At 74.3% G+C, this 55,117-nt stretch carries 56 protein-coding genes (1 of these 56 cut by a window edge); 14 read left to right on the top strand and 42 right to left on the bottom strand.

All coding sequences use genetic code 11. From position 1 onward, the window contains the following. The first annotated feature begins 162 nt into the window (after positions 1–162). From ACGFX4_RS24865 to ACGFX4_RS24885, 5 genes are read left to right on the top strand one after another with little or no spacing between them, the layout of a single operon-like run. Complete coding sequence (locus tag ACGFX4_RS24865; RefSeq protein ID WP_393078349.1) at positions 163–717, top strand: DUF6114 domain-containing protein; 555 nt, start codon at positions 163–165, stop codon at positions 715–717. Between the two features lies 1 nt (position 718). Further along, a complete protein-coding gene (locus ACGFX4_RS24870) occupies positions 719–1,486 on the top strand; it encodes a DUF6230 family protein (RefSeq protein ID WP_393078352.1) in 768 nt (255 codons plus the stop codon). Continuing rightward, positions 1,480–1,887 (top strand): DUF6114 domain-containing protein, encoded by a 408-nt coding sequence (locus tag ACGFX4_RS24875; protein WP_393078354.1) that lies wholly within the window; start codon positions 1,480–1,482, stop codon positions 1,885–1,887. Before ACGFX4_RS24870 ends, ACGFX4_RS24875 begins: the two co-directional genes overlap by 7 nt. Beyond that, positions 1,884–2,564 carry a hypothetical protein gene (locus ACGFX4_RS24880; protein ID WP_393078357.1) on the top strand — a complete coding sequence of 227 codons (681 nt, stop codon included), beginning with the start codon at positions 1,884–1,886 and terminating at the stop codon, positions 2,562–2,564. The genes ACGFX4_RS24875 and ACGFX4_RS24880 overlap by 4 nt, the downstream gene beginning before the upstream one ends. Further along, positions 2,561–3,247 carry a DUF6230 family protein gene (locus tag ACGFX4_RS24885; protein WP_393078359.1) on the top strand — a complete coding sequence of 229 codons (687 nt, stop codon included), beginning with the start codon at positions 2,561–2,563 and terminating at the stop codon, positions 3,245–3,247. The genes ACGFX4_RS24880 and ACGFX4_RS24885 overlap by 4 nt, the downstream gene beginning before the upstream one ends. A 40-nt stretch (positions 3,248–3,287) precedes the next feature. Here ACGFX4_RS24885 and ACGFX4_RS24890 read toward each other — a convergent pair whose 3' ends face one another. From ACGFX4_RS24890 to ACGFX4_RS24900, 3 genes are all read right to left on the bottom strand, one after another. Further along, complete coding sequence (locus ACGFX4_RS24890) at positions 3,288–5,138, bottom strand: hypothetical protein (protein WP_393078361.1); 1,851 nt, start codon at positions 5,136–5,138, stop codon at positions 3,288–3,290. 154 nt (positions 5,139–5,292) lie between these two features. Continuing rightward, a complete protein-coding gene (locus tag ACGFX4_RS24895) occupies positions 5,293–5,682 on the bottom strand; it encodes a hypothetical protein (protein WP_393078364.1) in 390 nt (129 codons plus the stop codon). 24 nt (positions 5,683–5,706) lie between these two features. Further along, on the bottom strand, positions 5,707–6,228 hold the full coding sequence (locus tag ACGFX4_RS24900) for a hypothetical protein (RefSeq protein WP_393078366.1): 522 nt from the start codon (positions 6,226–6,228) through the stop codon (positions 5,707–5,709). Positions 6,229–6,418: 190 nt separating this feature from the next. Here ACGFX4_RS24900 and ACGFX4_RS24905 point away from each other — a divergent pair, with 190 nt between their 5' ends. After that, on the top strand, positions 6,419–9,118 hold the full coding sequence (locus tag ACGFX4_RS24905) for a LuxR C-terminal-related transcriptional regulator (protein ID WP_393078369.1): 2,700 nt from the start codon (positions 6,419–6,421) through the stop codon (positions 9,116–9,118). Positions 9,119–9,164: 46 nt separating this feature from the next. Here ACGFX4_RS24905 and ACGFX4_RS24910 read toward each other — a convergent pair whose 3' ends face one another. Continuing rightward, entirely contained in the window at positions 9,165–9,365 is a 201-nt protein-coding gene (locus ACGFX4_RS24910; RefSeq protein ID WP_345700341.1) for a hypothetical protein, read from the bottom strand. A gap of 144 nt (positions 9,366–9,509) precedes the next feature. Between ACGFX4_RS24910 and ACGFX4_RS24915 the strand changes: the two genes are divergently transcribed. Continuing rightward, a complete protein-coding gene (locus tag ACGFX4_RS24915; protein ID WP_393078372.1) occupies positions 9,510–9,899 on the top strand; it encodes a hypothetical protein in 390 nt (129 codons plus the stop codon). Positions 9,900–9,915: 16 nt separating this feature from the next. Here the strand turns inward: ACGFX4_RS24915 and ACGFX4_RS24920 are convergent, their stop codons facing one another. From ACGFX4_RS24920 to rpe, 3 genes are all read right to left on the bottom strand, one after another. Beyond that, complete coding sequence (locus tag ACGFX4_RS24920; RefSeq protein WP_393078375.1) at positions 9,916–10,875, bottom strand: pirin family protein; 960 nt, start codon at positions 10,873–10,875, stop codon at positions 9,916–9,918. An 88-nt stretch (positions 10,876–10,963) separates the two neighbouring features. Next, positions 10,964–11,836 (bottom strand): alpha/beta hydrolase, encoded by an 873-nt coding sequence (locus ACGFX4_RS24925; protein ID WP_393078377.1) that lies wholly within the window; start codon positions 11,834–11,836, stop codon positions 10,964–10,966. A 267-nt stretch (positions 11,837–12,103) separates the two neighbouring features. Then, positions 12,104–12,787: a ribulose-phosphate 3-epimerase gene (rpe, locus tag ACGFX4_RS24930; RefSeq protein ID WP_345700337.1), complete on the bottom strand. Its 684-nt coding sequence runs from the start codon at positions 12,785–12,787 to the stop codon at positions 12,104–12,106. Here rpe and ACGFX4_RS24935 point away from each other — a divergent pair. After that, positions 12,786–13,709 carry a hypothetical protein gene (locus ACGFX4_RS24935; protein ID WP_393078380.1) on the top strand — a complete coding sequence of 308 codons (924 nt, stop codon included), beginning with the start codon at positions 12,786–12,788 and terminating at the stop codon, positions 13,707–13,709. The two genes, rpe and ACGFX4_RS24935, sit on opposite strands and share 2 nt — an antisense overlap. Positions 13,710–13,893: 184 nt before the next feature. On the opposite strand, the gene ACGFX4_RS24940 is transcribed toward ACGFX4_RS24935, so the two are convergent. From ACGFX4_RS24940 to ACGFX4_RS24965, 6 genes are all read right to left on the bottom strand, one after another. Beyond that, positions 13,894–14,502 (bottom strand): hypothetical protein, encoded by a 609-nt coding sequence (locus tag ACGFX4_RS24940; RefSeq protein WP_393078383.1) that lies wholly within the window; start codon positions 14,500–14,502, stop codon positions 13,894–13,896. 66 nt (positions 14,503–14,568) lie between these two features. Continuing rightward, on the bottom strand, positions 14,569–15,183 hold the full coding sequence (locus ACGFX4_RS24945; protein WP_393078386.1) for a C39 family peptidase: 615 nt from the start codon (positions 15,181–15,183) through the stop codon (positions 14,569–14,571). A 13-nt stretch (positions 15,184–15,196) separates the two neighbouring features. Further along, positions 15,197–15,724 carry a hypothetical protein gene (locus ACGFX4_RS24950; protein ID WP_393078389.1) on the bottom strand — a complete coding sequence of 176 codons (528 nt, stop codon included), beginning with the start codon at positions 15,722–15,724 and terminating at the stop codon, positions 15,197–15,199. 46 nt (positions 15,725–15,770) lie between these two features. Continuing rightward, positions 15,771–16,742 (bottom strand): aldo/keto reductase, encoded by a 972-nt coding sequence (locus ACGFX4_RS24955; protein WP_393078392.1) that lies wholly within the window; start codon positions 16,740–16,742, stop codon positions 15,771–15,773. 47 nt (positions 16,743–16,789) lie between these two features. Next, the gene (locus ACGFX4_RS24960; RefSeq protein WP_393078395.1) at positions 16,790–17,581 is read right to left on the bottom strand and encodes an ABC transporter permease; all 792 of its coding nucleotides are present in this window, start codon (positions 17,579–17,581) and stop codon (positions 16,790–16,792) included. Further along, positions 17,578–18,591, bottom strand: a complete 1,014-nt coding sequence (locus ACGFX4_RS24965) for an ATP-binding cassette domain-containing protein (protein ID WP_393078397.1) — start codon at positions 18,589–18,591, stop codon at positions 17,578–17,580. The genes ACGFX4_RS24960 and ACGFX4_RS24965 overlap by 4 nt, the downstream gene beginning before the upstream one ends. Before the next feature lie 113 nt (positions 18,592–18,704). Between ACGFX4_RS24965 and ACGFX4_RS24970 the strand changes: the two genes are divergently transcribed. After that, entirely contained in the window at positions 18,705–19,406 is a 702-nt protein-coding gene (locus ACGFX4_RS24970; RefSeq protein WP_393078400.1) for a TetR/AcrR family transcriptional regulator, read from the top strand. A 90-nt stretch (positions 19,407–19,496) separates the two neighbouring features. Here the strand turns inward: ACGFX4_RS24970 and ACGFX4_RS24975 are convergent, their stop codons facing one another. Next, positions 19,497–21,776: an MMPL family transporter gene (locus tag ACGFX4_RS24975; protein ID WP_393078404.1), complete on the bottom strand. Its 2,280-nt coding sequence runs from the start codon at positions 21,774–21,776 to the stop codon at positions 19,497–19,499. 174 nt (positions 21,777–21,950) lie between these two features. Here ACGFX4_RS24975 and ACGFX4_RS24980 point away from each other — a divergent pair, with 174 nt between their 5' ends. Both ACGFX4_RS24980 and ACGFX4_RS24985 read left to right on the top strand, forming a co-directional pair. Then, positions 21,951–23,123, top strand: coding sequence for a sensor histidine kinase (locus ACGFX4_RS24980; RefSeq protein ID WP_393078406.1), 1,173 nt, complete (start codon positions 21,951–21,953; stop codon positions 23,121–23,123). Further along, on the top strand, positions 23,098–23,760 hold the full coding sequence (locus ACGFX4_RS24985; protein WP_393078409.1) for a response regulator: 663 nt from the start codon (positions 23,098–23,100) through the stop codon (positions 23,758–23,760). Before ACGFX4_RS24980 ends, ACGFX4_RS24985 begins: the two co-directional genes overlap by 26 nt. Positions 23,761–24,030: 270 nt before the next feature. On the opposite strand, the gene ACGFX4_RS24990 is transcribed toward ACGFX4_RS24985, so the two are convergent. The 3 genes from ACGFX4_RS24990 to def form a co-directional block, all read right to left on the bottom strand. Continuing rightward, positions 24,031–25,464 (bottom strand): RsmB/NOP family class I SAM-dependent RNA methyltransferase, encoded by a 1,434-nt coding sequence (locus tag ACGFX4_RS24990; RefSeq protein WP_393078412.1) that lies wholly within the window; start codon positions 25,462–25,464, stop codon positions 24,031–24,033. A 65-nt stretch (positions 25,465–25,529) separates the two neighbouring features. Continuing rightward, positions 25,530–26,465 carry a methionyl-tRNA formyltransferase gene (fmt, locus tag ACGFX4_RS24995; protein ID WP_393078415.1) on the bottom strand — a complete coding sequence of 312 codons (936 nt, stop codon included), beginning with the start codon at positions 26,463–26,465 and terminating at the stop codon, positions 25,530–25,532. A gap of 54 nt (positions 26,466–26,519) precedes the next feature. After that, entirely contained in the window at positions 26,520–27,065 is a 546-nt protein-coding gene (def, locus tag ACGFX4_RS25000; RefSeq protein ID WP_345700323.1) for a peptide deformylase, read from the bottom strand. Between the two features lie 202 nt (positions 27,066–27,267). Here def and ACGFX4_RS25005 point away from each other — a divergent pair, with 202 nt between their 5' ends. Then, entirely contained in the window at positions 27,268–27,795 is a 528-nt protein-coding gene (locus ACGFX4_RS25005; RefSeq protein WP_393078418.1) for a hypothetical protein, read from the top strand. Positions 27,796–27,839: 44 nt separating this feature from the next. Here ACGFX4_RS25005 and ACGFX4_RS25010 read toward each other — a convergent pair whose 3' ends face one another. From ACGFX4_RS25010 to ACGFX4_RS25020, 3 genes are read right to left on the bottom strand one after another with little or no spacing between them, the layout of a single operon-like run. Beyond that, the gene (locus ACGFX4_RS25010) at positions 27,840–28,751 is read right to left on the bottom strand and encodes a carbohydrate-binding protein (RefSeq protein WP_393078420.1); all 912 of its coding nucleotides are present in this window, start codon (positions 28,749–28,751) and stop codon (positions 27,840–27,842) included. Between the two features lie 19 nt (positions 28,752–28,770). Beyond that, on the bottom strand, positions 28,771–29,676 hold the full coding sequence (locus tag ACGFX4_RS25015; protein ID WP_393078422.1) for an AraC family transcriptional regulator: 906 nt from the start codon (positions 29,674–29,676) through the stop codon (positions 28,771–28,773). A gap of 40 nt (positions 29,677–29,716) precedes the next feature. Then, a complete protein-coding gene (locus ACGFX4_RS25020) occupies positions 29,717–30,907 on the bottom strand; it encodes an FAD-dependent oxidoreductase (RefSeq protein WP_393078425.1) in 1,191 nt (396 codons plus the stop codon). 109 nt (positions 30,908–31,016) lie between these two features. On the opposite strand from ACGFX4_RS25020, the gene ACGFX4_RS25025 reads away from it, so the two are divergent. Continuing rightward, positions 31,017–31,601 carry a PadR family transcriptional regulator gene (locus tag ACGFX4_RS25025; RefSeq protein ID WP_393078427.1) on the top strand — a complete coding sequence of 195 codons (585 nt, stop codon included), beginning with the start codon at positions 31,017–31,019 and terminating at the stop codon, positions 31,599–31,601. A 66-nt stretch (positions 31,602–31,667) separates the two neighbouring features. Here ACGFX4_RS25025 and ACGFX4_RS25030 read toward each other — a convergent pair whose 3' ends face one another. From ACGFX4_RS25030 to pyrR, 14 genes are all read right to left on the bottom strand, one after another. After that, positions 31,668–33,740: a primosomal protein N' gene (locus ACGFX4_RS25030; RefSeq protein ID WP_393078429.1), complete on the bottom strand. Its 2,073-nt coding sequence runs from the start codon at positions 33,738–33,740 to the stop codon at positions 31,668–31,670. Positions 33,741–33,817: 77 nt separating this feature from the next. Continuing rightward, positions 33,818–35,032 (bottom strand): methionine adenosyltransferase, encoded by a 1,215-nt coding sequence (metK, locus tag ACGFX4_RS25035; protein ID WP_393078432.1) that lies wholly within the window; start codon positions 35,030–35,032, stop codon positions 33,818–33,820. Positions 35,033–35,209: 177 nt separating this feature from the next. Then, positions 35,210–36,412 (bottom strand): bifunctional phosphopantothenoylcysteine decarboxylase/phosphopantothenate--cysteine ligase CoaBC, encoded by a 1,203-nt coding sequence (gene coaBC, locus ACGFX4_RS25040; RefSeq protein ID WP_393078434.1) that lies wholly within the window; start codon positions 36,410–36,412, stop codon positions 35,210–35,212. A gap of 147 nt (positions 36,413–36,559) precedes the next feature. Continuing rightward, positions 36,560–36,826: a DNA-directed RNA polymerase subunit omega gene (gene rpoZ / locus ACGFX4_RS25045; protein ID WP_345700316.1), complete on the bottom strand. Its 267-nt coding sequence runs from the start codon at positions 36,824–36,826 to the stop codon at positions 36,560–36,562. Between the two features lie 61 nt (positions 36,827–36,887). Then, positions 36,888–37,445, bottom strand: a complete 558-nt coding sequence (gmk, locus tag ACGFX4_RS25050; protein WP_393078437.1) for a guanylate kinase — start codon at positions 37,443–37,445, stop codon at positions 36,888–36,890. A gap of 48 nt (positions 37,446–37,493) precedes the next feature. After that, positions 37,494–37,820, bottom strand: a complete 327-nt coding sequence (gene mihF, locus ACGFX4_RS25055) for an integration host factor, actinobacterial type (protein WP_345700314.1) — start codon at positions 37,818–37,820, stop codon at positions 37,494–37,496. 230 nt (positions 37,821–38,050) lie between these two features. After that, positions 38,051–38,890, bottom strand: a complete 840-nt coding sequence (gene pyrF, locus ACGFX4_RS25060) for an orotidine-5'-phosphate decarboxylase (RefSeq protein WP_393078440.1) — start codon at positions 38,888–38,890, stop codon at positions 38,051–38,053. 27 nt (positions 38,891–38,917) lie between these two features. Further along, positions 38,918–40,018 carry a quinone-dependent dihydroorotate dehydrogenase gene (locus ACGFX4_RS25065; protein ID WP_393078443.1) on the bottom strand — a complete coding sequence of 367 codons (1,101 nt, stop codon included), beginning with the start codon at positions 40,016–40,018 and terminating at the stop codon, positions 38,918–38,920. A gap of 73 nt (positions 40,019–40,091) precedes the next feature. After that, on the bottom strand, positions 40,092–43,400 hold the full coding sequence (gene carB / locus ACGFX4_RS25070; RefSeq protein ID WP_393078446.1) for a carbamoyl-phosphate synthase large subunit: 3,309 nt from the start codon (positions 43,398–43,400) through the stop codon (positions 40,092–40,094). After that, complete coding sequence (gene carA / locus ACGFX4_RS25075; protein ID WP_393078449.1) at positions 43,393–44,550, bottom strand: glutamine-hydrolyzing carbamoyl-phosphate synthase small subunit; 1,158 nt, start codon at positions 44,548–44,550, stop codon at positions 43,393–43,395. Before carA ends, carB begins: the two co-directional genes overlap by 8 nt. Continuing rightward, a complete protein-coding gene (locus tag ACGFX4_RS25080) occupies positions 44,547–45,110 on the bottom strand; it encodes a hypothetical protein (protein WP_393078451.1) in 564 nt (187 codons plus the stop codon). Before ACGFX4_RS25080 ends, carA begins: the two co-directional genes overlap by 4 nt. After that, positions 45,107–46,399 carry a dihydroorotase gene (locus ACGFX4_RS25085; protein WP_393078453.1) on the bottom strand — a complete coding sequence of 431 codons (1,293 nt, stop codon included), beginning with the start codon at positions 46,397–46,399 and terminating at the stop codon, positions 45,107–45,109. The genes ACGFX4_RS25080 and ACGFX4_RS25085 overlap by 4 nt, the downstream gene beginning before the upstream one ends. Further along, positions 46,396–47,376, bottom strand: coding sequence for an aspartate carbamoyltransferase catalytic subunit (locus ACGFX4_RS25090; protein ID WP_393078455.1), 981 nt, complete (start codon positions 47,374–47,376; stop codon positions 46,396–46,398). The genes ACGFX4_RS25085 and ACGFX4_RS25090 overlap by 4 nt, the downstream gene beginning before the upstream one ends. Before the next feature lie 4 nt (positions 47,377–47,380). Next, entirely contained in the window at positions 47,381–47,995 is a 615-nt protein-coding gene (gene pyrR / locus ACGFX4_RS25095) for a bifunctional pyr operon transcriptional regulator/uracil phosphoribosyltransferase PyrR (RefSeq protein ID WP_393078458.1), read from the bottom strand. Between the two features lie 246 nt (positions 47,996–48,241). On the opposite strand from pyrR, the gene ACGFX4_RS25100 reads away from it, so the two are divergent. After that, positions 48,242–48,745: a transcriptional regulator gene (locus ACGFX4_RS25100; RefSeq protein WP_014134541.1), complete on the top strand. Its 504-nt coding sequence runs from the start codon at positions 48,242–48,244 to the stop codon at positions 48,743–48,745. A 72-nt stretch (positions 48,746–48,817) separates the two neighbouring features. Here the strand turns inward: ACGFX4_RS25100 and ACGFX4_RS25105 are convergent, their stop codons facing one another. The 8 genes from ACGFX4_RS25105 to ACGFX4_RS25140 all read right to left on the bottom strand — a co-directional run. Further along, positions 48,818–49,669 (bottom strand): hypothetical protein, encoded by an 852-nt coding sequence (locus ACGFX4_RS25105; RefSeq protein WP_393078461.1) that lies wholly within the window; start codon positions 49,667–49,669, stop codon positions 48,818–48,820. 112 nt (positions 49,670–49,781) lie between these two features. Next, the gene (locus tag ACGFX4_RS25110) at positions 49,782–50,447 is read right to left on the bottom strand and encodes a hypothetical protein (RefSeq protein WP_393078463.1); all 666 of its coding nucleotides are present in this window, start codon (positions 50,445–50,447) and stop codon (positions 49,782–49,784) included. A 60-nt stretch (positions 50,448–50,507) separates the two neighbouring features. Next, positions 50,508–51,308: an acyl-CoA thioesterase gene (locus ACGFX4_RS25115; protein ID WP_393078465.1), complete on the bottom strand. Its 801-nt coding sequence runs from the start codon at positions 51,306–51,308 to the stop codon at positions 50,508–50,510. Positions 51,309–51,400: 92 nt separating this feature from the next. Further along, positions 51,401–51,841, bottom strand: coding sequence for a transcription antitermination factor NusB (gene nusB, locus ACGFX4_RS25120; RefSeq protein WP_345700303.1), 441 nt, complete (start codon positions 51,839–51,841; stop codon positions 51,401–51,403). Between the two features lie 2 nt (positions 51,842–51,843). After that, the gene (efp, locus tag ACGFX4_RS25125) at positions 51,844–52,407 is read right to left on the bottom strand and encodes an elongation factor P (RefSeq protein ID WP_393078467.1); all 564 of its coding nucleotides are present in this window, start codon (positions 52,405–52,407) and stop codon (positions 51,844–51,846) included. Between the two features lie 69 nt (positions 52,408–52,476). Beyond that, positions 52,477–53,583, bottom strand: a complete 1,107-nt coding sequence (locus tag ACGFX4_RS25130) for an aminopeptidase P family protein (RefSeq protein WP_393078469.1) — start codon at positions 53,581–53,583, stop codon at positions 52,477–52,479. Positions 53,584–53,665: 82 nt separating this feature from the next. After that, positions 53,666–54,568, bottom strand: a complete 903-nt coding sequence (locus ACGFX4_RS25135) for an ABC transporter substrate-binding protein (protein ID WP_393078471.1) — start codon at positions 54,566–54,568, stop codon at positions 53,666–53,668. A gap of 229 nt (positions 54,569–54,797) precedes the next feature. After that, a protein-coding gene (locus ACGFX4_RS25140) for a winged helix-turn-helix transcriptional regulator (RefSeq protein ID WP_393078473.1) crosses the window boundary here: on the bottom strand, positions 54,798–55,117 show its 3' portion. 580 nt of this gene lie beyond the right edge of the window; only the last 320 of its 900 coding nucleotides appear in the window; its start codon lies beyond the right edge, outside the window; the stop codon is at positions 54,798–54,800.

A 55,117-nucleotide genomic window follows, 5' to 3' on the forward strand; every position in this document is an offset into this window, starting at 1 on the left:
GGGGGGGGGGGGGGGGGGGGGGGGGGGGGGGGGGGGGGGGGGGGGGGGTGGGGGGCCGGGCCCGCGCGGGGGGGGGGGCCGCCGCGGGGGGGGGGGGCCCCCCCCCCCCCCCCCCCCCCCCCCCCCACCCCCGACCCTCACGACGCCCCAGCGAGGACCCCGATGGCACCCACCCCGCCCACCCCCGACACCCCGACCGGCCCCACCACCCCGGCGAGCTCCGGCACCCCCGCGACCCCCGGCACCCCCGGCACCCCGACGACCTCCGGCACGCCCGGTGCGTTCACCCGCGGGCGCCTCGCCCTGCGCCGCTGGCGCCGCACCCGCCCGTTCTGGGCCTCGGCGTGGACCGGGCTCGGCGGCTTCGTGATCCTCTACCTGCCGCTGGCGCCGGTCGGCCGGATCCTGCACGTCGGCGTCGGCGGGATCACCGGCATGGCGGGCGGCGCGATCCTGATGGCGCTGGCCGCGCTGATGCTGCTGCTGCCGAGCCAGCGGCACACCGCGGGCGTGGTGGCGGTGATCGTCGGCGTGGCGTCGTTCCCGCTGACCAACCTGGGCGGGTTCTTCGTCGGCATGTTCCTCTCCGTGCTGGGCGGTTCGATGGCGGTCGGCTGGCTGCCGGAGAAGCCCTCCCGCCGTCCCGGGCGCCTCCGGCTCGGCCGCCGCCCCGCCGCGACGCTCGCCGCGGCCGCACCCGAGACCGCGGAGGCGTGAGATGACGTTCCGTCTGCCGGACCTGCGCCGGTACCCGCTCCGGCTGCGCCGCTCCGCGGGCGACTGGAACCGGGCGATGCGCGCGGAGGCCGCCGACGGCACCGCACGCGGCACCCGCTGGGCCCGCTCGACCGCCGTGCTGCTGCCGGCCACGCTGACCGTGGGCGCGCTCGGCGCGGCGCTCGCGAACGGGGCGCTGGCGGCGAGCTTCAACGTCACCAACACGCCGTTCACCCTCACCTCCAACGGGGTGTCCGGCACCGGCTTCGGCGCGATCCTCAACACCCCGACCATCGAGGCGGCCAACGGCTCGACCTCGACCGGTACGGCGATGGCCCGGGTCGGGTTCGCCAGTGCCGGGCTGGCCGGGCTGTGCGGCATCGTCCACCAGTCGATCGCGGGCGTGCCGTACTCGCTGCTGCTGACGGCCGGTCAGCCGGTGACCGCGACGCCGCCGGCCACGGTGACCACCGACATCAACGCCTCCAACCTGTACATCGAGGCGCCGACGCTGTCCGCCGCGGGCAACACCACGCTGCAGAACGCGGTGCTCGGCATGTCCGCGGACCAGGTGATGGTCGCCGGGCAGCCGCTGACCGGGGCGCAGGCCGGCGGGTTCGGCCTGGGCTCGGCCGGGTCGGGGCCGACCGGGTCGACGGTCAACCTGGCGGGGCTGAACGCCAACGCGTACACCGCGGAGATCGCCGGTTCGCTCACCCTGCCCGCCCTGAACATCCGGGTGGTCGCGGGATCGGCCTCCACGTGCTGACCCGGACGCGCTCCGCCGTCGGGGCCGGGTGGCGGTGGTTCACCGCCTTCCGCCGGACCCGGCCGTTCTGGGGCGGGCTGTGGCTGGTGCTCGGCGGCTGGACGGTGCTGAAGTTCTCGCTCGGCGCGATCCAGCTGGTCACCGCGGTCGGCTTCAACGCGGTGGCCGGGTACCTGGTCGGCGGCGGGATGATGCTGTGCGGGCTGATCCCGATCGCCGCGCCGCGCCAGCGGGTCACCTTCGGGCTGATCGGCACCGTGCTGGCGGTGGTGTCGCTGGTGGTGTCCAACCTGGGCGGGTTCCTGCTCGGGATGCTGCTCGGGGTGCTCGGCGGGGCGATGACCGCGGGCTGGGGTCCGCGGCGGACCCGCGCCCGGGCGGTCGCCGGGGGCGTGGAGTGACCCGGGCGCGGCGGGCGGCCGCCGTCACCGGCGCCTTCGCGGCCCTGGTCGCGGCGGCCCTCGCCCCCGACCAGCAGGCGGGCGCCGCCGCGCCACCCCGGGCCCCGACCGCCTCGACCGCCGCCGCGGCCCAGGCCGCCCGCGCCGCCTCGGCCGCCCTGCCGGGCGAGCCGCAGCCACTCGGGATGCCGTTCCTGCCCACGCCCACACCGATGCGCGTGACCATCGACAGCATGCTCGCGGTCGGCCTCACGGTGAAGAACAACGTCACGATCCGGCTGTCCGACGGCACCACCCGGGTGACCACCCAGTACACCTTCACCCAGCTGCGGATCCGCCGGAACATGCAGGTCAGGCACACCGCGCCGGACGGCACCGCGATCACCATCTCGGTGCCCGACACCGGCTCGCTCGGCGGCATCGACAAGGCGGGCCAGCCGGAGACCACCATCATGTGGGGCGACATCAAGCAGATCTGCGTGCCGGTGCTGCTGATCCCGATCTGCGGCATCCAGGGCCTGCTGAACTTCTTCGGCTCCTTCATCCAACTCACCGCCGGTGCCACCAACTTCGACGCCGACGTGTACGGCATCCAGACCATCGACGACCACTCCGACCTGAGCAACACCAACAACCCGGTGCACCTGCCCGGCACGATCACGGTGACCGGCCCGTGAACGGCGGGGCGGGGCGCACCCACTGGCGGCGCAGCGCGCTGGTCGCGCTGCCGGCGCTGGTGGCGGCGGGTTCGCTCGGCGGCGCGCTGGCGGACGGGGCGCTCGCGGGCGGGCTGCAGATCCAGTCCGGGACGGTCCAGTTGACCACCAGCAGCCTGTACGGCACGCGGTACGCGGCGGCCGTCGTCGACCAGACCGCGGTCCGGGCGGACGGCACCACCACGACCGTCCACCCGCTGCGGATGGGCTTCGCCCAGGGTGTGATCAACGGGCTGTGCCTGGCCCAGCAGCAGCAGATCATGGGCGCCACCTACACGCTGCTGATCACGCTCGGCGACAGCGACACCGGCACCTGGGAGATCGTCACCGAGAACACCGTGCTGGACCTGCACAGCGCCACCGGCGAGCTCGACATGGACGGCCTGGTGGACCTCAACATCAACGGCCCGGACACGGTGATCGCCCCGGACGGCACCACACCGGTGCCCAATCCGCTGGGCAGCCCGGAGCACCGCTTCGGCATCCAGGCCGGCTACGCCAAGTTCGACCAGGTCACCGCGACCGTCCACGACCTGCAGCTGCCCGGCCTGCTCCGCACCCCGGGCCTGCGCATCACGGTGCGGCCCGGCGCGGTGAACTGCCCGGCCCCGGCGGCCCCGACCGGCACCCCGGGCAGCCGCTGACCGGCCGCGCACCGGCGGTCGGCGGCGGCCGGGCAGGCGGTCACCGGAGCGGTGCGAGCGGGCCGATCCGGGAGCCGGTCTCCAGCCGGGCCTCGACCTGGACGGGGACGGCCGGGCCGGTGCGGCGGACGGCCAGCGTCCGCCCGTCGGCCTGCCAGCCGGGACCCCGGACGTCGATCCGGGTGACCCGGCGGCTCCCGGCGGCGAGCAGGTAGTCCTCGCCGGCGGCGGAGCGCCACCAGGTCCACCCCACGGTGTCCTGCTCGAAGCGGCTGCAGGCCCGGCCCGGGGCGCCCCCGGTCTGCCGGGCCCGGCCCTCGGCGGGCAGCAGCACCGCCGTGGCGGCCGAGCCGTCGCCCGTCCAGCGGTCGGCGCGCAGGCACATCCAGGTGGCCCGGCCGGCGTCGGCGGGCAGCTGCTGGACGGCGAACGCCCACAGGTTCAGCGTCCGGACGCCGGGCGAGGCGTCGGGCACCGCGCAGCCGGCCGCCGCCCAGGCCCGCAGCGCGTCCGCCCCGACCGCCTCGCGCGGCGCCCGGGCCGGGGCCTGCTCGGGCGGCGGGGTGTACGTCAGGTGGGCGGGGAGCAGCCCGCCGACGTCCGCGAGCGCGAAGGCGTGCTGCTCGGCGATCTGCGACGAGGAGCGCAGCTGCAGGACGGTGCCGCCCGGGCAGCCCGGGGCGCCCCCGGCCGGGAGCGGGGCGGTCACGCCGTCGGGTGCGGCGAGGGCGCGGGCCGGCTCGTCCGGGAGGTCCAGCGGGCGCGACTGCGCCTCGGCGATCCACGGGGCCAGCAGGTAGCGGACCGTGCCGCCGGTGCGGCGCAGGGCCACCGCCGCGGCGGTGGTGACGTCCGAGCTGTCGGCGCGGGCAAGCCGCAGGCCCTCGCCGTCGGTCCAGCGGGCGATCCGGGTGGCGTCGTACAGCAGCACGACGGCCGCGCCGTCCACGTCGCCGGCGTACAGCACCCGCGCACTCTCGCCGGGCGGGCCGGCGGGGGTGCCGGGTTCGGCGGCGGACGCTGCCGGGCCTGCGGCGCGCCAGGCGGCCAGGGCGCGGTCGAGCAGGGCCCGGTCGGTGCGGCGGTCGCCGCGCGCGGGCCAGGCGGAGAAGTCGATCCGGGCGGTGTGCCGCCAGGCGTCCGGCGGCACGGTGTCGAGCGCGGCGAGGCCGCCGGACGGGCCGGTCACCGGGCCGGTCGGGCGGCCGTCGGCGGATCCGCCGTCCGCCCGGGCCGGCCCGTCCGCTCCCGCCAGCCGGGGCGCCAGCGCGGCGGTCCCGGCCAGCAGGACGGCGGCCAGCGCGGCGCCGAGGGCCCGGCGGCCGGTCGGCGGGTCGGTCCGGCGCACCTGCACCCGGCAGGCGTCGAAGGCGGCCGGGAGCCCGGGGCCGCCCCAGCCGCCGGGCGGCGGCCCGGGCACCGCCGCCGCCGCGCCGGCCGCGGCCTCCGCCCGGGCCACCCCGGCGGCGCGCAGCACCTCGACGGTCTCGCCGGTCGGGCACCCCCACAGCGCGCGCAGCGCCCAGGCGGCCCGGCCCGGGCCGTCCAGGGTGCGCAGGGCCTGGTCGTACGCGGTCTCCTGGCCGTCGGCGGCGGGCGGGAAGAGCCGCAGGCCGAGGGCCCGGGGCAGCAGCCGGCGACGGCCGGCCAGCGCGGTCCGCAGGACGCGGCCGCGCAGTTCGGTCCCGTCCGCCGGGCGGCGCCGGCGCGGCGGCAGCAGGCGGAGCAGCGGCAGCGTGCGGCGGACCGCCGCGTGGGCGGTCAGCACCCGGGAGTGCCGTCCGCGCTCGGCCGGGAGGGTCAGGTAGGCCAGGGCCACCAGGCGCCGGTAGTCGTGCACCAGGGCCGCTTCGGTCGGCCGGAACGGTTCTTCGGGGAGGTGTGGCTCCATCTGGGCCTTCCGCACTGCAGGTGATGAGCTCCGCCGATGATCCAACGAGTCGATCATGCGATGGTTGCGCAGCACCCTCGGCCGCCCGGTTCACCCGGTCGGCCGACCCCCGGTCACCCCGGTCACCCCGGTCACCCCGGTCACCCCGGTCCGCTCACCCGCCGACCGCCTCCTGCGGTGCCGCGGGCCACAGCGCGGTCAGGGCGTAGATGGCGACCACGTCCATCGCGATGACGATCACCGCCCAGAGCGGGTACGCGGGTGTGAAGGCCAGCTGTGCGAAGGCGTTGAGGCCGAGCGCGCCGACACCGGTCCAGCGGGCCCACTCCGCGCGCTCGCTCAGCACGCCCCAGGCGGCGGCCAGTTGGACGAAGGCCAGGGCCAGCAGCACCCAGCCCCAGGCCCGCAGGTCGCCGATCACGAAGTGGGCGTCGGCGACGAAGACGTGCGACCGGGCGATCGCCGCGGTGCCGTCCAGGGCGTTGAGCGCGCCGAGCAGCGCGAGCAGCACTCCGGCGAAGGTGACCTGTCCTGAGCGGGCCATGGTGTCCTCCGGGTCGGGCGGCGGTCAGTGTCCGACGGCCACCTTGGCCGCCACGATGATCAGGCCGAGGACCAGGTTGACCGCGCCCTCGGCGGTGGTCTGCCCCCAGGTCGCGCCGGCCCGGCGGGCGCCCAGGGTCGCCCAGCCCACCTGCTGCGTGATGGCGACGCCGAGCGCCAGCCAGGCGGTCTCGTCCATACCGAGCCAGGGGCTGATCAGCACCGCCACGGCCGGCAGCACCGCCGCCTCGACCAGCGACCACTCGCGGACCCCGACCCGGTGCACCTTCGCGAAGGTGATCGGGCGGCCGATCTCGCGCGAGCCGGCGACGTTCGCGTAGACGTGGGCGGCCCAGAAGACCAGGCCGGTGATCATCAGCAGCACGATCAGCGACAGCCGCGCGTGCGGTTCGCTGACGTTGGAGGCCGCGATCACCGAGGCGGCCAGCATGGATCCGTACACCGCGCCGGAGTAGTCGGTCCGCTTGCCGGACCGGTTCCGGGCCGGTTCGGGCGGGGCGGGGGTACGGCTGTGGGACGTGGTCACGGCTTCTCCTCCCGGTCACCGCGCCGGGGCCGACCGGTCGGCCCCCTCCCGGCGATCCTCGCCCCTTCCGGCCGGTTCGGCCTCACCTGTTCCGGGTGAGGCGGCGTGCGGCACCCGGACGGGCGACGGCGGCGGGGCCGGGCTACGGTCGGAAACGATCAGGTCCCCGGGCGGAACCAGGCGGTAGCCGATGTCTCTGATGCCCAACGGCGATCCGATGCTGGCCACCCGCCTGCGGCCACCTCACCCGCCGGAGGCCTTCCTGCGCCGCGAGCGCCTGGTCCACCGGCTCGACGCGGCGGTGCGGCGGCCGGTCACCCTGGTCACCGGGCCGGCCGGCGCGGGCAAGACCCTGCTGGTGGCCGACTGGCTGGCGGCCGGACGCGCGCCCGGCGCGGCGGGGTGGCTGACCGTCGAGCCGAGCGACAACCGGCCCGGCAACTTCTGGGCGTACGTCCGCGAGGCCCTGCAGGCCGGCGTCCCCGGGCTGCCGGAGGACCTGGCCGTCCCGGCCGAGGCCGACCACGTCGAACCGTCCCTGCTGATCCGGCTGGCCGCCTGGATCAACGGGCGGCCCGACCCGTTGGTCCTGGTCCTGGACGAGTTCGAGAACATCGACGACCCCCGGCTGACCGAGCAGCTCCACGACCTGGTCCGGCACACCGCCGGGCACCTGCGGCTGGTGCTGGTCGGACGCAGCGACCCGCTGCTGCCCCTGCACCGCTACCGGGCGGCCGGCGAACTCGCCGAGGTGCGCGCCGCCGACCTTGCGCTCACCCCCGACGAGACCGCCGCCGTGCTCGGCCGCCACGGCCTGCGGCTCGGCGACGCCACCGCCGGGGCGGTGCACCGCGCCGTCTCCGGCTGGACGGCCGGAGTGCGGCTGCTCGCGCTCGCCGCTCAGGCGGCCGACGACCCCGACACCTACCTCAAGCGGGTCGACGCCGAGCACACCGCGCTGTCGGACTTCCTGCTCGCCGAGGTCCTGCGCACCCGACCCGCACCCACCCAGGACCTGCTGCTGTGCTGCAGCATCCTCGCCCGGGTCCACCCCGACCTCGCCGACGCGCTCACCGGCCGCCGCGACGGCCTGCGGATCCTCGGCCGGCTGGACCAGGACAACGCCTTCACCGAGGCCCTGGGCGACGGCTGGTACCGGCTGCACCCCATGTTCGCCGCCATCCTCCGGCTGCATCTGCACGCCGCCGACCCGGAGCGGGCCGAGCGGCTGCACGTCCGGGCCGCCCACTGGCTCGCCGGGCACGGGCAGTACCGGGCCGCGCTGGACCACGCCGCCGAGGGCGGCGACTGGGCCCTGGCCGCCCGGATCCTGGTCGACCGGCTGGCGCTCGGCGAACTGTTCGCCGGGCGGGACGCCACCCGTCTGGGCGAACTGTTCTCCCGGATGCCGCCGGCCGTCCGCACCCCGGCCGCGGAACTCGTCCGCGCGGCCGTCCACCTGGCCCGCGACGACGCCGCGGCGGCGCTGCGGATCCTGGACCGGGCCGAACCGGAGCTGCCGCCCGAGCGGACGACCCACCAGCTGGCGGCCGCGTTCGTCCGCACCGGGGCCGCCCGCGCGCTGGGATCGGCCGCGCTCGCCGACCGGTCCGCCCAACGGGCCCACGAACTCGCCCGCGCCGCACCGGCCGAGCTGCTGGAGCAGCACCCCGAGCTGCTCACCCAGGTCGACGCCGACCTGGGCTCCGCCCTGTTGTGGCACGGCCGCCTCGACGAGGCCGCCCGTGCCCTCGGCGCCGCCGCGCAGGCGCCGCCCTCGCCCGCCACCGCCCGGCTGCGCCACGACGCGCTGTGCCGGCTGGCCCTCATCGACTGCCTGCGCGGCCGGCCGGGCCGGGCCGAGCGGCGCGTCCACGAGGCCGACGAGGCGGCCGACCGCTCCAGCCTCCCGCCCGAGGACCGGACCGGCGTCCGCAACCTGGTGCTGGCCGCCACCGCGCTCGAACACGACGAACCCCCCGCCGCCCGCGCGGCGCTGGACCGGCTGACCGCACACCCCGACCCTCGGCACGACCCGCGGCACGACCCGGTGGTCGCCCTCGGCGCCGCCGTGATCCGCGCCGAGCTGCACCTCGCCCAGGGCCGCCCCGACGCGGCGCTGCGGCTCCTGGAGGAGTCGGCCCGGGAGCCCGGACTCGCGGACCGTCCGACCGAGTGGAGCCGCGAACGCCTCGCCGTCGCCGGCTGCGCCGCGCTCCTGGCGGCCGGCCGGCCCGACGCGGCGGTCCGGGCACTGGACGGCGTGCCGACCCGGGCCCCGGAGTCCGTCCTCACCGCGGCGCGGGCCCGCCTGGCCGCCGGACACGACTGGGAGGACGCTCTGCGGCAGCTGCGCGCCCTGCGCGACGCCCCCGCCGTCGGCACCGCGACCCGGACCCGGGCGCTGCTGCTGCTCGCCCAGGCCGCCACCGCGGCGGACAGCCCGGAGGACCTCCGGCTGCTCGCCCAGGCGCTGGCCACCGCCGAACCGGAGCTGCTGCGCCGGCCGTTCCGCGAGTCGGCCGGCTGGGTGCGCCGCCAACTGCACCGGCGGCCCGAACTCGCCCGCGCCCACCCGTGGCTGCCGGACGACCTGCGGCCCGCCGCGCCCGCCCCGGCTCCCGCCCCGTCCGCGGCCACGGTCCCGGCCGACGTCGGGGAAGCACCCGAGGACGAGGCGCCGCCGGCCGAGCCGCTGACCGGGCGCGAGCGGGAGGTGCTGGCCTGCGCCGCCCGGATGCTCTCCACCCAGGAGATCGCCGAGGAGCTGTTCCTCTCGCCGAACACCGTCAAGACGCACCTGAAGAGCATCAACCGGAAGCTGCTGACCGGCAGCCGCCGCGAGGCGGTGCGCCGCGCGGCCCGGCTGCGCCTGCTCGACGGCGGCTGAGCCTGCTCGACGGCGACTGAGCCTGCTCGACGGCGGCTGAGCCCGCTCACTCCGGCAGTCTGCGCAGCTCGGTCACCGTCAGCCCGAGCACCTGGAAGCGCCTCAGCAGCCCGTACAGGTGCGCCTCGTCGACCACGTCGCCGAACAGCATCGTCTGGCCGGGAACGGTCACGCTCTCCAACTCGGGGAAGCCCTCCCTGCGGGTCTCCTCCCGGAGGACGCCGGACACGCGGATCTCGTAGCGCATGGGGCCGGCTCCCTTCGCCTCGGCGGACCTCCAGCGTCCGGCCCCGCCGGGGCCCCGGCATCACCCGCGACAGGTGATCCGCCGCCCGCCCGCCGGTCCGTAGCCTGGCGGGGAGCACGGTCCTTTCCGGAAGGGAGCCCGTCCATGGCCGCACCCCCGCCCCCGGCGGCGCCGCGCCGGAACCTGCTGCCCTTCGCGGGCGTCGCACTGGTCCTGCTGGCCCTGTTCAACGGCCTCGACGCGATGGCGGCGCTGACCGACTCCAAGGTCCTCACCGGTACCGACCGCTACGTCTTCGGCGACCTGCACAGCCTGGGCTGGACGGTGCTCGCCCTGGCGATCGCCCAGGGACTGGCCGGCATCCGGCTGCTCACCGGCGACCTGCCCAGCCGCTGGTTCCCGACGGCGGTGCTGTGCGCCAACCTCTTCGTCCAGTTCGTCTTCCTGCCGAGCTACCCCGTCTGGTCGCTCCTGATCATCGCGATCGACGTGGTCGTGCTCTGGGCCGTCCTCACCGCACCCGACCTGCGCTGACCGGCACCGCCGGGCCTCAGCGCACCCGGCCCCGGGACTTCAGCGGGCCCGGCGGCAGCTCGGGCGCGCGCAGCCGGGCGCCGTCGTAGCCGCGGACCTCGCCGAACGTCATGCCCGCGTTCCACTCCTCGCGGGCCTGGGCGATCTCGTCGTGGCTGCGGCCGATGAAGTTCCACCACATCACCAGCCGCTCCTCGAACGGCTCCCCGCCGAGCAGCAGCACCGAACCGTCGGTGTGCGCCAGCAGCGGCAACTCCCGCCGCCCGCACCCGAGGTAGAGCATCGAGCCGGGCTCGACCCGCACCCCGTCGACCTCCACGCTGCCGGCCATCGACAGCACCGCGTACTCGAAACCGGGCTCCAGCGGCAGCCGGTGCGAGGCGCCCTCGCGCAGCGTCAGGTCGGCGCCGACCAGCGGGGTGAAGGTGGTGCCCGGCGAGGCGGCGCCGTCCAGGGTGCCGAGGATCAGCCGGGCGGTGAGGCCGTCCGCGGTGACCTCCGGCAGGTCCGGGTGGTGCTCGAAGGCGGGCGCGGTGTGCCGGTGCGCGTCCGGCAGCGCGACCCAGAGCTGGGCGCCGTGCAACAGGGGCGCGTGATCGCGCGGGGACTCCTCGGAGTGCGCGATCGCCCGACCGGACGTCATCAGGCCCAGCTCGCGCGGGCGCACCGTCTGCAGGCTGCCCAGGCTGTCGCGGTGCAGCACCGACCCCTCGTGCAGCCAGCTGACCGTCTGCAGGCCCATGTGCGGGTGCGGCGGGACCTGCATGCCCGGCTCGTCGGCGATGTCGTCCGGGCCGTAGTGGTCGACGAAGCACCACGCGCCGACCATCCGCCGCCCGAGGTTCGGCAGCAGCCTGCGGACCTGCGTCGACCCGCCGAGCGCGACCGTCCGGCCGGTCAGCAGCTCCCTGACCGGACCGTCCGACGCCTCCCGGCCGCACACGTCCTCCGCGGGCTTGGTGTCCAGGTTGCTCATGCCCGCCACCGTACGCGCCACCATCGCCGTCACCGGCCGGGAACCGCCGGGCAGCCACGAACCGCGCAGCGGGCGACCGCCGGGCGGGTCAGGCGGTGCCGAGGAATCCGATCGCCTCGGGCAGGACGCGGCGCCAGAAGCCGTCGGTGTGGGCGCCGCGCGGGAAGCGGGCCTCGGCGGCGCGGCCGGCGAGCGTGCGGGCCGCCGGGCAGAACGGGTCCTCGGTGCCGCACCACACGCCGAGGCGGCGGACGGGTGTGGCGTCCGGGTGCAGCAGCGGCTCGTGCTCGCGCCAGTCGGCCTCGTCCCGGAAGCCGTCCACCGTGCGTGCGTCGTCCCAGCTGCGGAAGAGCGCCGGGCTGAGCAGCGCGACCGCGTCCAGCCCGCCGCGCGCCCGGGCGTACCGCAGCGCGCCCGAGCCGCCCATCGAGATGCCGAGCGCCCGGGTCGGCGCGGGCAGGCCGCGCTGCCGCAGCCAGCCGGGGAGCTCACCGGTCAGCATCGCCATCGGGTCGTCGCCCGGGGTGCGCGCGTGCCAGTAGGAGGCGTCGCCGCCGTCGACGGCGACGATCCGCATCGGCGCGCCGACCGCGGCGAGGAACTGCGGCAGGCCCAGGTCGAGCAGCGCCTGCGCGCTCCCGCCGCGCCCGTGCAGGGCCAGACAGACCGGCAGGTCGGGGCGGACCGGACCGGCCGGGTCGATCGTCACCAGCGCGACCTCGCGGCCGCGCGCCGCGGAGCGGACCCGCTCGGTGCGCACCGCACCCGCGTCGACCGCCGGCACCGCCCCGTCCGGGCCGGTCATCCCAAGCAGCCGCCGCAGCCTGGGCCCGCCGGGCAGCACGTCCTCGACCGCGGCCCCGCCGACCGCGACGGCGCCGATCCCGGCGACCGCCAGCGCGCCCAACAGCCGCCGCCGACCGACCCGCACCGGCTCCACCGCCTCGCGCTCCGGCCCCACGACGGCATCCGGCGCCGACCTCGCGCGCCCCGCCCGGCGCGCCCGCCCGGCCGTCCCGGCCATGCCCCGGCCACCGGCCGTACCCCGATCGGCGCCCGCGCCCCGCACCCCGGCCCCCTCCCGGGCAACGCCCGCGTCCCCGACACCGGCCGCGCCCCGACTGTCGCCCACGGCGCAGGCCTCCCGGTCGGCCGTCCGGTCCGCCTCTGCGTGATCATTGCGTGTCACGGTCCGTCAGACGCAGTTGCCGTCCGGCCGGTTGCGGTCTCAGTGCGCGCAGGCCCAGGGGGCCGCCGCGGTCGCCGCGTCGGCCTGCGCGCGCAGCGCCCGTACCGCCTCGGCCGGGTCGGCCGCGCCGTACACCGCCGAGCCGGCCACGAAGACGTCCGCCCCGGCTTCGGCGCAGCGCTCGATGGTCGCGGGCGCGACGCCGCCGTCGACCTGCAGCCACAGTTCCAGGCCGTGCTTGGAGATCAGCTCCCGGGTGCGGCGGATCTTGGGCAGCATGATGTCCAGGAAGGCCTGCCCGCCGAAGCCCGGCTCCACGGTCATGATCAGCACCATGTCGAGCTCGGGGAGCAGGTCCTCGTACGGCTCGATCGGGGTGGCCGGCCGGAGCGCCATCGACGCCCGCGCGCCCTTGGCGCGGATCTCCCGGGCCAGGCGGACCGGGGCGGCCGCCGCCTCGACGTGGAAGGTCACCGAGCCGGCGCCGGCCTCCACGTACTGCGGCGCCCAGCGGTCCGGCTGCTCGATCATCAGGTGGCAGTCGAGCGGGATGTCGGTGGCCCGCGCCAGCGACTCGACGATCGGCACGCCCAGCGTCAGGTTGGGGACGAAGTGGTTGTCCATGACGTCCACGTGGAGCCAGTCCGCGCCGTGCACCCGCTCCGCCTCCTGCGCGAGGCGGGCGAAGTCGGCGGACAGGATGCTGGGGTTGATCTGCGCCATGTGCGGGTACCTTCACGACTCGGTGCGGCGGCTGGAGCGGCTGCCCCGGTCCATCATCCCCGGAAGGACGCCGATGGCCGAACCGGCCCACCCCGCCCGCTCGCTGTGGTGGCTGTTCGAACCCGTGCACGCCGTCACCTACTTCGCGCCCGAGGGCCGGGCCGCGTACGAGGAGGCGGGCCTGCGCGGCTACTGGCGCGGCTACTTCGGCGGCCGGGCCGCCCCGCTCGGGCCGGTGGACGCCGCGCCGGTGGTCGCCGCCTTCTTCAACTTCGCCCCGCGGATGGTCGAGCGCGCCCTGCCCGACATCTGGACCCGCGCCACCCCGGAACGCGCGCTCGCCGCCCGGGTCGACGGCGCCACCGCGGCCCTCGCCCGGCTGCTCGAACCGGTCGGGCCCGGCCCGGTCGACCGCGCCGTCGGCCTGCTGGAGCGGGCCGTCGCCGGGCTCGACTGCTCGGGCCGGGTGCTGGCCGCGGCCAACGCCGCCCTCCCCCGCCCCGAGCGGCCACTGGCCCGGCTCTGGCAGGCCACCACGGTCCTGCGCGAGCACCGCGGCGACGGCCACGTGGCGGCCCTGGTCGCCGAGGGGCTGGACGGGTGCGAGGCGCTGGTCCTGCGCTGCGCGCTCGACACCCGTCGCGACACCCTGCAGCCGCACCGCGGCTGGACCGACGCGGAGTGGGACGCCGCCGCCGGCCGCCTCGCCGAGCGCGGCTGGCTGGGAGCGGACGGATCCGCGAGCCCGGCGGGCCGGGCCCGCCACGGCGCACTGGAGGCCGCCACCGACCTCGCCGCCGCCCGGGTCTGGTCCGGCTTCCACCGCGCCGAACTCGACGAGCTGGCCGCCGCGCTCGGCCCGATCGCGACCGCCTGCCGCGCGGCCCTCCCCGCTCAGAACCCGATCGGCCTGCCGGGCTGAGACCCCGGCCCCGCCGAGGCCCCGGCCCGACAGGCCCGACCCTGCCCGACCTGTCAGACCCGTCCGACCGCCCAGCCCGTCAGACCCGTCCGACCGCCCGGCGTCGGCCACTCGGCCCGCCCGCCCAGCCGGTTCAGCCCGCGCAGGGTCGGCCCGCGCAGCCCCCGCAGCCCGCTCAGCCCGCTCAGCCCGCGGCAGCGGTCGCGGGGACGGTCGCCGTCCAGCTGTGCGCCACGTCGACCACCAGCCGCCCGTCCAGCGGGAACACCCGGAACGGCAGCCGCGCCCGGACGCCGATCCCGAGCTGTGTCCGGCCCTCGAAGCTGCCGCCGAACTTGGCGTCGCGCAGCGTCCGGTACCCCGTCAGGTCGACCCCCGGCAGCGGCTGCCCGGCCCGCGCCGGGTACGTCACCGCGCCGGTCGCCGGGTCGTACGCGGGCGCCTCGGCCACGATCTCCAGGATCGCGCCGCCGGCGACCGGCACGGTCGCCCCGGACCCGTCCTGCACCAGCGCCGGCACGTACCGCACGTGGTAGCCGACGGGCCGCGCCGCCGAGCTGCCGGGCACGTCCAGCACGATCCGGTCGTAGCAGTCGTGCCGCCCTGTGCGCACCCCGGTGAGCGGCTGCAGCGGGTCGCCCGTCCGGTCCTCGGGCAGGCTGCCCCACCCGACCGGGCAGCTGACCGTCGCCGCGGCCGCGGCCGGGGCGGGCGCGGAGAACGCCGCCGGAGCCACCACCGCACCCGCGCCCGTCACGGCGAGCGCCATCGAAACCACCAGTAGCCGTCTCATCGTCTGCCTCCCTCGGCAGCGCCGGATCCTTCACCGGGGAGGACGATCCGCGCGGGCCCCGCGGTTTCAGTCCGGCGGCCCCAGCACGATGCCGCGGCCGGCGTAGAACCGTTCGAGGTCCGCCCACGGGACGGCCGCGAACTGCTGCGACCCGTCCGGGAAGCCCGACGGGTTGTGGATCAGCAGCTCGTCCTCCCCCGCGCCGACCGCGAGCACCAGGTGCCCGCCCTGCCGGGGCGGGGCCGGGTCCAGGGTGCGGATGCTCGGGTGGACCGAGAGCATCACCAACCGCCCGCCGGTCACCTCCGCCCGCACCTCGGCGGCCGTCAGCGGCCCCCGGGCCTCGGCCTGCAGCCCCCACCGCTCGCGTACGTAGGTGGCGAACGGCGCGTGGATCAGCCCGTCCAGGCGCCCGTCGGGGTGGCGGACGTACGCGCCGGCGGCCACGCACTCCTCGGCGAGCCGGACGGCGGCCGGCGCCACGCCCCACCAGTAGTCGAGGGCCATCCGCAGGCAGGCCATCCCGCACAGCCGCCAGGACCAGTACTCGTACTCCTCCTCGCTGGGTGCGCCCGAGCGCTCCCACAGCGGGTCGTCGGCGGCCCGGACCGTCCCGTCGAGGATGTCGGGGACGAGCTCGGGCGACTCCCACTGGGAGTAGTACGGCACCTGATGCGTCATCGGCTTCACCCGATCATCCTGACGCACTCGCGCCCGGCTGCGGGGTACCGGACGGCTGCGGCTGCTTCGGGTTGATCGCACGGAAGTACACCAGGTCGCTGCCGGCGTCGAAGGTGACGTACATCCGGACGCCCAGGGAGCTGTCGAAGTCCTTGCTGCGCACCCAGGTCGCCCCCGCCGGCGCGACCGGGGCCAGGTGCTTCGCGATGTAGTCGTCCAGGTTCGGCTTCGGGGCCGGTTCGAAGGCGAACCGGCCCTTCAGCTCGGCGAACAGCCCGGGGCGGGTCCGCAGGAACCCGACCATCTCGAAGTCGGGGCCGGGGATCGACCGGGGGCCGTCGAGGTCCGAGTCGGTCAGCCACTGCGCCTCGCGCAGCGGGGCGAGCGGGGGGAGGAACTCGTCGAGCTCCGCGGTCGCGGTGCGCAGCTTCGGCCCCTTCGCCTCGGGTGGCGGGGCGTCCTCGCCCCAGGACGGCACGGTCGCCACCGCGACCGCCGTCGTCGCTCCCCCCAGGAGCAGCAGCAGATTCCGCCTCTTCATCCGGTCCCCCCACGTCGCCCTCAGCCGGCCGATCCGATGATCATTTCTACCAGGCGTAGTCCTCGGGTGCCGTCTTCCGCCCCGGGAAGATCTCGTCGAGCCGCTCCAGCGTCTTCGCGTCCAGCTCGACGTCCAGCGCCCGTACCGCCGCGTCCAGCTGGTCCATCGTCCGCGGGCCGACGATCGGCGCGGTGACGGCCGGCCGGGTCAGCAGCCAGGCGAGCGCCACGTCGCCCGGCTCGTGGCCGAGCTCGGAGGCCAGGTCCTCGTACGCGGCGAGCTGGTCGCGGTGCTTCTCCAGCCGGTCCACGGCGTAGCCGTTGACCCGCCGGACGCCCTCGCGCTCCTTGCGGACGACGCCGCCGAGCAGCCCGCCCGCCAGCGGCGACCACGGGATCAGGCCGAGCCCGTAGTGCTGCGCGGCCGGGACGACCTCGGCCTCGATGTCGCGGACCAGCAGGTTGTAGAACGACTGCTCGCTGGTCAGGCCGAGGAAGTTCCGGGCGCGGGCGGTCTCCTGGGCCTGCGCGAGGTGCCAGCCGGCGAAGTTGCTGGAGCCGACGTAGAGGATCTTGCCCTGGGCGACCAGCACCTCCATCGCCTGCCAGATCTCGTCCCACGGGGTGTCCCGGTCGACGTGGTGCATCTGGTAGAGGTCGATGTGGTCGGTCTGCAGCCGGCGCAGGCTCGCGTCGACGGCCCGTCGGATGTGCAGCGCGGAAAGCTTGCCCTCGTTGGGCCACTCGCCCATCTCGCCGTAGACCTTGGTGGCGATGACGGTCTTCTCCCGCCGCCCGCCGCCCCGGTTGAACCAGTCGCCGATGATGGTCTCGGTGAGGCCCTTGTTCTCGCCCCAGCCGTAGACGTTCGCGGTGTCGAAGAAGTTGATGCCGTGGTCGAGCGCGGCGTCCATGATCCGGTGGGCGTCGTGCGGCTCGGTGTGCGGACCGAAGTTCATGGTGCCGAGGCAGAGGCGGGACACGGTCAGGCCGGTGCGGCCGAGGTGGGTGTACTCCATGTCCCCAACCCTCTGCCGCACCAGCCGAATTGTCCAGCACAAAAGAATCAGCGGCCCGCCGACGCGAACCGGCGGACGGCGAGCGGGACGAACACCGCGAGCAGCAGGGCACACCAGCCGAGGGTGGCGGCGACCGGGTGCTGCATCGGCCAGGCCCCGCCGAGTTCGACGGGGTTGCCGAAGAGCGTGCGGCAGGCGGCGGCCACGGCGCTGAGCGGGTTCCAGTCGGCGACGGCGGCGAGCCAGCCGGGCATCCCGCCGGTGGGGACGAAGACGTTCGTGACCATGGCGAACGGGAAGACCAGGACCGCGAGTTGTCCGGCCGTCTCCTCCTTGCCGACGGCGAGGCCCAGCGTGGTGCCGACCCAGGTGACGGTGAACCGGAAGAGCAGCAGCAGCGCGAAGGCGCCGAGCGCCGGCCCGAGGCCGTCGCGCACCCGCCAGCCGGCCGCCAGCCCGACGGCGGCGGTGGGCACCAGCACCACGGCGGCGACCAGCAGGTCCGCGAGCGCCTGACCGAGCAGCAGGCCGAAGCGGGAGACGGACATCGAGCGCAGCCGGTCGGTGACGCCGCGCCCGGCGTCGCGGGCGGCCCCGACCATGGTGGGCATCAGGCCGTTGACGGCGACCAGGGCGAACAGGCCGGGCATCAGGTACTCCCGGTAGTTGCCGCCGCCCGGCACCCGGACGGCGCTGCCGAAGACGTACCCGAAGACGCCGACCATGACGACGGGCACGGCCAGCGAGGCGGCCATCAGCCCGGGCGAGCGCCGGTAGGTGAGCAGGATGCGCCGGGTGGCGGCGGCGGTGTCCACGGGGACGGTCGCGAGGGCGGTCATGCGGCACGCTCCACGGCAGCGGTCGAGGTGGTCAGGTCGGTCGAGGTGGTCGGGTCGGTCGGGGCAGACAGGCCGGTCGGTGCGGTCAGCGCGAGGAAGACGTCGTCCAGGGTGGGCGGGCGCAGCGCCACGTCGTGGACGGCGACGCCCGCGCCGTCCAGGTCGCGGACCAGCTGCGGCAGGGCGAGGCCCCGGCCGGGGGCGGAGACCGCGGACACCCGGCCCTCGACGGGGTCGGGTTCGGGGTGGCCGCCGGTCAGGGCGGCGAGCACGGCGGCGGCCCGCCCGAGGTCGGCGTCCTCGGCGAGGACGAGCTCCACCCGGGTGCCGATCCTGGCCTTGAGCGCGGCGGGGGCGCCGTCGGCGATGGCGGCGCCGCGGTCGACGACGACCACCTGGTCGGCGAGCCGGTCGGCCTCGTCGAGGTACTGGGTGGTGAGCAGCACCGTGGTGCCGCCGTCGGCGAGCTCCCGCACGGCGTTCCAGATCTCGCGACGGCTGCGCGGGTCGAGTCCGGTGGTGGGCTCGTCCAGGAAGAGCACCGGCGGCCGGGTGATCAGGCTGGCGACCAGGTCGAGGCGGCGGCGCTGGCCGCCGGAGAGGGTCCGCACCGGGCGGTCGGCGGAGGAGTCCAGGCCGAAGGCGGCGAGCAGCTCGGCGGTGCGGGTCCGGGCGCGGGCGGCGCCGAGGTGGTGCAGGCGGGCCAGCAGGTCGAGGTTGTCCCGGCCGGTGAGGCCTTCGTCGAGGGCGGCGTGCTGCCCGGCGAGGCCGATCCGTCGCCGCACCTCGGCGGGTTCGCGCAGCACGTCGTGGCCGGCGACCCGGGCGGTGCCGCGGTCGGGTCGGACCAGGGTGGCGAGCACGCGCACCGCGGTGGTCTTGCCGGCGCCGTTGGGGCCGAGCAGGCCGCAGACGGTGCCGGCGGGGACGGTCAGGTGGAGTCCGCGCAGGGCCTCGGTGGCGCCGAAGCGCTTGTGCAGGTCGTGGACGGAGATCGCCGGGTCGCTCATGGCAGGCCCTTCTCTGGGTACAGCGTACGTAGAAGCACTCTGCGCGCCACCTTACTAGGTACGCCGTACGGAGAAAAGGGGAGCCCTAGGATGAGCGACGAGGTGATCCACGCATGCCGTCCACACCGCCGGACGTTCCCGAGCTGATCTGGCTGCGCCCCGAGCACTCCGGGCGGGGCCCCCGGCCGGCCCACAGCCGCGCCTCGATCGCGGCCGCCGCGGTGGCCATCGCCGACGCCGAGGGGCTGGACGCGGTCTCGATGCGACGGGTCGCCGCCGCGCTCGGCGCGGGCACCATGTCGCTCTACAACTACGTGCCCAAGAAGGAGCACCTCTTCGACCTGATGGTCGACCAGCTGGCCGGCGAGTACGAACTGCCGGACCGCCCCGGCACCGACTGGCGGGCCGAACTCACCATGCTGGCACAGCAGTTGCGTGCCATCCTGGCCCGCCACCGGTGGGCCGCAACGGTCGTCGCGGAACGCCCCGGCCTCGGGCCCAACGGCCTGCGCTACACCGAGTACTTCCTCGGCGCGCTCGCCGGCACCACGCTCGGCGGCACCGCGAAGATGGAGGCGCTGTCACAACTGAACGGCTACGTCTGCCAGTTCAGCGAGTGGCAGCACAAGTCGGTCGACTCCGGCGCCAAGTGGCTGGCCGACCTGGTGCGCTACCTCACCCAGGTGACCGCCACCGGCGCCTACCCCCACCTCACTGCGGCCCTGGCCGAGCAGGCCGCGCCCGCCGACCTCGACCAGGTCTTCGACCGCTCCCTCCAGCGCCTGCTGACCGCCCTGGTCGACCCCGACCGGTAGTGCGATCCGGACCGCTTCCGGCAGGACTCCCGGCAGCCACCTCGCCGGTCTCCACCTGCGCGGGACGCCGAGGGCGGGCAGGGAGTCGGGTCAGCGGTCGACCAGCCGCGGGCCGGGGGCCTGGCCCGTGGATGCCGCGTCGGTGTCGTCGGCGGCGTCGATGCCGACCGGGCCTCGGGGAAGGATCCGGTCCAGCCACCTCGGCAGCCACCAGTTGGCCCGGCCGAGGAGTGTCATGGTCGCCGGTACCAGCACCATGCGGACGACCGTGGCGTCGATGAAGATCGCGGTGGCCAGGCCGAGCCCGAACATCTTGGCGGAGGGGTCCTCGGCGACGGCGAAGGACAGGAAGACCGCCACCATGATGAGGGCGGCCGAGGTGATGATCCGGGCGGTGCCCGAGACACCGTCGACGATCGCCGTGCCGTTGTCGCCGGTGCGCAGGTACTCCTCGCGTACGCGGGAGAGGAGGAACACCTCGTAGTCCATCGACAGGCCGAACAGGATGGCGAAGAGGAACATCGGGATGAACGACACGATCGGAACCGTCGCTTCCAGCCCGATGAGTGCGCCTCCCCAACCCCACTGGAAGACCGCGACCATGATGCCGTAGGCCGCGCCGATGCTCAGCAGGTTCAGCAGTACCGCCTTGAGCGGTACGAGTACCGAGCGGAAGACCAGCATCAGCAGCAGGAACGACATCGCCAGCACGGCGGCGACGAACGCCGGCAGGCGTTGGCTGGTGCGTCGGCCCACGTCGGACAGGCTCGCGGCGGCGCCGCCGACGTGGGCCCTGGCCGTGCCGTGCCCGATCGCCGCGGGCAGCACCTCGGTGCGCAGCCGGGCGACGGTGTCGGCCGTGGCCTTCTCCTGCGGGCCGGTGGTCGGGAACACCACGAGGGTCGCGATGCCGGTGGCCCGGTCGATGTGCGTCGGCGCGACGGATGCGATGCCCGGATCCGCCGAGACCGCTGCGACGAGACGGTCCAGCACTCCCGGATCGCCGGCGGGGTCCGCGGCGACGACGAGGGGACCGTTGGTGCCCGGGCCGAACCCCTCGGCGACGAGGTCGTACGCGCGGCGCTCGGTACGGCTCCGGGGCAGCGACCCGTCGTCGGGCAGGCCGACGCGCAGGCCGAGCACGGGCAGCGTCGCCGTCAGCAGCAGCCCCGCCGCGCCGACCGCGTACGCCGCCGGGTGCCGGCTGACGTGCCCGATCCAGCGCCGCCACCCGGCGGCGGGGACGGCGCCCGCCTCCGTGTCCGGCCGCCGGCCGGATCGGCCCGGCCGCCCCGCCCGGAGTGCCCGGGCGATCCGCCCGGCCCGGCCCAGACGCGGGCCGGCCACGCCGAGGAAGGCCGGCAGCAGCGTCACCGACGCCAGCACCATGGTCAGGACGACGATCGAGACGGCAAGGCCGCCCACCGTCATGAAGGGCACGTTCGCGACCGCCATGCCGAGGATCGACACGACGACGGTGCCGCCGGCGAAGACCACGGGCCGTCCCGCCGTGGCCACCGCCCGTCCGGCCGCCTCGCGCGGATCGAGCCCGCGGGCGAGGTACTCCCGGTGCCTGGCGAGCACGAACAGCGCGTAGTCGATGCCCACGCCGAGCCCGACCATGCTGCCCAGGACCGGCGCGAAGGTGGGGACGTCCGTCACCCCCGCCAGTACCGTCATCGTGGCGACCCCGACGGTCAGCCCGAAGACCGCCATGCCGATCGGCAGCGCGGCGGCGACGAGCGAACCGAACGCCAGGAACAGGATCGTGGCCGCGGCGAGAAGGCCGATCAGCTCGCTCACGCCGCCGTCGGGGTCGGAGAACGTGTAGAAGAGGTTCCCGCCCATCTCGATGCGCAGGGGCAGTTCGGCGCGCAGCCGGTCACCGAGTCCGACGAGGGCGTGGAGGTCCTCGGCCGACAGCCGGCTCTGGTCGGGGTACTGCACCCGGACGACCGCGATCCGCCCGTCGGCCGAGACGAGGCCGCCGCGCACGGCGGTGTCCCCGCCCGCGCCGAGCGCCTCCGCCGGGTCGCTCGTGCCGAGCACGTGGGGCAGCCGCTGCACCTCGGTCCGCAGCCGCGCGAGAGCGGTACGCGCGCCGTCGTCGCCGAAGAACGTCGCACCGCCGTCGAGGGGGGTGACGACCAGTTGGGCGGTCATCCCCTCCTGGCCGGTGCCGGCCCGCTCGATCAGTTCCGCGGCTTGCTGGGAGTCCAGCCCCGGAGCGGTCATCGAGTCCGCGGTCCGCCCGCCGAAGGCGACGGCGGCGAGGACGGCGAGCGTGGCGACCACCAGCCATGTCGCGATCACCCGCCAGGGACGGCGGGCGGCGCCTGCGCCCAGGCGCAACAGGGCTTTCGAGAGCATCGGGTCCTCCAACCACATCGTCGGCCGTCCTTGTACGGCCGCCGATGCCGAGGCTCCTCGCCACGGCGCTCCGCGGCATCGGCTCGCGGGCCGCGGATCCGTCGGCCCCAAGTCGGAGTGACGGCCCGTCCTTTCGGCCGATGCGCGGCACGGCGCGGACCCTAGGCTGAGTACGTGCTGCGAGACGACCTGCGAACCCTGTGGACCGAACCCCGGCCGCCCGACCCGCCCGCCCGGGTGCGGCGGGACTGGGCGCTGCTCGCCGCGGGCCTTGCCGCTGTGGCGCTGGAGGCCACCCTGCGCGAGAACGTCGTGTGGCGGCCGGTGGCGGTGGTGCTCGCCGTCTGGCTGTGCCTGCTGCCCCTGTGGCGCCGGACCCGCCCGCTGGCGACCGTGACGCTGGCGTTCGGCACGGTGACCCTGCTGACGGTGGCCTCGCTCGTCGCCGCACCGCGCGAGCCCGTCGGTCTGTACACCGGCATGGTCGTGCTCGTGCTGGTGTACGCGCTGCCCCGGTGGGGATCGGGGCGGGAGATCGTGCTGGGCGGCGCGATGGTCCTCGCGGTCGGCGCGCTGTGTGTCGCCGCGGACGACACCTCGGTCGTCGACAAGGTCGGGGGCTACGTCTTCCTGCTGCTGCCCGGCGCGGTCGGGGCTGCCGTGCGGCTCCGGGGGACCGCTCGCGAGCGGCAGTTGGAGCAGGTGCGCTCCCGCGAGCGCGAGCAGCTCGCCCGGGAACTGCACGACACGGTGGCCCACCACGTGTCGGCCATGGTGATCATCGCCCAGGCGGGCCGGGTGCTCGCGGGCACCGACCCGTCCGCCGCCGTCGAGGCGCTGGAGGGGGTCGAGGAGGAAGGGGCACGCACGCTGGAGGAAATGCGCGCCATGGTCGCCGCGCTGCGCGACCGCGGGGTCGGCGCCGAGCTGGCGCCGCCTGCCGGTGTCGCGGACCTGGAGCGCCTGGTGCGCACCCCGGGTGGTCGCCTCAGGGTCGACCTGGGGCTCGACGGCGAACTGGACGCGCTGCCCCCGGCCGTGGACGCGGCCGTCTACCGGATCGTGCAGGAGTCGGTGACCAACGCGCTGCGCCATGCGGTCGACGCGACCGAGCTCGTCGTCCGGGTCGCCGCGGAACGGCACACCGTACGGGTGAGCGTGCGCGACAACGGCCGGCGCACCGGCCGGGGTCGCGACGGATACGGACTTACCGGACTGCGCGAGCGCGCGACCCTGCTCGGCGGCACACTACGAGCCGGCCCGGGTACCGACCGGGGCTGGCAGGTCGACGCCGAACTGCCGAGAGCGAGGAGCGAGAGCGGTGTCCATTCGCGTCCTCGTCGCTGACGACCAGACGATCATCCGCACCGGGTTGCGGATCATGCTGAACGCCCAGCCCGGCATCGAGGTGGTCGGCGAGGCCGCCGACGGACGCGAAGCGGTCCGCCTGGCCCGCGAACTGCGCCCCGACGTCTGCCTGTTCGACATCCGCATGCCCGTGCTCGACGGGCTCGAGGCCACCCGGCTGATCGCCGGCCCGGGGGTCGCCGACCCGCTGACCGTGGTCGTCATCACCACGTTCGACCTCGACGAGTACGTCTACGGCTCGCTGCGGGCCGGCGCCCGCGGATTCCTCCTCAAGGACACGGGACCGGACCTTCTGGCACAGGCCGTACGGTCGGCGTCCGACGGTGAGGCGCTCATCGCGCCCAGCGTCACCGTCCGGCTGCTCCAGGCGTTCGCCGACCTGCCCGCCGGCCGGCCCGCGGCCCAGCCGGTCTCCCCCGTCACCGCCCGCGAGGAGCAGGTGCTCCTCGCCGTCGCCCGCGGGCTGACCAACACCGAGATCGCCGATGCGCTGCACATCAGCCTCAGCACGGTGAAGACGCATCTGGCCAGCCTGATGGCCAAACTCGGCGCCCGCAACCGGGTCGAGATCGCGATGTGGGCCTACGAGACGCGCCGCATCCTCCCCGGAACCTGAGCCGGTCCCGCGGCTTCCTCGACACGACCGCCTTCCGGCTGCTGCCGGAGACCGGGCCGCAGCGCCGGGCCCCGGTGGAGCGGTTCCTGGCGGAGCTGCCGCACTGCAGCACCCACGACCCGGAGGACCCCGAGCAGTGGGAGGCGGCGGTGGCCCCGGCTCGCGGAGCCGTACCTCGGCCACGACCTCGACGTCCTCTTCGAGCTCCACCGGTCCTCGCCGGGCACCCTGTCCGGAGACCTCCCGGTAGCTCCGGTCGGCCGTCCGGCCTCAGCCGGTGCGGCGCAGCAGGGCCAGGTACATCGCGTCGGTGCCGTGCAGGTGCGGCCACAGCTGCACGTCCGGGCCCTCGCCGAGCGCGGGCAGGCCGGGCAGCAGCGGACGGGCGTCGATCCACTCCACGCCCGGCTCGCCGCGCAGCACGTCGTCCACCACGGCGCGGGTCTCGGCCAGGTGCGGCGAGCAGGTGGCGTAGCCGACCACGCCGCCGATCCGGGTCGCGGCGATCGCGCCCCGCAGCAGGTCGCGCTGGAGCGGGCCGAAGCCGGCGATGTCCTCGGGCCGGCGGCGCCAGCGCGCCTCCGGGCGGCGGCGCAGCGCGCCGAGGCCGGAGCAGGGCACGTCGACCAGCACCCGGTCGAAGGCGCCCTCGCGCCAGGCGCGCTTGGTGCCGTCCGCCGCGATCACGGTGTACGGGCCGGGGTTGCCGGCCAGCGCACGGGCGACCAGGCGGGCCCGGTGGGGCTGCTTCTCGGAGGCGACCAGGGCGGCGCCGCGCTCGGCGGCCAGCGCGGCGAGCAGCGCGGCCTTGCCGCCGGGGCCGGCGCAGCCGTCGAGCCAGACCTGGTCCGGCCCGTCCAGCGGTGCGGCGGCGAGGGCGAGGGCGACCAGCTGGCTGCCCTCGTCCTGGACGCCGGCCCGGTTCTCCCGGACGGCCTCCAGCCCGGCCGGGTCGCCGCCCTCGGCGAGCCGCAGCGCGTACGGCGACCAGCGGCCGTCCTCGGCCTCGGGCAGCGCCTCGCGCAGCTCGTCCACGGTGGAGCGGCCGGGGCGGGCGACCAGGGTGACCTCGGGCCGCTCGTTGTCGGCGTGCAGCAGCTGCTCCATCGCGGTGCGCCCGGAGGCGTCCGGCTGCCAGCGGCCGAGCGAGTCCCACAGCGAGGAGACCACCCAGCGCGGGTGGGAGTGGACGACCGCGAGGTGGTCCTCGGCGTCCTCGTCGTACGGCGGGGCGACCTGCTCGACCCAGGTGTCCAGGTCCTGGGCGCTGATCTTGCGCAGTACCGCGTTGACGAACTTGGCCCGGCCGTCGCCGAGCACCGCGCGGGCCAGTTCGACGGTGGCCGAGACGGCCGCGTGGGTGGGGATGCGGGTGGCGAGCAGCTGGTGGGCGCCGAGCGAGAGCACGTCCAGCACCGGCGGGTCGACCTCGCGCAGCGGCCGGTCGATGCAGGCCGCGATGATCGCGTCGTAGGTGCCCTGCAGGCGCAGCGTGCCGTAGACCAGCTCGGTGGCGAGGGCGGCGTCGCGCCGGTCCATGCCCTTCTGCTCCGCCTCGCGCAGCAGCGAGGGCAGGATCAGGTTGGCGTACGCGTCGCGCTCGTCGACGGCGCGCAGCGCGCGGAACGCGACGGTGCGGGCCGGGTCCTTCTTGGGACGGCGGTGCGGGCGGGGGGCGCGCTTGGCGCCGGAGGGGGTGCTCACGGGGTGCCTCGGAAAGGTGCTGGCGGAATCAGTCGGTACCAAGAACTCTAAAGCTTCGGCGGGGGTCACTCCCCGAGCCGCTCACCGGACTCGATCCGGACCCCACGGGCCCAGTCTGCCGCGCGCATCGGCTTCTTGCCCTGCGGCTGCACCTCGCCCAGCTCGATCTCGTGGCTGCCGGTGCCGACCCGCACGCTGTTCTTGCCGACCGCCAGCTCGCCGGGCGCCAGCTCGGCCGCGCCGGGGTGCAGGGCCACCGGGCCGGAGACCTTGAGGCGCTCGCCGCGGAAGACGGTCCACGCGCCGGGTGCGGGGGCGCAGCCGCGCACCAGGCGGTCCACCCGCAGCGCGGGGTGGGTCCACTCGATCCGGGCGTCCTCCGGGTTGATCTTGGGCGCCAGGGTGACGCCGTCGAGCGGCTGCGGCACGGCGTGCAGCGAGCCGTCGGCGATCCCGTCCATGGTGGCCGCGAGCAGCCGCGCGCCCGAGTGGGAGAGACGGGTCAGCAGGTCGCCGCTGGTGTCGGTGGCGCGGATCTCCTCGGTGACCACGCCGAAGACCGGGCCGGAGTCCAGGCCCTGCTCGATCAGGAAGGTCGAGGCGCCGGTGACCTCGTCGCCGGCCAGCACGGCGTGCTGCACCGGGGCGGCGCCGCGCCACGCGGGCAGCAGCGAGAAGTGCAGGTTCACCCAGCCGTGCTTGGGGATCTCCAGCGCGCCAGGGCGCAGCAGCGCGCCGTACGCGACCACCGGGCAGCAGTCCGGGGCGAGCTCGGTCAGCCGGGCGAGGAACTCCGGGTCGCTCGGCTTCGCGGGCTTCAGCACCTCGATGCCGGCCTCCTCGGCGCGCTGGGCGACCGGGCTGGCGACCAGCTTGCGGCCGCGCCCGGCGGTCCCGTCGGGGCGGGTGACCACCGCCACGACCTCGTGCTTGTCGGAGGCCAGCAGGGCGTCGAGGGCGGGGACGGCGACCTCGGGGGTGCCGGCGAAGACGAGGCGCAAGACGGTGCCTTTCGTGAACTGCTGGGTTCGGTCGGCGGGCCGGGGCCCGCGGGGTCAGCGGGCGGAGCCGAAGGTGGAGTGCGGCGAGATCCGGACCGTCGGCGCGGGGCCGTCGCCCCACTCCGCGTCCCGGATCGCCTTGAGCGCGGCCTTGCGCGTCTCCCGGTCCAGCCGGTCGATGAAGATGATCCCGTCCAGGTGGTCGGTCTCGTGCTGGATGCAGCGGGAGAGCAGCTGCGTCCCCTCGATCTCCACCGGGTCGCCGTGCATGTTGAAGCCCTTGGCCACCACGCCGTACGCGCGCTTGGTGTCGAAGCTGAGGCCCGGCAGCGACAGGCAGCCCTCGGGGCCGTCCTGCTCCTCGTCGCTGAGCGACAGGTCCGGGTTGATCAGGTGACCGACGACGCCGTCCACGTTGTACGTGAACACCCGCAGCGAAACGCCGAGTTGGGGCGCGGCGAGGCCGGCGCCCGGGGCTTCCAGCATGGTGTCGGTGAGGTCCTTGACCAGCCGCCGCAGCTCCTTGTCGAAGGTGGTGACGGGCTTGGCCGTGGCCCGGAGCACGGGGTCGCCGAAGATCCTGATCGGCTGGACGGCCATGGCCTGGGCTCCTGTCGGTGCGGGGTCGGGCGGACGGACCGCCGACGGGCGATCATCAGGCAGTCTATGCAATCCCGCCCGCCCGCTCGGCCCGGGTTCTGGCATATCCCGACTCCCCGCTCGCCGTGACCAGCCGGGCTCTCGGACGTTGGTCAAGTGGAATTGACCTCAGCCGATCCGAAGGAGAGGTGGCAACCAGGCCATGGCCGAACAGATGAACCACGACGCCCGGGCCCGGGCGAGCCTGCACCTGCTGGTGCGGGACATCGAGCGGGTCCGGCGCCAGGTCGACGCCCTGCGCACGCTCACCGCGCAGCTGGGCAACGTCTACCGCCCGCGCCGGCCCAGCACCTCCGCCGGTTTCGTGGTGTACGGGCGGGCGCCGGCGCCGACCGTCCGGCTGGCCCAGGAGCTGCGCGAGAGCGTCGAGACGCTGGTCGCCGCGGCGGTCGAGTTCGACCGCGCGCTCGGCTTCTCCTGGGACTCGGTCGGCTCGGCGCTCGGCGTCACCAAGCAGGCCGTGCACCGGCGGTACGGCATGCGCCGGCCGAGCGGCGACCTGCTGCCGCCCGGAACCGTTCCGGCGCCCGGCGCGCCCCGCGACGAGCCGGTCATGCCGCAGCCCCGCGAGGAGACGACCGCGCAGGCCGCCCCGGCGCTCTCCCGCTCCGTCCCGCAGGCCCGCCAGGGCGGCCTGGCCCCGCAGACCCCGGTCCACCTCGCCCGCTGACGCCGCCGCGCTCCGCGCCGGGGCGCCCTACGACCCGGCCGTGCTCAGATCCGGGCCCACAGCGCCGGGACGTTCGGCGGCTCCCACCCGGCGTACGCGGTGTGCGCCTGGATGCAGCGGTAGGCGACCCCGTTGTACGTCACCACGTCGCCGGCCCGGTAGCTCGCCCCGACCCGCCAGGTGCCGCCGGACACGGTGGGCGAGGGCGAGGGCGAGGCGGTCGGCGACCCGGTCGCCGTCGGGCTCGGGCTCGGCGACTGCGGCACGTCCAGGACGAAGTCGAAGCTCGCCTCCCGGCCCGGCCCGTTCTGCCGGACCGTCATCACCAGCCGCGGGTCGAAGATGGTGTCGGTGGAGTTGCGCGGCTCACCGGGGAAGTACAGCTGGGTGGTGAGCACCGGGCGCCCGGGCGCCTGCAGCTTCACGTGGATGTGCCGGGTCCGCCCCGGGTACAGCCCGGGCACGATCGCGGTGAGCGTGAACGCACCCTGCGCGTCGCTGAACTGGTGACCGCGCATGGTGTACCCGGTGTTGTCGTACGCGCCGTCGGTGTCCGCCTGCCAGAAGTCCAGCAGCACCCCGGGGATCGGCCGGCAGGCCCGGCCGAACACGTAGCCGGTGACGGTCAGCGGGGTACCGCGGGTGCCGGGCACCGCCAGGTTGGTGCGCAGCGGCGAACCGGGCTTGAAGTACGGGCCCTCGGTCTGCTCGATGGTCGGCGCGTCGCCGTCGTGGCACTCCGGGGTGAGCTCGGGTGCGCCGGCGGTGTCGCGGGCCAGCGCGGTGCCGGCGCCCAGCAGCAGCGGTGCCGCGCCGGCCAGCGCGGCCGCCTTCAGCAGGCTCTTGCGGCTCAACTGCGGCCCGGGTACCGGGTCGTGGGACGAAGGGGTCACGGCAGGTGGGTCCTTCCGCTCGAAGAGTGGGGGTGTGGGGGATGCCGTGCACCTCGGCGCCATGTGCACGACACCGACGACGCTACGGCCGCCCCCCGGCCCGGTCGATGGACTCAGCTGCCCCCTCGTGGTGCATTCCTCCACCCACCTCCGCCCGGTACTCCCCCGGCGTGCGCCCCACCTCCCGCCGGAAGAACCGGCAGAAGTACGCCGGGTCCTCGAACCCCACCACCGCGCCCACCTGGCGCACCGTCAGCCCGGTCGCCGCCAGCAGCCGCTTCGCCTCCAGGATCCGCCGCCCCCGGATCAGCTGCGCCGGCGTCCGCCCGGTCCACTCCTTCACCGCGCCGTGCAGGTGCCCCGCCGAGACCCCCAGCTCCCGCGCCGCCGACTCCACCGTCCACTCCGGCCTGAGCGCCCCGCCCACCAGCCGCTCGAACCGCCCCGCCAGCACCGCCGCCCGCCCGCCCGGACCGACCCGCTCCCGCGCCCGCGCCTCCACCCCGCGCACCGCCCGCACCAGCAGCACGTGCACCAGCGCCTGCAGCACCCCGAGCCGTCCCGGCCCCGCGCCCCGGTACTCCTCCGCCACCTCCGCCAGCAGCCCCTCCAGCGCCGTCCGCCCGCCCTGGCTCGCCACCAGCCGGCGCAGCAGCCCCACGTCCTCCGGGTACCGCAGCAGGAAGTCCTCGGTGAACAGCAGCACCCACCCGCCCACCCCGCCCGCGCCCGCCCAGTGGTGCACCTGCCCCGGCGCGATCACGTACAGGTTCGGCGGCCGCAGCGGGTACTCCACCAGGTCCACGGTGTGCACCCCGCTGCCCCGACTGACATACGCCACCTCGTAGAACGTGTGCCGATGCGGGAAATCCGCCCGCGACAGGGGCCCGATCGAGTCGAACGACCCCACCGCGAACGGCAGCAGCACCGGGTCCGGCACCTCCAGGTCGTGCGACTCGATCCCGCTCCCCGCTCCCCGACCACCCATCCCCGCAGTCTCGACCACCCCACCCCGAGTGGTCCAGACCTCACCCGGCGCCGGCTCCCGCCCGGGCGTCCTCGACGGGGGCCTCCCAGTCGATCCGGTGGCCGTACCTCCAGGCCGTACGCGCCGGGGTCTCCAGGCGCGCGACCAGCGGGAGCACCGCGTCGCGGACCACCCGGCCGACCGGACCCGCGACCTTGCCGCTGTTGGTGCGGTGGCCCTCCGCAATGATCTTCTCCACCCGGGCCCGGCGGGTGCGCTCGTAGGCGGCGAAGGCCCGGGAGTGCGGAAGGTCCCGCAGCGCGCGGGCGAGTTCGACCGCACTCTCGGCGGCGAGCGAGGCGCCCTGGCCGGAGCTGGGCGAGGTGGCGTGCACGGAGTCGCCGACCAGCACCATCCGGCCGCGATGCCAGCGCGGGACGTGCGGAAGGTCCTCCATCGGCCCCGCGACGACCAGATCTCCGGGCGCGGTGAGCCGCAGCAGCTCCCGCGCGGGCAGGTCGTCCCCCTCGAAGACGGCGGCCAGCCGCCGCATCCACTCCTCGCCGGAGGTCCGCCGGATCTCCTCCCAATCGGCGTACGGATGCGGCAGGTTGACGAACCAGGCAGCGCTGCCGTCCGGGAAGGACTGCCAGCCGAGGAAAGCGCGGCTGCCGAAGGCCATGTACATCCGGTCACCGGTGGCCGGCAGCTCGGCGCCCTCGACCCGCGCGCCGAACCCGAGCAGGCCCGAGTAGCGGGGCCGCGGCGCGGCCGGGTCGATCAGCCGGCGCACGGTGGACCGGATGCCGTCCGCCCCGATCAGGACGTCGGCCTCCGCGCTGACACTGCCGTCCGCGAAGACGGCGCGGATGCCGGTGGGGCCCTCCTCGACGTCGACCAGCCGCCGCCCGTACCGGACCTGGATGCCCGCGGCGGCGGCCAGGTCGTGGAGGCGGCGGTAGAGGTCGGCCCGCCAGCTGAACTGCATGGGCTGGCGGATCTCGGCGACGGTGCGGCCCCGGTGGTTCTGCAGCACGATCGCGTTCATCGGCTCGCCGACCCGGCCCAGGCCGACCAGGTCCAGCGCGGCCCGCCCGTTGGGGGCCACGCTCAGCGCGGCGCCGACACCGTCGGCGGTGTCGGCGTGGGACTCGTACACGGTGGCCTCGATCCCGGCCCGGCGCAGCGCGAGCGCCGCCACCGGACCGGCGATGCCTCCGCCCACGACGATCGCGGTACGGGTCTCGGTCATCTCGGTTCACCTTCTCCTGGAGGTACTGTCGTCATGACTTCATAGTTGCAATGCAACTAGTCTCATGTCAACTAGTTCACCCTTGATCACCCCGCACTAGAATCCGGACATGCGGAGTTCCCCCCTTGCGCTCACCGTCCTGTCGCTGCTCCACATGCGGCCGCTGCACCCGTACGGGATCCAGCGGCTGATCAAGCAGTGGGGCAAGGACCAGGTCGTCAACGTCAGCCAGCGGGCGAGCCTGTACCGGACGATCGACCGGCTGCTCGAAGCCGGGCTGATCGCGGTCCGCGAGACGGGGCGGGACCAGCAGTACCCGGAGCGGACGGTCTACGAGCTGACGGACGCGGGCCGGGCCGCCAACCGGGAGTGGCTGCAGGACATGCTCGCCGCACCCAGGGCCGAGTACCCGGAGTTCCCGGCGGCGCTCTCCTTCACGATGATGCTGCTGCCGCAGGAGGCGGAGCAGGTCCTGGCCCGGCGCGCCGCGACGGTCCGCGAAGCGCTCGACCGGCTCACCGCCGCCGGCGAGCAGTTCCCGCTCCCGCGGGTCACCGTGCTGGAGGACGAGTACCGCCGGGCGGTGCTGGTGGCCGAACTCGCGTGGCTCGACGGCGTCCTCGCCGACCTGCGCTCGGGCGAGCTCACCTGGGACTACGAAACCCTCGCGCCGCTCGCCGCGGACACCTCCTGACGGACCGCCGGGCCTGTCCTCCGGACCACGCCGCGCGACCGCTGCCGGGGCACCGGGCCCCGGGCGTCAGCCGATGTCGAGCGGGTCGATCCGGATGCGGACCGGGTCGGCGGTGCGCAGGGCGAGGCGGGCGATCTGGGCGGCCTTCAGGGCCGAGGCCAGCGCGGCGCCCTGGCCGGGGGCGACCCGCAGCAGGGCGCGCTCCAGCTCCTCGCCGCGGGCGGGGCCGGCGGCCGGGACCGGGCCGAGGACGTCCGCGCCGTCCGGCAGCCGGACCAGGCCCAGCAGGTCGGCGACCGCCTGCGGGGCGCCGGTCACCGAGGCCATCCGGGAGACCGGCGGGAAGTGCAGCTGCTCCCGCTCGTCGAGCTCCAGCCCGGCGTGCCCGGCCGGGTCCCAGCGGACCAGCGCCTGCACCGCGCGCGCCGTCGGCTCCGCGACCACCACCACCGTGCCGCCCTCCCCCGCCGGCCGGACCAGCGCCGCGGCGGTCAGCCAGCGCCGCAGCGCCTCCTCGCCGGCCCGCAGGTCGGGCCGGTTGAGCAGCGCCCAGCCGTCCAGCAGCAGCGCCGCCGCGTACCCGGCGCCCTCGGCGACCGGCTCGGCGCCCGGGGTGGAGATCACCAGCGCCGGCGTGTCGGGCACCGAGGAGAGCACCGACTCCCGTCCGGAGGTGCGGACCGGCACCCGGGGGAAGGCCCGCCCGAGCTCCTCCGCGGTCCGCCGGGCGCCGACCACCTGCGCCCGCAGCCGGAACGACCCGCACTCCACGCAGTGCCAGTCGCCCTCCGCCTCGCCGCACCACGCGCACGCCAGCGGCTCGTCCGCGCCGCCCGCCTGCAGCGGCCCGCCGCAGCGCCGGCACCGGACGGGCGTGCGGCAGCGGCCGCACGCCAGGCTCGGCACGTACCCGCGCCGGGGCACCTGGATCAGCACCGGCCCGCGGGTCAGCGCGTCGCGGGCGGTCTCCCACGCCACGGACGGCAGTCGGGCGGCCTGCGCGGCGGCGTCCCGGCCCTGGTCGAGGTCGGTCACCGTGCGGACCCGGGGCGCCAGTTCGCGGACGGTCGCCCGCTCGGCGGCCAGCGGCCGGGCCCAGCCCGTACGGACCAGCTGGGCCGCCTCCACCGTGGTCGACAGCCCGCCGATCAGCGCGCCCGCGCCCTCCTCGGCGGCGCGCAGCAGCGCGACCTCGCGGACGTGCGGGTGGGGGGCGTTGGGGTCGCTGTGGCTGGAGTCGCCGTCCGACCACACCACGACCAGGCCGAGGCTGCGGACCGGCGCGAACATCGCCGCCCGGGTGCCGATCGCCGCGTGCACCGAGCCCCGGCTGACCGCCAGCCACCGCCGGTACCGCTCCTGCGGGCCGGCGTCGGCCGCCAGCACCACGTGCCGGCCCTCGCCGAGCAGCGCGTTCAGCGCCGCGTCCACCCGCGCCACCGACCGCCCGTCCGGCAGCACCACCAGCGCGCCGCGCCCGGACGCCAGGGTCGCCGCCACCGCCCGCGCGATCTCCTCCGGCCAGCCGGGGCCGGGCAGCGCCGTCCAGACCGCGCGCGGGGCGTGCCCGGCGGCCAGCGAGGCGAGGTATGCCGGGCCGTGCCCGTAGCGCGCCCAGCCGCCGGGCTCCGGCGCGGCGGGCGGCGGCAGCGGACGCGGCGACGGCTCCGCCTCGGCGCCGGCGTGGCGCGGCGGGACGGCGAGCTGCAGGACGTCCGCCAGCGACCCGGCGTAGCGGTCGGCAACCGCCCGGCACAGCCGCAGCAGCGCCGGGGTCAGCACCTGCTCCGGCGAGAGCACCCGGGCGAGCGGGGCCAGCGGCCCGTTGTAGTCGGAGGTGTCCCGGCGCTCGACGATGAAGCCGTCGTGCAGCGCCCCGCCCTCGCGCCGGCCGTGCGCGCCGACCCGGCCGCCGAAGCGCACCCGCACCCGGGCACCGGGGCGGGCGTCGTCCGCCATCGCCGCGGGCACCGCGTAGTCGAAGAACTGGTCGAGGCTGAGCACGCCCTTGTCCACCAGGACCCGCGCCACCGGCGCCTGCTCCGCCAGCTGCACCCCCCGGGCGGCGCGGGGCTTCGCCTTGCGCACCGTCTCCCGGATGAACGCCAGCTGCTCCCCGGCCCCGTCCGCGCTGCTCATCCGGTCACCTTAACGCAGGCCACGGACACCACAGGGGCGCGAGGAACTGCGTTCCTCGCGCCCCTGGAAACGAACCCTTACTGCGCGGCGACGGCCGCCTTCAGCTCCTCGACGCGGTCGGTCCGCTCCCAGGTGAAGTCCGGCAGCTCACGGCCGAAGTGGCCGTACGCGGCGGTCTGCGAGTAGATCGGCCGCAGCAGGTCCAGGTCGCGGATGATCGCGGCCGGACGCAGGTCGAAGACCTTGGTCACGGCGGCCTGGATGGACAGCACCGGCGCGGTCTCGGTCCCGAAGGTCTCGACGAACAGACCCACCGGCTCGGCCTTGCCGATCGCGTACGCGACCTGCACCTCGGCGCGCTTGGCGAGGCCCGCGGCGACGATGTTCTTGGCGACCCAGCGCATCGCGTACGCGGCGGAGCGGTCGACCTTGGACGGGTCCTTGCCGGAGAAGGCGCCGCCACCGTGGCGGGCCATGCCGCCGTAGGTGTCGATGATGATCTTGCGGCCGGTGAGGCCGGCGTCGCCCATCGGGCCGCCGATCTCGAAGCGGCCGGTCGGGTTGACCAGCAGGCGGTAGCCCTCGGTGACCAGCTTGATGCCGTCGGCCTCCAGGCGCTTGAGCTCCGGCTCCACGACGAACTCGCGGATGTCGGGGGTCAGCAGCGAGTCGAGGTCGATGTCCGAGGCGTGCTGCGAGGAGACGACCACGGTGTCGAGGCGGACGGCCTTGTCGCCGTCGTACTCGATGGTGACCTGGGTCTTGCCGTCGGGGCGCAGGTACGGGATGGTCCCGTTCTTGCGGACCTCGGTCAGGCGGCGCGAGAGGCGGTGCGCGAGGGTGATCGGCAGCGGCATCAGCTCGGGCGTGTCGTCGCAGGCGTAGCCGAACATCAGACCCTGGTCGCCGGCGCCCTGACGGTCCAGCTCGTCCTCGACGTCACCCTCGACCCGGTGCTCGTGCGCCGTGTCGACACCCTGCGCGATGTCGGGCGACTGCGAGCCGATGGACACCGAGACGCCGCAGGAGGCGCCGTCGAAGCCCTTCTTCGACGAGTCGTAGCCGATCTCGAGGATCTTGTCCCGGACGAGCTGCGCGATCGGGGCGTAGGCCTTGGTGGTGACCTCACCGGCGATGTGGACCAGGCCGGTGGTGATCAGCGTCTCCACGGCGACGCGCGAGGTCGGGTCCTCCTTGAGGAGGGCGTCCAGGATGGTGTCGCTGATCTGGTCAGCGATCTTGTCGGGGTGCCCCTCGGTGACGGACTCCGAGGTGAACAGGCGGCGAGACACAGCGCTCCCTGGGGTTGCAGCGGCTGCTGACTGAATGCGCACGAGGACCGCGGCATCCGGAAAGACTTGATTCCTGGAGTGTAACGGTCAGCTACCGGCCGCGGGCACTCCCGACCCATGAGCGCGGCGTCACACCGTCACCTCGGCACCCGGTGCGACCCCGCGTTTCCCTGCAATTCAGGGCAAGCGGGCGGCCACCTGGTCCCAGACGGCGTCCGCCAGATCCTCCTTGGGGCCGTCCGCGATGTGGACTTCCGTCCCGTCCGTGGACAGCACGACCGCCGCGTTGGTGTCCAGGCCGAAGCCGCGCGACTCGCCGACCTCGTTGACCACCAGCAGGTCGCACCCCTTGCGGGCGAGCTTCGCGCGCCCGTTCGCCAGCACGTCGTCGGTCTCGGCGGCGAAGCCGACGACCAGCTGGCCCTCGCGCTGCCGCTGCGCGGAGAGCTCCGCCAGGATGTCGGGGTTGCGCACCAGGGCGACCGGCGCCGGATCCACCCCGTCCACCTTCTTGATCTTCCCGCCGGCGTACTCGGCGGGCCGGAAGTCGGCGACCGCGGCCGCCATCACCACCACGTCGGCGTCGACGGCGGCCTTCAGCGCGGCCTCGCGCAGCTGCAGCGCGGTCGACACCCGCACCACGTCGGCGCCGGCCGGGGCGGGCAGCTCCACGTTGGCGGAGAGCAGGGTCACCCGGGCGCCGCGCGCCACCGCGGTCGCGGCCAGCGCGTAGCCCTGCTTGCCGGAGGAGCGGTTGCCCAGGAAGCGCACCGGGTCCAGCGGCTCGCGGGTGCCGCCCGCCGACACCACCACGTGGCGCCCGGCCAGGTCCTGCTCCAGGCCACCGCGGGCCAGCACCCGGCGACAGGCCTCGAAGATCTCGGACGGCTCGGGCAGCCGCCCCTTGCCGGTGTCCTTGCCGGTCAGCCGGCCCACCGCCGGGTCGAGCACGATCGCGCCGCGCCGCCGCAGGGTGGCGACGTTCTCCTGGGTGGCGGGGTGCTCCCACATCTCGGTGTGCATCGCGGGCACGAACAGCACCGGGCAGCGCGCGGTCAGCAGGGTGTTGGTGAGCAGGTCGTCGGCCATCCCGTGGGCGGCCTTCGCCATCAGGTCGGCGGTCGCCGGAGCCACCACCACCAGGTCGGCGTTCTGCCCGATCCGCACGTGCGGGACCTCGTGGACGCTCTCCCAGGTCTCGGTCGCCGCGGGCCGCCCGGAGAGCGCGGCCCAGGTGGCCTCGCCGACGAAGTGCAGCGCGGCGGCAGTCGGCACCACGGTGACCTGGTGCCCGGACTCGGTGAGCCGGCGCAGCAGCTCGCAGGCCTTGTACGCGGCGATGCCGCCGCTGACACCGAGGACGACGCGGGGGGCGCTCATGGTGGTCGGTTCTCCTCCGAGACGGCCGGGACGGTTCCGACGCCCACCTTACGACCCTTCAGACACCCCGGGCGACGTGGCCCGGAGCACAGCGGAGGGCCCGCCGGAGCAGCAGCTCCGACGGGCCCTCCTTGACGACTGCGAGGCTCAGGCGGCCTCGATGGCCTCCGCCGTGAGCAGGCCGGCGTTGATCTCGCGCAGCGCGATCGACAGCGGCTTCTCGTGCACGTGGGTGTCGACCAGCGGGCCGACGTACTCCAGCAGGCCCTCACCGAGCTGCGAGTAGTACGCGTTGATCTGGCGGGCACGCTTGGCCGCGTAGATCACGAGGCTGTACTTGGAGTCGGTGGCCTCGAGGAGCTCGTCGATCGGCGGGTTGATGATGCCCTCAGGCGTGGTCATCGAAGAGGACACGCGAAAACCTTCCGAAGAGAGAAAAATCTGACGGTCGGACCGGCTTGCACAGCCGATCCGGTCAGGCTACACCGAGCAAGGCTAGCAGTTCGGCTGCTACCTGCTCGACCGAGGTGTTGACAAGGGTCGTGTCGAACTCCGACTCGGCCGCCAGTTCCACCTTCGCCTGCGCCAGCCGCTCGTCGATCACGTGCTGCGGCTCGGTGCCCCGGCCGGTGAGCCGGCGGACCAGCTCGTCCCAGCTCGGCGGGGCCAGGAAGACCAGCTGCGCGTCGGGCATCGACTCGCGCACCTGGCGCGCGCCCTGGAGGTCGATCTCCAGCAGCACCGGTTCGCCGCGCTCCAGCTTGTCGAGCACCGCCTGCCGCGGGGTGCCGTACCGGTTCCCGGCGAAGACGGCCCACTCCAGCAGTTCGCCGTTGGCGACCAGCTTGTCGAACTGGTCGTTGTCGACGAAGTGGTACTGGACCCCGTCCCTCTCGCCGGGCCGCGGGTGGCGGGTCGTCGCCGACACCGACAGCCAGACCTCGGGGAACTGCTTCCTCATATGAGCGACGACCGTGCTCTTGCCGACCCCCGAGGGGCCGGAGAGCACGGTCAGCCGCGGACGCTCACTCATGCACCGATTATCCCGGATCGCGGACGTTCCGGAGACACCGGCCCGGGGTCAGGAGGCGGCGGCGCCGAACTCCCGCTCCAGAGCGGCGATCTGGTTCGTCCCGAGGCCGCGGACGCGGCGGCTCTCGGAGATGCCCAGGCGCTCCATGATCTGCTTGGCGCGGACCTTGCCGACGCCCGGGAGGGACTCCAGCAGGGCGGAGACCTTCATCTTGCCGATGACCTCGTCGTCGGCCTTGCCGGCCTTGATCACGTCGTGCAGCGAAGCGCCCGAGTGCTTGAGCTTGTTCTTGACGTCGGCGCGCTTCCGCCGAGCCTCAGCGGCCTTGGCGAGCGCGGCGGCGCGCTGTTCAGGAGTAAGGGGCGGAAGAGCCACGCCGTTCACCTCAGGTGTGGATGGAAGGGATGATCCATGACTGGTGGTGCCCGGCCGCCGACAGAGCTCTGACCTGCGACAGCGACGTGAAATCGCTGCCGTTCGGCGACCTACCGCCGGACACTACCCAACTTGAGGCGCCACGTCAGGAAAAGAACACGAAAAGTCCTGGTCAGCAGGGGCCGACCCAGGACTTTCCGGGCAAATCCACCGCCTGGCGGCGGTCATTCTCACGCGTTTGTGACGGTGCTCACATCGTCGACGAATGCCTGGGCCGCCGCGCGAAGTGCCTGCACGGACGGTCCGTGCTTCAGCACGTCACGGCTGACGGAGGGCACGACGTTGCGCACCGAGGCCCCGAAGACCCGCGGCAGGTCCTTCGCGGTGGCGCCCTGGGCGCCCACGCCGGGGGCCAGCAGCGGGCCGTTGATCGCCAGGTCCACCCCGGCCTCGGCGAGGGTCGCGCCGACCACCGCGCCGAAGGATCCGAGCGGCTCGGCGCCGGCGTTCTCGGCCGCGAGCCGGCGCAGCACGGCCTGCGCCACGCTCTCCCCGTCCGCGCCGACGGCGCGCTGCACCTCGTGGCCCTCCGGGTTGGAGGTGAGCGCCAGCGCGAAGATGCCGCAGCCCTGCTCGCGGGCCAGGTCCAGGGCGGGCTGCAGGGAGCCGAAGCCCAGGTACGGGCTGACCGTGAGGGCGTCGGAGAACAGCGGGCTGCCGGGCGCCAGGAAGGTCTCGGCGTACGCGGCCATGGTGGAGCCGATGTCGCCGCGCTTGGCGTCCATCAGCACCAGCGCGCCGGCCTCGCGGGCCTCGGCGACGGACTTCTCCAGCACCGCGATGCCCTTCGAGCCGAAGCGCTCGAAGAAGGCGGCCTGCGGCTTGAGCACCGCGACCCGGTCGGCGAGCGCCTCGACGACCGTGCGGGAGAACGTCTCCAGGCCCTGGACGTCGTCGTTCAGGCCCCAGGCGGTCAGCAGCGAGGCGTGCGGGTCGATGCCGACGCAGAGCGGGCCGCGGGTGTCCATGGCGGCACGCAGGCGGGCGCCGAAGGGAGCGAGGGTGGTCACGGGGTTCCTTTCCGGAGTCGGCGGGGGTCAGACGCTCTTGGCGGTGCCGACGGCGTCGGCGATGGTCGGGTGGCCGCTGGCCCGCAGCCGCGCGGAGAGGCCCTTGTGCACCCGGCGCATCCAGAACGGGCCCTGGTAGACGAAGGCGCTGTAGCCCTGCACCAGGTCGGCGCCGTGCAGGATCCGCTGCCAGGCGTCCTCGGCGGTCTCGATGCCGCCGACCGAGACGATGGTCAGCCGGCCCTCGGTGCGGGCGCGCAGGCGCTTGAGCACCTCCAGCGAGCGCTCCTTCAGCGGGGCGCCGGACAGGCCGCCCATGCCGATCTCCTCGATCCGCGCGGGGTCGGCGAGCAGGCCGTCCCGGCCGATCGTGGTGTTGGTGGCGATGATGCCGTCCAGGCCCAGGTGCAGGGCCATGTCGGCGATCTCGTCGATGTCCTCGTCCGCCAGGTCGGGGGCGATCTTCACCAGCAGCGGGACGTGGTGGTGGGTGACCTCGTCGGCGGCCTTGCGGACGTCCCACAGCAGCGGCCCGAGCACCTGGACGGCCTGCAGGTTGCGCAGCCCGGGGGTGTTCGGCGAGGAGACGTTGACCACCAGGTAGTCGGCGTACGGGGCGAGCGCCCGGGTGGACTTCAGGTAGTCCTCGGTGGCCTCGGTCTCCGGCACCACCTTGGTCTTGCCGATGTTGATGCCGACCACCGGGGTGGAGGTGGTGTGCTGGCGCGCCTTGAGACGCGCGGCGACCCGTGCCGAGCCCTGGTTGTTGAAGCCCATCCGGTTGATCAGCGCCCGGTCCTCGACCAGGCGGAACAGCCGCGGCGCCGGGTTGCCGGGCTGCGGCTCACCGGTGACGGTGCCGATCTCGACGAAGTCGAAGCCGAGCATCGCCAGGCCGTCGATCCCGATGCCGTTCTTGTCGAAGCCCGCGCCGAGCCCGAACGGGCCGGGCAGGTCGAGGCCGAGCGCGGCGGTGCGCAGCTTGGGGTCGCGCGGCGCGAGCACCAGCCGCACCAGCTGCCGCAGGCCCGGCACCGAGGCGGCCAGCCGGATCCAGAAGAAGGCGAGGTGGTGGGCCTTCTCCGGGTCCATCTTCTTGAAGACCAGGTCGAACAGGAGCTTGTACACGGCGCCCTTTCCCGAGTGTGGACATGGAAGTGGGGGGCACCCCTGGTGCGGTGTGCCCCCCACTGCTTGGGTCTTACTTGCGGCCTGCGTTGATCAGGGCCGCGTGCTCCTGGAGCGACATCACCCCGACCTCGCCGCGCAGCAGCGCGTCGATGCCCTGGACCGCGGCGCCCATCGCCTGGACGGTGGTCAGGCACGGCACGCCGCGCGAGACGGCGGCGGTACGGATCTCGTAGCCGTCCGCCCGGCTGCCGGTGCCGTACGGGGTGTTGATGATCAGGTCGATCGCGCCGTCGTGGATCAGCTGCACGATGGTCTTCTCGCCGTTCGGGCCCTCGCCCTCGCTGTGCTTGCGCACCACGGTGGCGGGGATGCCGGCCCGCTGCAGGACCTCGGCGGTGCCGGCGGTGGCCAGCACCTCGAAGCCGAGCTCGACCAGCGCGCGGGCCGGGAAGACCAGGTTGCGCTTGTCGCGGTTGGCGACCGAGACGAAGACCTTGCCCTTGGTGGGCAGCGCGCCGTAGGCGCCGGCCTGCGACTTGGCGTACGCGGTGCCGAAGACCCGGTCGATGCCCATGACCTCGCCGGTGGAGCGCATCTCGGGGCCGAGCACGGTGTCCACGCCGCGGCCGTGCACGTCGCGGAAGCGCGACCACGGCATGACCGCCTCCTTGACCGAGATCGGCGCGTCGGCGGGCAGGGTGCCGCCGTCGCCCTCGGCCGGGAGCAGGCCCTCCTTGCGGAGGTCGGCGATGGAGGTGCCGAGCGAGATCCGGGCGGCGGCCTTGGCCAGCGGCACGGCGGTCGCCTTGGAGGTGAACGGCACGGTCCGGGAGGCGCGCGGGTTGGCCTCCAGGACGTACAGGATGTCGCCGGAGAGCGCGAACTGGATGTTGATCAGGCCGCGCACGCCGACGCCCTTGGCGATGCCCTCGGTGGCGGTCCGCAGGCGCTTGATGTCGTACCCGCCGAGGGTGATCGGGGGCAGCGCGCACGCCGAGTCGCCGGAGTGGATGCCGGCCTCCTCGATGTGCTCCATCACGCCGCCGAGGTAGAGCTCCTCGCCGTCGTAGAGCGCGTCGACGTCGATCTCCACCGCGTCGTCGAGGAAGCGGTCGATCAGCACCGGGTGCTCGGAGATCAGGCCGGCGTGCCGCTGCAGGTAGTCGGCGAGCGAGGGCTCGTCGTAGACGATCTCCATGCCGCGGCCGCCGAGCACGTACGAGGGGCGGGCCAGCACGGGGTAGCCGATCTCGTCGGCGATCGCCTTGGCCTCCTCGAAGGAGAAGGCGGTGCCGTGCTTGGGCGCGGGCAGGCCCGCATCGCGCAGCACCCGGCCGAAGGCGCCGCGCTCCTCGGCGAGGTGGATCGCCTCGGGCGAGGTGCCGACCACCGGCACGCCGTTGTCCTTGAGCGCCTGCGCCAGGCCCAGCGGGGTCTGGCCGCCGAGCTGCACGATCACACCGGCCAGCGGGCCGGCCAGCTGCTCGGCGTGGACGATCTCCAGCACGTCCTCCAGGGTGAGCGGCTCGAAGTAGAGCCGGTCGGAGGTGTCGTAGTCGGTGGAGACGGTCTCCGGGTTGCAGTTGACCATCACGGTCTCGTACCCGGCCTCGGCCAGCGCGAAGGACGCGTGGACGCAGGAGTAGTCGAACTCGATGCCCTGGCCGATCCGGTTCGGGCCGGAGCCCAGGATGATCACGGCGGGCTTGGTGCGCGGCGCGACCTCGGACTCCTCGTCGTAGGACGAGTAGAAGTACGGGGTCCTGGCGGCGAACTCGGCGGCGCAGGTGTCGACGGTCTTGAAGACCGGGCGGATGCCCAGCGCGTGCCGCACCTCGCGGACCACGTCGGGCTTCAGGCCGCGGATCTCGCCGATCTGCAGGTCGGAGAAGCCGTGCCGCTTGGCGTGGTGCAGCAGCTCGGGGTCGAGCTTCTCGGCCGCGGCGAGCTCGCCGGCGACCTCGTCCAGCAGGAAGAGCTGGTCGACGAACCACGGGTCGATCCGGGTGGCGTCGAACACCTCCTTGGGGGTGGCGCCGGCCCGGATGGCGTCCATCACGGTGTTGATCCGGCCGTCGGTCGGGACGACCGCCTTGGCCAGCAGCTCGGCCTTGTCGCCGACGGGGCCGACCCAGGAGAACTGGGAGCCCTTCTTCTCCAGCGAGCGCAGCGCCTTCTGCAGCGCCTCGGTGAAGCTGCGGCCCATCGCCATCGCCTCGCCGACCGACTTCATGGTCGTGGTGAGGGTGGCGTCGGCCGACGGGAACTTCTCGAAGGCGAACCGCGGGACCTTGACGACCACGTAGTCGAGCGTCGGCTCGAAGGAGGCCGGGGTCTGCTCGGTGATGTCGTTCGGGATCTCGTCCAGGGTGTAGCCGACCGCCAGCTTGGCCGCGATCTTGGCGATCGGGAAGCCGGTGGCCTTGGAGGCCAGCGCCGAGGAGCGGGAGACGCGCGGGTTCATCTCGATGACGATGACCCGGCCGTCCTCGGGGTTGACCGCGAACTGGATGTTGCAGCCGCCGGTGTCCACGCCGACCTCGCGGATGACCGCGATGCCGATGTCGCGCAGGATCTGGTACTCGCGGTCGGTGAGGGTCATCGACGGGGCGACGGTGATCGAGTCACCGGTGTGCACGCCCATCGGGTCGAAGTTCTCGATGGAGCAGACGACCACGACGTTGTCGTGCTTGTCGCGCATCAGCTCCAGCTCGTACTCCTTCCAGCCGAGGATGGACTCCTCCAGGAGCACCTCGGTGGTCGGCGAGAGGGCCAGGCCCTGGCCGGCGATCCGGCGCAGGTCCTCCTCGTCGTGGGCGAAGCCGGAGCCGGCGCCGCCCATGGTGAAGGACGGGCGGACGACGACCGGGTAGCCGCCGAGGGTGTCGACGCCGGCGAGGACGTCCTCCATCGAGTGGCAGATCACCGAGCGGGCGGACTCGCCGTAGCCGATCTTGGCGTTGACCGCCTCGACCACGCCCTTGAAGAGCTCGCGGTCCTCGCCCTTGTTGATCGCCTCGACGTCGGCGCCGATCAGCTCGACGTTGTACTTGTCCAGCGTCCCGGCCTTGTGCAGCGAGATCGCGGTGTTCAGCGCGGTCTGGCCGCCGAGGGTCGGCAGCAGGGCGTCGGGGCGCTCCTTGGCGATGATCTTCTCGACGAACTCCGGGGTGATCGGCTCGACGTAGGTGGCGTCGGCGATCTCCGGGTCGGTCATGATCGTGGCCGGGTTGGAGTTGACCAGGATCACCCGCAGGCCCTCGGCCTTGAGGACGCGGCAGGCCTGGGTGCCGGAGTAGTCGAACTCCGCCGCCTGGCCGATGACGATCGGGCCGGAGCCGATGACCAGGACGGACTTGATGTCGGTGCGCTTAGGCACGCTGGCCCTCCATAAGGCTCACGAAGCGGTCGAAGAGGTAGGCGGCGTCGTGCGGGCCGGCTGCCGCTTCGGGGTGGTACTGCACGCTGAAGGCGGGGACGTCGAGCGCCTGCAGGCCCTCGACCACGTCGTCGTTGAGGCAGACGTGGGAGACCTCGACCCGCCCGAAGGGGGTGTCGCTCACCTTGTCCAGCGGTGCGTTCACGGCGAAGCCGTGGTTGTGCGCGGTGACCTCGACCTTGCCGGTGGTGCGGTCCTGCACCGGCTGGTTGATGCCGCGGTGGCCGTACTTGAGCTTGTAGGTGCCGAAGCCCAGCGCGCGGCCGAGGATCTGGTTGCCGAAGCAGATGCCGAAGAACGGGGTCTTCCGCGCCAGGACGCCCTTCGCCACCTCGACCTGGTGGTCGGCGGTGGCCGGGTCGCCCGGGCCGTTGGAGAAGAACACGCCGTCGGGGTTGACCGCGTAGACGTCCTCGATGGTCGAGTTGGCCGGGAGGACGTGCACCTCGATGCCGCGCTCGGCCATCCGCTGCGGGGTCATCGCCTTGATGCCGAGGTCCAGCGCGGCCACGGTGAACTTCTTCTCACCGATCGCGGGCACCACGTACGGGGAGGTGGTGGCCACCTCGGCGCACAGGTCGGCGCCCTTCATCTCCGGCGCGGACTGCACCTTCGCCAGCAGCGCGGCCTGGTCGCCCAGCGCCTCGCCGGAGAAGATGCCGACCCGCATCGCACCGCGCTCGCGCAGGTGGCGGGTGAGCGCGCGGGTGTCGATGCCGCTGATGCCGACGACGCCCTGACGCTCCAGCTCCTCGTCCAGCGAGCGGACCGAGCGCCAGTTGGAGGCGACCCGGGCGGGGTCGCGGACCACGTAGCCGGCCACCCAGATCTGCTGCGACTCGTCGTCCTCGTCGTTCCAGCCGGTGTTGCCGATCTGCGGCGCGGTCATCACGACCACCTGGCGGTGGTACGAGGGGTCGGTGAGGGTCTCCTGGTAGCCGGACATGCCGGTGTTGAAGACCGCCTCGCCGAAGGTCTCGCCGATCGCGCCGTACGCCTGGCCGCGGAAGGTCCGCCCGTCCTCCAGGACGAGCACGGCGGGCACACGCGCCCGCCGTGCGCTCTGAGTGGTGGGGGCAGGTGCGGTCATGGTGCGGCCTCTTCCGTCTTCTTCGTCTTCGTTCGTTCGATCAGGGCATCGACCGCCTCGACCCAGGCGGTGTGCTCCTCGGCGTGGTCGAGCCTCAGCCCGGAGTCCAGCCGCGTTCCCCGGAGGTCCCAGGTGACCACCAGCAGTCCGGACGGTACGACCTTTCCGGCGATTCCCGAGTCGAGGCGCGCGGCGGTCAGCGCCGCGGCCGGGATCCACAGGTCGACATCACCCGGGCGGCGGACCAGCAGGCCCTGCTCGGTGAGGGTCGGTTCGGCCAGGCTGCGGGTGCCCAGGCCGTGCGCGACGACCCGGTCCAGCCAGTTCCCCGCCGTGGTGGTGCCGTGGTAGCGCCCGTTCGCCGTGAGGATCTCCCCGCCGAGCTCGGCGGGCGCCTCCGGCAGCGGCGGCAGCGCGGACTGCTGGGTGCGGCGCCAGTTCCATCCCTGGCGCATCAGCCAGTACACCAGGCCGATCACGATCAGCAGCCCGACCGACCAGCCGATGTAGCCCGGCCAGTCGGTGACCTGCGCCTGCTCCTGGGCCAGCAGGCCCGTCACAGCTCGACCAGTTCGCCGGCCAGGACGGTGGCGCTGCCGCGCAGGAAGGTGGCGTGCACCCGTCCCGGGAGGTCCATGCCCTTGTACGGGGTGTTGCGGCTGCGCGTCGCGAAGGTGTCCGGGTTCACGGCACCACGGTACGCGGGATCGAACAGCACCAGGTTGGCCGGCTCACCCACCGAGATCGGGCGTCCGTGACCCGAGAGGCGGCCGATCCGGGCCGGGCGGTGCGACATCCGGTCGGCAACGCCCTCCCAGTTCAGCAGGCCGGTGTCGACCATGGTCTGCTGGACGACCGACAGCGCGGTCTCCAGGCCGACCATGCCCATCGCGGCGACCGCCCACTCGCAGTCCTTGTCCTCCGCCGGGTGCGGCGCGTGGTCGGTGGCGACCGCGTCGATGGTGCCGTCGGCCAGCGCGGCGCGCAGCGCCTCCACGTCGGCGGCGGTGCGCAGCGGCGGGTTGACCTTGTACGCCGGGTCGTAGGTGCGGACCAGCTCGTCGGTGAGCAGCAGGTGGTGCGGGGTCACCTCGGCGGTGACGTTCCAGCCCTTCTGCTTGGCCCAGCGGACGATCTCGACCGAGCCGGCCGTGGACAGGTGGCAGATGTGCACCCGGGAGCCGACGTGCGCGGCGAGCAGCACGTCGCGCGCGATGATCGACTCCTCGGCGACGGCCGGCCAGCCGCCCAGGCCCAGCTCGCCGGAGACCTGGCCCTCGTTCATCTGGGCGCCCTCGGTCAGGCGCGGCTCCTGGGCGTGCTGGGCGACGACGCCGTCGAAGGCCTTCACGTACTCCAGGGCGCGGCGCATGATCACCGCGTCGTCGACGCACTTGCCGTCGTCGGAGAAGACCCGCACGCCCGCGGCGGACTCGTGCATCGCGCCGAGCTCGGCGAGCTTCTTGCCCTCCAGGCCCACGGTGACCGCGCCGACCGGCTGGACGTCGCAGTAGCCGGACTCCTGGCCCAGGCGCCAGACCTGCTCGACCACGCCGGCGGTGTCGGCGACCGGGAAGGTGTTGGCCATCGCGTGGACGGCGGTGTAGCCGCCCATCGCGGCGGCCTGGGTGCCGGTCAGCACGGTCTCGGCGTCCTCGCGGCCGGGCTCGCGCAGGTGGGTGTGCAGGTCGACCAGGCCGGGCAGGGCGATCAGGCCGTGCGCGTCGATGTCGATGTCCGCCTCGGCGGTCAGGTTGTCGCCGATCTCGGCGAAGACGCCGTCGCGGATCAGGATGTCCTTCGCGGCGCCACCGAGGATCTGGGCGTTGCGGATCAGGTAGGTGGTCACTGCGCGGCCTCCGCGGAGTCGGTGGTACGAGGTGCGTCGGCGAGGGTGGCCCCGCCGAGGAGGAGGTAGAGGACGGCCATCCGGATCGAGACGCCGTTGGCGACCTGCTCGACCACGGTGCAGCGCGGGGAGTCGGCCACCTCGGCGGTGATCTCCATGCCGCGGACCATCGGGCCGGGGTGCATCACGATGGCGTGCTCGGGCAGCTGCGCCATCCGGATCCCGTCCATGCCGTAGCGGCGGGTGTACTCGCGGGCGGTCGGGAAGAACGCCGCGTTCATCCGCTCCTGCTGGACCCGCAGCATCATCAGCGCGTCGGTCTTCGGCAGCACCGCGTCCAGGTCGTAGCTGACCTGGCAGGGCCAGTTCTCGATGCCGATCGGCAGCAGGGTCGGCGGGGCGACGAAGGTGACCTCGGCGCCGAGCGTGTTGAGCAGGTGGACGTTGGAGCGGGCCACCCGGCTGTGCAGGATGTCGCCGACGATGGTGACCCGGCGCCCGGCCAGGTCCTTGCCCGCACCGGGGTTGAGGTGGCGGCGCATGGTGAAGGCGTCGAGCAGCGCCTGGGTGGGGTGCTCGTGGGTGCCGTCGCCGGCGTTGATCACGCTGCCGTGCAGCCAGTCGGACTGGGCGAGCCGGGCGGGCGCGCCGGAGGCATGGTGACGGATCACCACGGCGTCGGCGCCCATCGCCTGCAGGGTCAGCGCGGTGTCCTTGAGGGACTCGCCCTTGGAGACCGAGGAGCCCTTGGCGGAGAAGTTGATGACGTCGGCGCTGAGCCGCTTCTCGGCGACCTCGAAGGAGGTCTTGGTGCGGGTCGAGTCCTCGAAGAAGAGGTTGACGACGGTGCGGCCGCGCAGCGTGGGCAGCTTCTTGACGGCCCGTCCGGAGAGCTGGGCCAGCTCCTCGGCGGTGTCCAGGATCAGCAGCGCGTCGTCACGGGTGAGGTCGGCGGTGGAGACGAGGTGGCGCTTCACGCGATTACTCCGGGAGGTGCTGGTCGGCGGCGAGCGCCTGGGTGGATCGGGCGGCGTAGTCGCGGTCGCCGACCAGGACGGCGTCCCGGCCGTCGTTCTCGGCGAGCTGGACCTGGACGGCCTCGCGCAGCGAGGTGGGCAGGTTCTTGCCCACGTAGTCGGCGCGGATCGGGAGTTCGCGGTGGCCGCGGTCGACCAGGACGGCCAGCTGCACGGCGCGCGGGCGGCCGATGTCGCTGAGCGCGTCGAGCGCGGCGCGGATGGTGCGGCCGGAGAACAGCACGTCGTCGACCAGGATCACCAGCTTGCCGTCGATCCCGTCGGCCGGGATCTCGGTGTGCTCCAGGGCCCGCGCGGGCTTCAGCCGCAGGTCGTCCCGGTACATGGTGATGTCGAGGGTGCCGAGCGGGATCTCGCGCCCGGTGATCTGGTTCAGCTTGTCCCGCAGCCGGCGGGCGAGGTGCACGCCCCGGGTGTGGATGCCGAGCAGCACGACGTCCTCCGCGCCCTTGGCGCGCTCGACGATCTCGTGCGCGATCCGGGTGACGACCCGGGCGACGTCGGTGGCGTCCAGCACCTGGTGCGGTGGACGCGGCGTCGTTGATGCGTGTGTGGTCATGCCGAAGCGGACCTCCTTCCCCGCCTCACGGGACGGGTCTTAAAGGATGTCTGGGAAGGTCGCCGGCCGCAGCCGGAGCCTCGCCCATGGTAGCAGTGCGCTGATGGGGGCCCATTCGCACGACTGCCCCATTCGGCTTGACGACCCACCCTCACTCTACGTAACCTCACAGTGAGTTACGAAGGACGTTCTCGTGGGCTCGCCACTGAACGCGAAGCAATGAAGCAATCTCGTCCGGGGAGATCAATGTCCAGCGACTACGCGAAGCAGCTCGGGGCCAAGCTCCGGGCGATCCGCACTCAGCAGGGGCTCTCCCTGCACGGCGTCGAGGAAAAGTCCCAGGGTCGCTGGAAGGCCGTCGTCGTCGGTTCGTACGAGCGCGGCGACCGTGCGGTGACCGTGCAGCGCCTGGCGGAGCTGGCCGAGTTCTACGGCGTCCCGGTGCAGGAGCTGCTGCCCGGCGGCACCCCCGGCGGTGCGGCCGAGCCGCCGCCGCGCCTGGTGCTCGACCTGGAGAGACTGACCCAGGTCCCCTCGGAGAAGGCCGGCCCGCTGCAGCGCTACGCGGCGACCATCCAGTCCCAGCGCGGCGACTACAACGGCAAGGTGCTCTCCATCCGCCAGGACGACCTGCGCACGCTGGCCGTGATCTACGACCAGTCGCCGTCCATCCTGACCGAGCAGCTGATCAGCTGGGGCGTGCTCAACCCGGATGCCCGCCGCGCGGTGCGCGAGGAGGACGCCGGCTGACCCGGCCGTTCTGAAGAAACGAATCAGCGGGGCGTCCGGCCGTGGCCGTGCGCCCCGCCGTCGCTCCCGCGCTCAGCACACCGTGCCCAGGCTGAAGCCGGGGCGGGCGTCGATCTCGTCCAGCTGCAGCGCGGCCGGCGTCCAGTCCAGGCCGGTCGAGCGCCACGCCCAGGCCACCGGGCGGTACTCCCCGCAGGCGGCGGCCGACCCCTGGACGCCGTGCAGCAGCGCCGCACCGGGCAGCTCCCGGTACAGGCCGGCGCAGAGCACCGCGCAGACCAGGTCCAGGTCCTCGTCGTTGATCCGCACCACGCCGTCCTCCCAGTGCAGCACCCGGGCCTGCGCCTCCAGCCGCCCGCCCGGGCCCTCCACCACGCAGCGCAGCTCGTACGCCCCGCAGCCCGCGCCGACCAGCATCCGGCGGAACACCTCGGCCGCCCGGTCGTGCAGCATCCGCACCTCGGGGTCGGCGCCGTCCGGACCGCACAGCGCGCCGTCCAGCAGCAGATCCGCGTGGCGCAGCGTCAGACCGCCCTCGCGGGCCCGGACCAGCCGGGGCAGGAAGTCGCCGGACAGCTCCTCCCCGCGGTAGGGGAGCAGCTGGGTCTGCAGTGCCGGGTTGACCAGGTACCGGTCGCGGGCGGAGGACTCGGCCGGGTCCAGCCCGTGCAGCAGGCAGAAGTCCGCGAAGTCCGCGGGGTGGAACATCCGGGCCTGCACGGTGCCGAAGACCCGGAGCGCGTCGGCCAGCAGCACGGCCGTGTCCAGCAGGTAGGCGTCGAAGTCCGCGGCGTCGGTCAGGTGCCAGGGCCGGGCCAGCTCGAAGTCCTCCGCGCTGGTCAGGATGCCGGTGACGAACGCCTCCTCCGACCGGCGGACGGCGGAGGTGCTGCAACGGATCTGCCGACGGCGGCTGCTGGACATCGGTGGCTCCCGGGGCGCTGGTGCGAGTGGTGCTGACTCCGTCCTCCCCCGCTCCACCCGACGCACACGTACCGTGTGTCACAGACCTGTAACCGAATGCGACCACGCACCGTCACGGCCGGCAGGCGCCGCCGCTCGGGCCGTCGAACGCCGGGCCGCCGTCGGGCCGGACCACCTCGGCCCACAGGTCGTGGACGGCCCAGTCCGTGGTGACGGCGTAGAGCGCCCAGCGCGCGCCCGGCCCGGCGAAGCCGGGGAGCTCCACGACCGGCAGCACCACCGGGCCGCACCGGGCCGTCGCGACCCGCTCGCCGCCCGCGGCCAGCAGCGTCACCCAGCCCTTCCCGTTGCGCAACGGCCCCTGCACGGACGCCACCCCGGCGCTTCCGGCGGCCGGGAGCGCCGCGTCGCAGGTCACCACAGCGGGTGGGCTGGTCCCGTGGCAGAACCGCCCGTCCGGCGCGGCCCACAGGTACCAGACCTCGCCGCCGATCGGGTAGCTCGCCGCGCCGCCGCCCGGCATCGGCACGCCGAGCTCACCCGCCCTGATCCGGACGGCCTCCTGGTCCGGCAGGTAGCCGACCGCCGCGGATGCGGACGCGGTCGCGGTCGCCGACGGGCCCGGCGCGGCCGTGACGGTCACCCGGACCTCCACCGGCAGTACCTCGGTCACGGTCACGGTGGGGGCGGGTGTCGCCCCCTGCCCGCTGCAGCCGACCGCGGTCAGCGCCAGCAGCACGGCCGCGGCCGCTCCGCGGACGCGCAGGATCCACCCCATCGTCCGTCCCCCCGTGCATCGAACCCCTGCACGCGGGATACCCGCTTTCCGGCCGCCCTACTACCTGGGCGCGCGGGCCAGTTGACGGGACTGGGCGACCAGCCGGCCGTCCGCGTCCCAGACCTCGGCGTCCTCCTCGAAGTAGCCGCCGGCCAGGTTGCGGGTGGCGTGGACGACCCGCAGCCAGCCCGCCGCCGGACGGCACCGGACGTGCACGGTCAGCTCGACGGTGGGCGCCCAGCCGGGCAGCCCGAGGTCGAAGGTGACCGGCGGCAGGGCGTCGGCGACCAGCAGCAGCGAGAGCGGGTCGGCGTCGCGGCCGTCCGCCAGCCGGAACCAGCCCTGGATCCGGCCCTCCTTGGACGGCTGCCCGAGCGCCCAGCCGACGGCCGCCGGGTCGAGCCGCAGGTCGAACCGCTCCAGCAGGGCCGCCTCGGCGATCATCTCCTTCGGGGCGTGCTCGACGCCGATGCACTGCTCCGGCGGCGGCATCACGGGCGGCTGCGCGGTGGTGCGCACCTCGCCCTCGAAGGCGTCCAGGTCGCCGTAGGTGGCGAGGACCCGCAGCCGCTCCTCGCCGTCCTGGCGGAGCACGGCGGTGCCGGTGGTCAGCGAGCCGCCGCGGCGGACGATCTCGGTGTCGACGGTGGCGGGGCCCGGCACCGAGGCGGAGAGGTAGTACCCGCTGACCGAGACCGGGTCGCGGTGCGGGCCGGCCGCGAGCGAGAGCGCGTGCCCGGCGAAGGCCAGCAGCAGCCCGCCGTTGACGCCCCCGCCGATCCGCCAGCCCTCCCCCAGCTCGCCCTCGTACCGCCCCCCGCCCCGCGCGGTCAGTGCAATGCCCCGGTCGAACTCACTCATCGCCCTCGCACCCTCCATCGACGTTACTCATGGGTAGGGTACGCGCGAAGGCCGCCGGACCGACAGGTCCGGCGGCCTTCGAAGGCGGTTGCTCAGGCGCGACGGATGGTCGGCTTGAGCTCCAGGAAGCGGGCGAGCAGGCCGTTCACGAAGGCCGGCGACTCGTCCGTGGAGTACTCCTTGGCGATCTCGACGGCCTCGTCCAGGACGACCGCGTCCGGGACGGAGTCCTCCCAGATCAGCTCGTAGGTGCCGAGGCGCAGGACGTTGCGGTCCGCGATCGGCATCCGGTCGAGCGTCCAGCCCACCGCGTAGGTGGCGATCAGGTCGTCGATCGTCCGGGCGTACTGCGAGTACCCCTCGATCAGCTGCATGGTGTACTCGGCGACCTGCGGAATACCCTCGTCCGGCTTGGGGTCGCGCGAACGGGCGACCCAGTCGGCGAGCACCCGCTCGGGCGACACACCGCGGTGGTCGGCCTCGAACAGGATCTGGAAGGCCCGGGTGCGGGCCTTGCTACGAGCAGCGGCCACGATTACTTGACCCGGCCGAGGTAGCTGCCGTCGCGGGTGTCGACCTTGACCTTCTCGCCGGTGGTGACGAAGAGCGGGACCTGGATCTCGGCACCGGTCTCCAGGGTGGCCGGCTTGGTGCCACCGGTGGAGCGGTCGCCCTGCAGGCCCGGCTCGGTCTCGGCGATGGTCAGCTCGACCGCGGCCGGGAGCTCGACGTACAGCGGCACGCCGTCGTTCTGCGCGACCAGGGCCTCGAAGCCCTCGAGCAGGTACTTGGCGTTGTCGCCGACAACGGTCTCCTCGACCGGAACCTGGTCGTAGGTGTCCATGTCCATGAAAATGAACTGGTTGCCGTCACGGTACGAGTACTGCATGGTCCGCTTGTCGACGTTCGCGGTCTCGACCTTGACGCCCGCGTTGAAGGTCTTCTCGACAACCTTGCCGGTCAGGACCTCCTTCAGCTTGGTACGCACGAAGGCGGGGCCCTTGCCGGGCTTCACGTGCTGGAACTCGACGACGGACCACAGCTTGCCGCCGTCCAGCTTGAGGACCATGCCGTTCTTGAGATCGTTCGTGGAAGCCACGGGCGCACTAACTCCTGTGTATAGCTGTCAAGGAACCAAGGACTGCGTCCACCGCCCACGCCGGGTGGGCTAGAGGGCGAGGAGCTCCTTGGTGGTGATGGTGAGCAGCTCGGGCCCGCCCTCTTCGAGGGGGCGCACCACGAGCGTGTCCTCGATCCGGACGCCGCCCCGGCCCGGGAGATGGACTCCTGGACCGACGGTGACCGGCACGCGATTGTCCAGTTTACCCATGTCGGCGGGCCCGAGGCGCGGAGCCTCCCGGATCTCCAGGCCGATGCCGTGTCCCAGCGGGTGGACGGAGCGCTCGGCGTGCCCGGCGGCCTGCAGGATCGAGCGCGCCGCGTCGTCCGGGACGTGCTGCTCCACGCCCGGGCTGAGCGCCTCCCGGCCGGCCCGCTGGGCGCGGAAGACCAGCCGGTGCAGCTCGACCTGCCAGGGCGCCGGGGCGGCGCCGATCACGAAGGTGCGGGCGGTGGAGATGCCGTAGCCGCGGTACTGGGCACCGAGCACCACGGTGAGGAAGTCGCCCTCCTCGACCCGCCGGTCGGTGGGCTGGTGGTGCTCCAGGCCGCTGTGCGAGCCGGTGCCGACCGAGACCGGGAAGGCGGCCCGGTCAGCGCCGTGGTCGATCATCCGGCGCTCCAGCTCCATCGCCAGGTGCCGCTCGGTGCGGCCGACCAGGATCGACTCCAGCAGCTCGCCGAGCGCCTGGTCGGCGATCTCGGCGGCGATCCGCAGGTCGGCGATCTCGTGCTCGTCCTTGACCACCCGCAGCCGTTCGACCGCGCGGTCCAGGTCGGTCAGCCGGACGCCCTCGGCGAGCGCGGCGATCGAGCGGTGCCGGGCCACCGTGACGTCGTGCTCCTCGACCGCCAGGTCGCGCACCCGCAGCCGGGCGGCCTGCTCGGCGACCGCGTCGGCGGTGTCGAGCTCGCCGGGGACGGGCAGACGGGTGACGTCGTCCGCGATCAGGTGCTCGCCGCTGTCGTCGGGCGGCAGGTCGTCGGGGACGGCCAGCAGCACCCGCTCCCGGGTGACCAGCAGGCTCGCCCCGCAGGGCGGGCAGCCGGTCAGGTAGCGGACGTTGGCGGCGCGGGTGACCAGCGCCGCGTCGACCCCGGAGGCGCTGCAGTACTCCCTGAGCCGTTCCCTGCGGGCCGCGTGCGCATCGGACATGCTCCGAGCCTACGAAGCAGCTCGCCGCCCCGCCCGTCGGGCACGCCGGACGGGCGGACCGGCGCCGGCCGGCGCGCGCCGATCAGATGGCGCCGTTGACGACCGAGTTCTGGATCGCGCCGGCGGTGAGCGCCCGCTTGGCCAGGATCTGGTCGTAGGTGCCGTCCATCACCAGCTGGTTCATCGCCTTGACCAGGACGTCGCGCAGGTCGCGGTCGCTCTTGCGCACCGCGATCCCGTACGGGCGCGGCTGGAGCTGGTTGCCGCCGATGTCGAGGACCTTGCCGCCGCCCACGGTCTGGGCGCTGTAGGCGGCCTTGGGGAAGTCGGTGACGTAGGCGTCGGCCTGGCCGGACTTCACGGCCTCGACGGCGTCGTTGTCGCTGTTGGTCTGGATCACCTTGAGCGGCTTCGAGCCGTGCTCGCAGGCCTTGACCTGGCGGCCGGCCAGGTCGTCATGGGTGGTGCCCTTCTTGACCGCGACGGTGTGGCCGCACAGGTCGTCGATCCGGGTGATGGTGCCCGGGTTGCCCTCGCGGACCACGATGCCGATGCCGGCCATGAAGTAGTCGACGAAGTCCAGGCCCTCGTTGACCTGCTTGCCCTCCTTGTCCACGCCCTGCTCGCGCTCGCGGGTGTCGGTGACGCCGGACATCGCGATGTCGTACTTGCCGCCCAGCAGGCCGGGCAGCACGTTGGCGAACGGGCCGACGTCCTGGAAGTCGAAGCGGACGCCGAGCACCTTCTCCAGGGCGGCGGCCAGGTCGGGGTCGAGGCCGTCCGGCCTGCCGTCGGGGGTGCGGAAGACCACCGGCGCGGCGGTGAACGAGGCGCCGACCCGGATCGTGCCGGCCTTGCGGACCGCCTCCGGCAGCTGGTCGTGCAGCGAGGCCTGTCCGGCCCCGGCGATGCCGCAGGCGCTCAGCAGCAGGGCGCCGACGACGGCCCCGCTGACGGTGACGGTGGTGCGGTGGCGGCTGGACATGGGGGACACCCCTCGCTTCTCCCGTGGCTCGACGCGGCATGCGCGGACCCACGGGACCCGGCGACGGGCATGGCTCACCCCCGGACATCCCCACCCGGCCCCCGCTCCGGTGTGATCTTCCGATCATAACCAGCCATGGTCACGTCACTGCGTATTCCGACCAACAAAGCCCCAACTTCCACAACTTCACCACCAGTCAGCTGGCACTCCGTCAACTCGGCTCCGGTCGCTACCGGTCCTCCCCGGAGGTTCCCACCCGAACGGCCGCCAGGGCAGCCGCCACGCCCGCCTCCACGTCGGTGACCGGATAGAGCACCTCGCGGACCACCCGCGCCGGGTCGACCACCAGGGTCAGCCGCTTCAGCCGGGTGGTGCCGGCCGCCCGCAGGGTGGGCAGCCGCAGGGCCGCGGTCAGCTCCAGCGCGGTGTCCGAGAGCAGCGGGAAGGTCAGCCCCTCCGCCTCCGCGAAGGCCCGCTGCTCGTCCGGGCGCTGGGTGGACACCCCGCGCACCGCCGCCCCGGCGGCGGTGAACTCGGCCAGCCGGTCGC

Source organism: Kitasatospora sp. NPDC048365, assembly GCF_043200835.1.
In the GTDB taxonomy this organism is placed as follows: domain Bacteria; phylum Actinomycetota; class Actinomycetes; order Streptomycetales; family Streptomycetaceae; genus Kitasatospora; species Kitasatospora terrestris.

Bases quoted from the DNA above. Each gene is read 5' to 3' on its own strand.
- ACGFX4_RS24940 (WP_393078383.1), bottom strand. From the start codon at position 14,502: ATGAGACGGCTACTGGTGGTTTCGATGGCGCTCGCCGTGACGGGCGCG.
- ACGFX4_RS25100 (WP_014134541.1), top strand. From the start codon at position 48,242: ATGTCCAGCGACTACGCGAAGCAGCTCGGGGCCAAGCTCCGGGCGATC.
- ACGFX4_RS24915 (WP_393078372.1), top strand. From the start codon at position 9,510: ATGGCCGCACCCCCGCCCCCGGCGGCGCCGCGCCGGAACCTGCTGCCC.
- ACGFX4_RS25115 (WP_393078465.1), bottom strand. From the start codon at position 51,308: ATGAGTGAGTTCGACCGGGGCATTGCACTGACCGCGCGGGGCGGGGGG.
- ACGFX4_RS25110 (WP_393078463.1), bottom strand. From the start codon at position 50,447: ATGGGGTGGATCCTGCGCGTCCGCGGAGCGGCCGCGGCCGTGCTGCTG.
- ACGFX4_RS25015 (WP_393078422.1), bottom strand. From the start codon at position 29,676: ATGGGTGGTCGGGGAGCGGGGAGCGGGATCGAGTCGCACGACCTGGAG.
- ACGFX4_RS25020 (WP_393078425.1), bottom strand. From the start codon at position 30,907: ATGACCGAGACCCGTACCGCGATCGTCGTGGGCGGAGGCATCGCCGGT.
- ACGFX4_RS24870 (WP_393078352.1), top strand. From the start codon at position 719: ATGACGTTCCGTCTGCCGGACCTGCGCCGGTACCCGCTCCGGCTGCGC.
- ACGFX4_RS25005 (WP_393078418.1), top strand. From the start codon at position 27,268: ATGGCCGAACAGATGAACCACGACGCCCGGGCCCGGGCGAGCCTGCAC.
- ACGFX4_RS25135 (WP_393078471.1), bottom strand. From the start codon at position 54,568: ATGTCCAGCCGCCACCGCACCACCGTCACCGTCAGCGGGGCCGTCGTC.
- ACGFX4_RS24890 (WP_393078361.1), bottom strand. From the start codon at position 5,138: ATGGAGCCACACCTCCCCGAAGAACCGTTCCGGCCGACCGAAGCGGCC.
- coaBC (WP_393078434.1), bottom strand. From the start codon at position 36,412: ATGAGCGCCCCCCGCGTCGTCCTCGGTGTCAGCGGCGGCATCGCCGCG.
- ACGFX4_RS24910 (WP_345700341.1), bottom strand. From the start codon at position 9,365: ATGCGCTACGAGATCCGCGTGTCCGGCGTCCTCCGGGAGGAGACCCGC.
- ACGFX4_RS24945 (WP_393078386.1), bottom strand. From the start codon at position 15,183: ATGACGCATCAGGTGCCGTACTACTCCCAGTGGGAGTCGCCCGAGCTC.
- ACGFX4_RS25025 (WP_393078427.1), top strand. From the start codon at position 31,017: ATGCGGAGTTCCCCCCTTGCGCTCACCGTCCTGTCGCTGCTCCACATG.
- gmk (WP_393078437.1), bottom strand. From the start codon at position 37,445: ATGAGTGAGCGTCCGCGGCTGACCGTGCTCTCCGGCCCCTCGGGGGTC.
- ACGFX4_RS25010 (WP_393078420.1), bottom strand. From the start codon at position 28,751: ATGGCGCCGAGGTGCACGGCATCCCCCACACCCCCACTCTTCGAGCGG.
- carA (WP_393078449.1), bottom strand. From the start codon at position 44,550: ATGACCGCACCTGCCCCCACCACTCAGAGCGCACGGCGGGCGCGTGTG.
- ACGFX4_RS24905 (WP_393078369.1), top strand. From the start codon at position 6,419: ATGTCTCTGATGCCCAACGGCGATCCGATGCTGGCCACCCGCCTGCGG.
- rpe (WP_345700337.1), bottom strand. From the start codon at position 12,787: ATGGCGCAGATCAACCCCAGCATCCTGTCCGCCGACTTCGCCCGCCTC.
- ACGFX4_RS25030 (WP_393078429.1), bottom strand. From the start codon at position 33,740: ATGAGCAGCGCGGACGGGGCCGGGGAGCAGCTGGCGTTCATCCGGGAG.
- ACGFX4_RS24895 (WP_393078364.1), bottom strand. From the start codon at position 5,682: ATGGCCCGCTCAGGACAGGTCACCTTCGCCGGAGTGCTGCTCGCGCTG.
- ACGFX4_RS25105 (WP_393078461.1), bottom strand. From the start codon at position 49,669: ATGTCCAGCAGCCGCCGTCGGCAGATCCGTTGCAGCACCTCCGCCGTC.
- ACGFX4_RS24965 (WP_393078397.1), bottom strand. From the start codon at position 18,591: ATGAGCGACCCGGCGATCTCCGTCCACGACCTGCACAAGCGCTTCGGC.
- def (WP_345700323.1), bottom strand. From the start codon at position 27,065: ATGGCCGTCCAGCCGATCAGGATCTTCGGCGACCCCGTGCTCCGGGCC.
- pyrR (WP_393078458.1), bottom strand. From the start codon at position 47,995: ATGACCACACACGCATCAACGACGCCGCGTCCACCGCACCAGGTGCTG.
- ACGFX4_RS25130 (WP_393078469.1), bottom strand. From the start codon at position 53,583: ATGTCCGATGCGCACGCGGCCCGCAGGGAACGGCTCAGGGAGTACTGC.
- ACGFX4_RS24920 (WP_393078375.1), bottom strand. From the start codon at position 10,875: ATGAGCAACCTGGACACCAAGCCCGCGGAGGACGTGTGCGGCCGGGAG.
- ACGFX4_RS24935 (WP_393078380.1), top strand. From the start codon at position 12,786: ATGTGCGGGTACCTTCACGACTCGGTGCGGCGGCTGGAGCGGCTGCCC.
- ACGFX4_RS24955 (WP_393078392.1), bottom strand. From the start codon at position 16,742: ATGGAGTACACCCACCTCGGCCGCACCGGCCTGACCGTGTCCCGCCTC.
- ACGFX4_RS24975 (WP_393078404.1), bottom strand. From the start codon at position 21,776: ATGCTCTCGAAAGCCCTGTTGCGCCTGGGCGCAGGCGCCGCCCGCCGT.
- ACGFX4_RS24950 (WP_393078389.1), bottom strand. From the start codon at position 15,724: ATGAAGAGGCGGAATCTGCTGCTGCTCCTGGGGGGAGCGACGACGGCG.
- ACGFX4_RS24960 (WP_393078395.1), bottom strand. From the start codon at position 17,581: ATGACCGCCCTCGCGACCGTCCCCGTGGACACCGCCGCCGCCACCCGG.
- ACGFX4_RS24865 (WP_393078349.1), top strand. From the start codon at position 163: ATGGCACCCACCCCGCCCACCCCCGACACCCCGACCGGCCCCACCACC.
- ACGFX4_RS24970 (WP_393078400.1), top strand. From the start codon at position 18,705: ATGCCGTCCACACCGCCGGACGTTCCCGAGCTGATCTGGCTGCGCCCC.